Genomic DNA, 57671 nt, shown 5'->3' on the forward strand with positions numbered 1-57671 from the left:
ATTGGTAGTCACAAATATTTTGGTTTTATTAAACTAAAACCAAATGGCGACACCTTAATTTTTAGAACATATTTAGACTTATACCAGCAAAATAATGATGACAGGGTTGTTCAGCCTGGTGGTTTTTTGCAGGATCCTATCGACAGTGCATTTTATGGAACAGTTAATGTATATCGTTATTCGGACCTTGTTGGAGGTACAGCACTGTTTAAACTCAGTAAAACAGGAGAATTATTGTGGCACCAAACGTATTATGGCATTTCGGGTAATTTTAGAATTTTTAATGCCGCTAGCCTTATTAAAATTGCACCAGATAGGTTAATCATAGGCGGCACACAAACCCACACGCCAGCAGCAAATGCCGATTGGCGAGATAATACAAAAATTTTAATTGTTGACACTTTGGGTAATATCATTCAAACAAAAGTTTACCCCACCGACCAATTAGCATATGGTTGCAATGGTCTTTCCCAAACCATTGACGGCGGCTATATTTATGGGGGGCAGAATGGTACTTTTGTTCAGAATGGAAATGCAAAAAGATTTAGGGCTAGAATTTTAAAACTAGATACCAATTTAGATGAGGAATGGCGAATTATGGAAGGCATTGAAACATCACAAAGTCTAATAAACTGTGAAAATATATTAAGTTTAAATGAAACCACTTTTCTGGGTGTTGGTAGATCTATGGACACAAATTTCACTGCGCAGAATGGTGTACCTGGTACTGGTTGGCTAATTAAATTTAGTATTTATGGAGACATTCTTTGGCAAAGATTTTACCAAAAAGTATTACCAGATAATAATACAAACAATTTTCCTCGCCATGTCTTATACGACGTTGCTATCACACCAGATAGTGGTTTCGTCATGGTTGGTCAATCTCAAAATTTTGAAGCTAGTAACCCAGAACCTATTGGTCAGTTAGGTTGGTTGTTAAAAACAGATAAGCACGGCTGTTTGGTACCAGGCTGTGAGCAGTTTGATGATTTAAGTGTTGCGGAAACGGGTTTACCTCAAATAGGTTTAAAATTATACCCCAACCCAGCAAGTAATGAGTTGTATGTGTATTATGCTAATGCAAACCATCTCCAGTCAACACAAGCAACGCTCTTCAATTCACAAGGGCAACAAGTCATGCAGTTTTCTGTAAACACAAACAATACTACCTACATGATAGATGTTAGCAAATTTGCCAAAGGGCTATATGTTTTGCAGGTTTCTGATGGTAATTCAGTATTGAAAACAGAAAAGCTGGTATTGGAATAGTTCTCCATGAAATTTTTTAAACGGTTTGGTTTCACCATCCATTTCAAAAACCACTCGAACTGACAATTTGTTTTGCATTGTCCCTTCGAGTGTCCCGACAGTTTCGTCGGGATGTATCGAGAACACTTACAAGTAACATAGCAACAACTTCACCTGACACTCCAAAAAGATTTTCCTAATCTTTTTTTCCTTAAATTTGAAACTAATGTGCATTCCATCATGAGGTTAATCAGTCTATTTTACTTTATATTTCTTTTTGCGTTTTTATGCAAGGCCCAACCTGTACTTAATATCCGTTTGGATGTCGGCACAGCTGGAGCAACCATATTTTCTAGTGTTTTTGCAACTGAATCATGTTATTATGTAATAGGAAAAAGTAAAGATCTAATTCCTCCGTACCTTCAAGAAGGGGTTTTTATTAAGTTTAATTTAGATGGATCAATAGCCGATACAACCTACTATAAAAATGATTCAGCAAATTATATTCTATGGGAGAGCCCAAATTTAATTAAAACTTTGGATGGTAATTTTGCTCAAACGTTCACTGTTGCACCATTAGCAAGTGATTTTCATTTTGGCTTTATTAAACTAAACACGAATGGAGATACGCTAATATTCAAAACGTATTTAGACTTATATAACCAAAATCTTGATGATTGGGTTTTACAACCTGGTGGTTTTTTGCAAGACCCTATTGACAGTGCTTATTATGGAACAGTTAATGTTTCTCGATATTCAGATTTAGTAGGTGGTACAGCACTGTTTAAAATAAGCAAATCAGGAGAGTTATTGTGGCACCAAACGTATTATGGCATTTCGGGTAATTTTAGAATTTTTAATGCCGCTAGCCTTATTAAAATAGCCCCTGATAGACTAATGATTGGGGGTACTCAAACGCATACTCCAGCAGCAAATGCCGATTGGCGAGACAATACAAAAATATTAATTGTTGACACTTTGGGTAATATCATTCAAACAAAAGTTTACCCCGCCGACCAATTAGCATATGGTTGCAATGGCCTTTCCCAAACTATGGATGGAGGCTACATTTACGGGGGGCAGAATGGCACTTTTGTACAGAATGGTAATGCTCGTGACTATAGAGCTCGTATTGTCAAATTGAATGCAAATTTAATGGAGGAATGGAGAATTGAGCAGGGGATTGAAACATCACAAAATTTAATGAACTTTGAGAATATTCTAGAATTAACTGACTCCACGTTTGTTGTTGTAGGCAGGTCGTTAGATACTACTGATATTAATCTTCACGGTTACCACACTGGCGGATGGTTACTAAAATTTAATTTAAGTGGGGCGATTCTCTGGAGTAGGAAATATCGTAAAGTTGAGTTTTTGGATAACGAAAACAATTTCCCAACCCACATTTTATATGATGTGGATATAACCCCAGATAGTGGTTTCGTCATGGTAGGGCAATCACAAAATTTTGAAGCTAGCAACCCCGAACCCATTGGGCAATTAGGTTGGTTAGTAAAAACAGATAAGCACGGCTGTTTGGTGCCCGGATGCGAGGAATTTGATACAGCAGGAAAGCCGCCAGTGAAACCAAAATCTGAAATTGGTTTGAAAATTTTCCCTAACCCTGCCAATGATGAATTATATATTTATTATGCATCTCAAATAGCTCATGAAAATGTAATAGCATATTTATATAATGTTAATGGGCAAATAGTAAAACAATGGGCAATCACGAGCAATTACACTACTTACATGCTTGATGTTAGCTCATTCTCAAAAGGTATTTATGTGCTTAAAATAGCTAATGATTTGGAAATATTGAAAACAGAAAAGCTGGTATTGGAATGATAAAAATGAAATATTAGCACTTTGAAGAAAAATAACTTAAACAATTGAACTGTTTAGGTAATTTTTTATACTTGATAAATTAAAATGAATAATTAATACAATAATATTTAGTAGTTTTTTAATGATCATTTATATTTATTAATAACCACAACAAGGTTTGCTCAAAATCCAAACAAACTTTAATTGCTGATTTAAAACAACTACCGTTTTATCCTAAATGTCATCATGTTTAACGAAATATACAAAAGATTAAAGTACTAAATACCTTGACAATAAGCCATAAAAAAAAGCCCCGACAATTATTGTCGGGGCTTTTTTGTACCCGAGGCCGGGCTCGAACCGGCACTCTTTTGGAACACGAGTTTGAGTCGTGCGCGTCTACCAATTCCGCCACTCGGGCATTTCTTATTTTGTGGCGTCTACCATCCCGATAGCTATCGGGACCGCCACTCGGGCATTTCTTATTTTGTGGCGTCTACCATCCCGATAGCTATCGGGACCGCCACTCGGGCATTTCTTATTTTGTGGCGTATACCATCCCGATAGCTATCGGGACCGCCACTCGGGCATTTCTTATTTTGTGGCGTATACCATCCCGATAGCTATCGGGACCGCCACTCGGGCATTTCTTATTTTGTGGCGTCTACCATCCCGATAGCTATCGGGACCGCCACTCGGGCATTTCTTATTTTGTGGCGTATACCATCACGAAAACTATCGGGACCGCCACTTCCTTTTATAAAGTTGGTAGTACTTTTTTAAGGAAGTGCAAATTTATAATTTTTTTATTAATTGCTTGCTATTTTTGCAGCTATTTCTTTTAATTCTTCTTCATTTAGAGAAAGTTTCGCGTTTGCAAAATTCATGTCATTCATTTTATTGATGGGAATCAAATGAATATGTGCATGTGGCACTTCCAAACCTATGACTGCAACACCGATTCTATTTGCAGCTGGAAAAGCATTTTTTATCTTTTTTGCTACAGATTTTGCAAATAGCATCATTTGAGACAATAGTTCATCCTCAAGATCAAAAATATAATCTTCCTCAAATTTCGGTATGACCAATACATGCCCTTTTTGTAAAGGCGAAATATCGAGAAAAGCTAAAAACTGATCATTTTCAGCAACGATATGTGCTGGAATCTCACGATTGATTATTTTTGTAAAGATACTTGCCATTATCTTGAAATATTAATCACTTTAAAATTCAAAATACCATTTGGCGTAGTAATCTCTGCAATATCACCAATTTTTTTCCCCAGCAGACCTTTACCGTAAGGAGAGTCAATAGATATTTTCTTTTCTTTCAAATCGGCTTCATTTTCAGCTACCAAAGTATATTCCATTTGCGCTTTATTTTTAACATTCTCAATAGTAACTTTCGATAAAATATAAACTTTAGAATTATCTACTTTTGAATCATCAATTAAACGTGCATTTGAAACAATATTTTTCAATTTTGCAATCCTGGTCTCTAAGTGCCCTTGCTCTTCTTTAGCAGCATGATACTCGGCATTTTCAGATAAATCCCCTTTATCTCTTGCATCTGCAATTTGCTGCGTAATGAATGGTCTGTCTACAGTTTCTAACTGCTTTAACTCATCCTTTAATTTTTTTAGACCTTCTGGTGTATAGTAACTAATGTCACTCATAATAAATTGTTTTATAAACGTAACAAGAGAGCCCTTTGGGCTCTCTTGAATTACAAAGATAATATATTTTTTAGTTTAAAGAAATCGCCAATCCAATTGTATGAATTCCACTAAATAGATTAACAGCTTGATAAGCATATTGAATCCCTAAATTATTTCTACTTTCTCCAACAATGGCATCTACGGATAAACCAGCAGTAAGTCCACTCAATGCAGTAGCTCTTCCATCTACAACATAAGTTTTACCAAAAATCCCTTTTTCGTATACGAAACCAGCCATTAAATGAAAAGCAGCATTTCCAATTTCCTTACCGTAATCGGCACCTATTCTTAATTGATCATAAGAAAAAGAATTTGCTGAAAAAGATCCTGATAAAGTTAACTTATCAGTTTCAGTAAAATTAAAATCATAAGCTGCACCAACATTCAACAAAGAAGGTAATTCAAATGCATCAGCTCTTTGCTCTAAAGAAGCTAACTCACCAGTCTCAGAATATTGAATTAAGCTAGCTAAACCATCTCCTGAATAAGCCATAGTAGGTCCAACATTTTTCAATGCAATACCAAATCTAATATTATCCTGTTCACCCGTTACATATCGAATACCAAAATCAAATCCTACCCCATTACCTTTAATATTTGCAATAGATTCAGAAATTACTTTTAAATTAAAACCGGCATAGATAGACTGAGAAAACTCATGTGCTAAACCAACATTAAAACTATTTGCTCTAGGTTTAAAAGTACCTATTCCACCTTCCGGTTGATTTACTGTAGTAATATCAATTTCACCATAAGATAAAGAAGTGATAGCCACTGAGAAAACAGTTGTTTCACTTATTCTTTGTGCAAGACCAGCAGTATTTACATTAATATTTGCTCCCGCTAACCAGTTAGTTCTATCGAACATGATTTCGGTTTTTGGCGTAAAAGCCAAACCTGCTATATTAGTATAAGTAGAGGATAAGCCAATATCACTAGCCACTCCAGAACTTCCGATACTTATACCCCTAGCCCAAGGATTGATTAATAATTCTGTAGCACCAGCGGATCCAATTCTATCCCCATTACCTGCAATGGCACTAGTACTTATCAACATCAATCCCGCTATAGCAATTGAGTTATTTATTATTTTGTTAATCTTCATAATTTTTTCCTTTAATAACCACAGATTAAATATTGTCCAAATCAACTTTTCTCATAGTTCCAAACCATTTTAATATTTTCTCACCAACACCTGGAACCTCAATATGAATAATATAAACACCACTTGCAATTGGCACCCCAACGGTATTGGTTAAATCCCAATTTAAAGAAGTCAGTGGATCATCTTTAGTATACTGTCTAATTAAAGAACCTTGCATATTAAATATTTTCACGTTACAAACTTCTGGTAAATTTGTGATTTTAATCTGATTATCTAGTCTACCATCTTCATATTCACTGTATGCATAGTAAGGGTTAGGAACCACATTAATAATGTCTAATAAACTTTCTAATTCACTTGTCACACCAGTTTGAACTCTATCCGACTCCGTAATAGAAAAACCATACTTTGGCATCCCTTTATTGGCACCTTTAGTTTCATCTCTTTCGGTGTAAGGTTTACTTACTCTAGCTTTAATAGTAACATCCGTTTCTAAATTCTCACGGAATTCAATTCCCATTGGCTCAGCAATCCAAGTACAATAATCAAATACAGCTTCATGTCCAGCTTTGGTCTTTTTAGCTAAATTAGTTTGCGCATATTTACCTTCATCATAAACTGGCATATCCCCTACAGCATCTAAGATATAAACATAATGCATACCCCCCATTAAAGGTTCACCTGTTGAAGTGACATATCTATGAGAAGGATTCCAAATCATATCGTTACCATTATCGCCACCCAACCAAGAGTTTTCACCATAAAGCATATTTAATCTTTTACCTGTACTCACGTTAATTGCATATCCTGGAAACCAACCCATTCCCTGATCTCCATCTGTTACAGGAGAACCATCTTTATTAATGGAAGCCTGACCTCTTAATTCTAATACATCAGAACCACCAACCGTTTGATTTTCATTATCATTCATTTCAATTACTGGACATTTAGTCCACAACGATTGATCACTTGTAATTATAACATCTACATCATGCATTTGAGCAATATTAAAAGTACTAAATTGCGTCGTAGATAATTTAAAATATCCTTCGTTAGCTTCTGTAGTAGGATTATCACCAGGATTCCCCATAGGCATTCCATATACTTCGTATCCTACATATTTAAATGAAGTCATGATACCATCTAACACGCCTTCCCATGATTGAGAAGCATCAGTAATAGGTGCTCTATCATAGTAATAACAAGGATTATTCACCCAAAGCGTAGGACTACATGACTCATCATCATCTGCAGGAGCAACACTTGACCCTGCTCGAATCCAGTTGGTAGTGAAGTTAATATCAGAATCCATTACACCAGATAACCAAATCTTAGAAGAATCTGCAAATTTAATGCTACTAGAAATTGGAGAAGTTGTCCATGTTGTAGAGTTTAATTCACCACCATATTCATATTGTTGCATACTTACAGAGATACCCCATTCAGGAATAATTTGTTCATTTGCTGTACCAATTGTATAATCCGATAATACTGTATCCACAGTACCACCATTAGTTCTAATCAATCTCCAATAAGTATCGGATTTAACAGCGCCTCTAGAAATTCCAGCATTTTTATCTAATTCTAAAATATAATCACCAGACTGTAAGTTTAATGGATCAATAACTTTAACATCTACTGGTCCACCACCATTAGCGTACTCCACCACATCTATTTCATTATTCTCTAAAATTTCTTGTAAAGAACTTGCTGATAATTCCAATTCATTTCCACCATTTCCTTCACCTTCAATTTGTTTAATTTTTGGTGTCCAACCATAATAAGTACCATAAACAGTACCATCTGCTTCTACACTTGGATTATGCGGTATTGCAGTAACACTTTCAATTTGACCAAAAGATGCAGACCTTCTTGAAACCAAATAAGGCGTTTTTTGTCCTGGGATTCCATCTGCAGTATTTGGATCATATTTTAAAAACTCATTATGTGCGTAAGAAACTGCGATATAATAATATTTCTTATGGTTTATTAATGTTCTATCACCAGTTGCAAATAAATCTTCCGTAATTCTAAAAGAATGTTGTAAACCTTTATCATCTCCATCAACCTTCACTTTTGGTACAGAAATTCCATCTTCTTCATTAAATTCATAATTCACTAATTTAGAAACACCATCCACAATATCACATTGTGCAACTAATCTCGCCATCTCAATTTCAGTGATATCCGATACAGAAGCATCCGCATTAATCATTTGAAAAACTTGGTATCCTTGGAATCTATATGATCGATCGTTTAAATTACCATCTTCGTCTCTAATCGGAATATTAATTTCATCAATTTCTTCATAGTCTTCAGTCCCTGTTTGAGAACCATCTAATAGAATAATTAATTCATTTTCCATTTCTTGAATACTCATTTTTGGTGCCAATGGTGGCTCCAAAATTTCAAAACAAGCATCAAATAAACTTTGTGCTTTTGAATCGGCAGTTTTCATGGCGTTAACAGAAGCTAATAAATCACCATCAAAACTTCTTCCATAAACTACACCTACAGTTAAGTTATTCAATGCACCAGGCTTTAAAGTAAAGGGACCAGCAACTTGTGCAAATCTTCTATCACCCGTGGCATTACCAGCAGAAATCTCAGACCATTCCACACCAGCAGAAACATCTGGAGCTTGCCCAGCAGCGGCTGTAGCCCATCCTGCAGGATCTGAATCACCAGGAAACATAAAGTTAGAAGGCACAGAACCAGTTAAACCATTATCCCCAAAAGTTTGTGGGTTACCTGAAGCGCCCCAAAAACCATCCATAAAGCCATAAAATTCAGGTGCTGTATCTGGATCACCCAATATACCACCTGCCACGTTGTTATAGTAAAAGAATCTTCTCATTCCCATACGTTCATTATCCGGAATACTATCTCCATAGCCTATACCTAAACCTTCGTAAGGAATACCTTTATATTCATAAGCCAATTGAGATCCTGCTGGTGTACTTTCCGTTAATGGATTATCACCAGAAGGTAAACCAGGGAAATTTACAATACCTGCATCAGCATCTTGATAAGGACCTTCAAAAAAGTCAATCCCTATTGCCGGTGGATTTGCACCCCATTTATAAGGACTAGAACCTGCATCATCATTTCCATCTCCATTAAAACAGAAACCTAATCCTCTTCCAACATCACATCCAACATAATCATCTAAATTACCTCCAATATCTGGATCAACATACTGTGCAAAATAAGCATTTTTTAATGTTTGCGTTCCTCTATTGATCATTTCATAATTATAAAATGTCATGTCATTAATTTCATCATTCGTAGCAAAAGAAAATGCTTGTGCTCTAATCTCCATACCAATAGGCTCTCCTTGAGAAGCTTGATGAATATTCCCCTTGTCATTAAATACCCACCAATTCGTTTCATCACCAAAAAGTGTTACCCTTCTATCGTCTCTACAATCCACATCATCATTAAGGTCGTACCAAGGATAATCCCCATCAATAATTGGATCATATCTCCCATTTAAACCTTCTGGTCCATTAGGGTTATCATAAAAAGGTGCTAAATAATAATCTTGTCCCAAAGAAACATCTCCATGTGCTGGCCAATTTAAAATTTTAAGCATGGTATCAGCAGATAATTCAGTTACACTTTCACATTCATCTGCTGGCAATAATCCTTGTTGACATAACCACCACTGAGAGAATCTTAAAACTGTACCTTTATCAATGGTAAAAAACTGATCATATTTCGCACATTCTTCCGGAATAATTTCTGCATCACCATTTGCTCTAACAATATTTAAGCTAGCATCTTGTGGTAAACTTGGATCATAATTACCTGGATTACCACCAAAAGTAGACAAAGGACCAGCCCAAAAATCAGGACCATCTTGTACGAACTTTTGTGCAGCCAATCTTAACTGTCCATTATTATCGGTTCCACCCATCCATAATGCACCAGAATAAATCACTTTTGGTCCTTTAAAATCATCTGTTTTTGGCACCTCATAAGCTGCTCTTGAAATGGCTCTTTCCGTCCATAAAATCCCTCCTGTTTCAATTCTTGCTTTCACATTATTGAATTCCATAAAGATAAATCCATCAGAAAAGGTACATCCTGCCGCTCTTCCATCCAATCCTCCCGTATTATTTTTCGCATTTGGGCCGACAAATGAAAAACTTGCCAGTCCTGCAATAATAATAATTAAGTTTATTCCTATTTTTTTCATGTTCATTATTTCTTTACAATAATTTAAAAATCAAATTTTACACCCAAACGAATGGTTCTTGGTAACCCTAAGTTAAAAGGGTTATTAGTTACTAGCGAATAGTAATCATAATATGAGCTAGCATCCAGCGACGAATTCGTAACACTTTCGCCTAAAGAAGACAATAAAAATCCATCATCATTTGCGTTACCAGTTGAACGATAAACGGTATAGACATTTACAATATTAAATAGATTTGATACTCTTAAATAAGCATTCAAATAAGCTACTTTAGGTTTTTTACTTTCATCATTTTTACCAAAAGTAAGTTCAAAGTTACGATCTAACTGTGCATCCACTCTATAAATCCAATCTAATCTAGAACCATTTACTGTTCCTTCTAAACCAGATGTAGTTGGGTTTATTCCAGAAGCCGCTGTAATGGTTTGTTGACGAGAATATGGTGTTCCAGAACCTACATTAGCAGTTAAATTCAAACCAGTATTTTCGAAAACACCAAAGTTATTAATTTTTGGACCAGTATAATTTTTTCCGCCACCATAACGGTAATCCACTACAAAAGTAAAGGCATGACGTTGATCGTTGTTATATGGTAAAATAGTTCTTAAGTTAGGCTCACCAGCTAAGATTAAACTAGAAGCTGAATTCGCATCTGAACCAGTTCCGCTTGCAAATTGTAAGGTATAAGAAGCCGTCATTCTAATATTCCCTGTTCTTCTTAAATCGTAAGAAACTGTTGTTCCTTTAATGGTACCAAAATCTCTATTCCCATAAGTTCTATAAGTAGCTGGATAAGCATTTATCACACCAATCTGCTGTACTTTATCTCTCTCTTCTTTGTAAAAGGCTGATATTTTAATAGAAGATGTTTTAGTTAATACTTGTTGAAACCCAATTTCATAATCAATTGTTTTTTCAGGTAATAAATTTGGATTTGAAATTACAGTACTTTGAATAAATTGATAATTCGTTGGGTCGAAAATATTACCTGTTGTTGGTCTCTTCGTCAAGATATCATAATGTGCGAAAAAAGAAGCTTCATCTGAAATTGGAAAGGAAAATGCTATTCTTGGCATTAAATTAATTTGCGCTTTATAATCTTCAAAATCATCTGGAATTGGAGAAGTAGCTTCTGGATCATTTAAATAAGGTGCAATACCTTTTGATCCTTCAATCAATACAGACTCTGTTTCTTTCCCTGTCGCATCATACCAAGTATCTCCGTTTCTATAACCGTTTATTTTAGTTAGGTTTTCATTGTCATCTACATAGACTACAAAATCTTCACCAATATTACTTGGATGTTCTACAGCGTTTCCATTAACCGTGCTTACTTCTTTTACCGTTTTAGCACCATAGAACAAATAAGGATCTTTTAAAACTGGTTGATTTGCATCAAATATATCCGCTCTTAAACCCACATTAAAGATGATGTCATCAAAAGCAAACTTGTCCATGATATAACCTGAAATATAAATAGGTTGAAATGCACCTACTTTTCTTATGTAGTTACCAAACTCATCTGTATCTTGAAAATAATCATTAATATCTGTAGCTCCTTTTACTTTTTCTCCAGTATGGTCATAACCTCTCCAGCTAAATATCTGACTACCTGAATTTAATAAATCATCTGGTGAAAACATAGCAAGATTAAAGAAGTTAGGATCTAATTCATCAATATTAATAAAATCCGTTCCATCAATATATGCTTCTAAATCCGATCCTTCTAAACCGTTTTGCTCACCAAGTGCTTTTCTAACAGAATAATCAAAAAAGTATTGTTGGTCACTATTTGCTTGTCCTGAGTATTCACCTGGAGAAGCATTTAATCTACTGTAAGTTATTTTTGGCACTGTACCTTCATAATAATTAGATACAATGTTATTTCTATCAATCTCTTTAATATGTGAATTTAAATAAAGTCTAGACACTGTCCATAAACCAATCGGACCTCCATTAGTAGTATTTGAAGTAAAACTTCTATCCCATCTTTGCTCATATTCAAAACCTAATGATATGGCATGGTCACTTAAATTAATTGTTCCTGACCCTGTAATTCTTAATTGATCGTTTTGAGTATAGCCATAAAAATTATATGGAGAACCAATATTATCCCATAAACCGTAAACATTGTCTGGCACTTCCCCATTTACCAATGCACCACCAGATCTAATTTGATTTAAATTTTCAAAATGACCAGTAGTTTGTCCATCATAAATTTGATAATATTGAGAAGTAATCGCCGCCAAAGCTTCATTTTGGTCAGATGGCGTAAACTCTACATTTACATCCTGGAAGCCATTATGCACTAAACTATCTCCACCAGAAGTATATTCATAAGAATTTACCGTAATCGTTTTAAACTTCCCTACATAACCATAGTTGAATATTCTATCTTCGTGAGTAGCATCTTGACTTTTGGAGTGAGATTGAGAATAATCTACCATTAATGAATAATAAGCTGATTTTATTTTTGAAGTAGACCCTTCAACATTGTTATTAAATCTTTGTGTGAATTTTCCGTACACTCTCCAATCATAACTTATATTTTCGCCAAAATTCTCAAAATTCAACAATGAATTATTTCTAGAGTATAATGAGCTATTTCCGTAATTCATAGACCCACCAAAAGTTAAATTCATAGAAGGCCCCACATTTACATCTAATTTACCAGCACCAGAATAGTTTCTAGAACGTGCATTCATTCTCCAATCTACTTGCTCAAAATCATCTTCATTTAAAAAACTAGTATTATTATACGTACCGGTTCCTTCACTATTTGGTCTTAACGGACCAGAACCATTTTCATAATCTAAAAGATCATCTCTTACATCTTTTTTGATTCTATAAGCACCACCGTTATGTAATGGTCTACTATCTAACTGATCTGTTGCATTTGCAGACAAAAAGAATCCTAAAATAGGAATATCAGTTTTATTTCCTAAAGAATCTTTTTTCAATAACAAAGGTCCTGAAATCATTCCCTCCGCTAAATTATAAGCATACTTATCTAATCCAAATACTTTTCCATCATATCCTAATGGATCATCTCCATTCAAATAAAACCCAGAAGATACTAATTCTCCAGAACCAAAATACTTTGCTGACGGACCTCTTGTTGTAATAGAAACAATACCACCGGTTAAATCACCGTAATTTGCTGGAACACCACCTGTAATTACAGACACCTCTTGAATTGCAGATTTAGGTAAACTTGAAGAACCCCTTACTTTAATACCATCTATATAATAGTAACTATCTCCACTTCTTGTTCCACGAATATTTAAACTTTCTCCAGAACCTTCTTGTGAATAAACACCACCTACCGTTTGCGCAACCCCAGTTGCAGAACGTGCAGACATTTTCGAAATATCATCTCTAGTTACCGTCGCACCCGAAGCGCCACCATCTTTATCAATCAAAGGCACCTGATAAAATACGACTTCTACTTCATTTAAAAGCTCACTAGAAACAGAAAGTTCATAATTTCTTATCACTAATTTATCACTATTTACCACAACGCCTTCTTCACGTTTAGACTGATAGCCAACAAATCTTAGCTCAACATCATATTCTCCCGGAGACAGTGAAGCGATAATAAACTTACCGTCTAACCCTGTAGAGGCGAACCCTTTTTGAGTTCCATTCTGAAAAATTACAACTTTTACGAAAGGTAATTCTTCTCCTGTTTCTTTATCAACTACTGACCCTTTTATTGTACCTACACCTGTCTGGGAAAACCCAAGACTGGCTGACAATAAGAGTGTTAAGACTAAAAATTTTAATTTTGTAAACATAGGTGTGTGTATTTGTTAAATTCTCGTAAAACACATTAGAGCGGTAAATATAGATATTTTAAACTTGAACCGCCAAATTATTTTTAACAAAAATTTAACTTTTAATTCCTCTAGCAAAAATACAGGTAGAATTTGTTTTTTACAATGATTTATTTTACAGCTTATTTCAATTTTATACAAGTCTACGACGCACCATCCTTTTACCTTTTTGTCTTCTAATAGAACTCTTGGAAGCCTTCTTCATCCGCTTCCTTGTTGGTTTGTCTTGCATTTTATGGTATTTTTTAATCGCCTTTTTCTTATCCTTTTTCAGTCTCTTTTCACTTTTTACTTTTACCTTTTTTCGTTTTTCTTTAGGCGCATTTTCACTTTTATTTTGACCAAAAACAGGCACAGACACACACAATAATAATCCGATTATAATCGTTAATTTTGTAAAAAAAACACGGATGAAATTACGCATAAAACAAATATACAACAGATTAGCATTTTTTGCCTTATTTTTCATACTCATCCTTTCTAGCTGTGATAAAAAAGGGGTAAACCCTATACCGGAAGTCCCAGTAAATCTTTATATCAATTTAAATTTACCTGCGTATCAAAATTTAAATAACCCTGGAGGGTGGGCTTATGTGAATGGAGGTTCAAGAGGTATTATTGTCTACAGAAACTTTAATACTTTTGTCGCATTAGACAGGCATACTACTTATACACCGGACTCTACTTGTGCCATTGGCGTAGTAGATGAAGAAAATTATTTTATCATCAACGACCCTTGTTCCGACTCACAATATAGCATTGTGGATGGCACAGTAACACAAGGACCAGCAGAATGGGGTTTAAGACCTTATTTCACAAGTTGGGATGGTGGCTTTTCACTTCAAATAACCAATTAAATCTTTCTTACTAAAGCTTTCAATAGCGGTTTGTACGTCAAGATCATCTTCAAGATATATTTGGTAATAGCCATTTTCTTCAAATAAATGCCGGGCAATCTCAGCTTTCAATCTATTTCGTATGATACTTTTGGAATGTAGAATGTCTTGTGGTCTTTTCTCAATTTTTAAATGCGACGCCGCATAATCTATAAAATCATCAAACAAAACGTTACTCAATATAAAGCCATTATTAAAAGCATCAAAGTCATTCCATTTGTCTCTTTTCCCATCTAGATAACCAAATACCCATTGGTTAAAAGCACTTCCATAATACAAGCTAGTCAAATAATAGCTTGCTCCCATGGTGTCATTAGGTACAAATACATCTGGAAAGATACCTCCTCCGCCATACACTACCCTACCTTTTGGGGTGGTATACTTTAAGGAATCGTTAAACTTAACACTGTCTGCCTCGAACAATTCTCCAGATTTAATTCGATTATAATAATCATTCTCATAATCTACTCCTTCACCATATGGTTTTTGAATACTTCTTCCCGTAGGCGTATAATATCTAGAAATTGTTAGTCGTAAAGCACTTCCATCACTAAACTCTTGTTGATCTTGTACCAATCCTTTTCCAAAAGTACGACGACCGAGAATAAGGCCCCGATCATTGTCCTGAATTGCACCTGCCACAATTTCACTGGCTGAAGCAGACAAAGAATTAACGAGAATAATTAATTCTACATCCTGTAAAATACCACGCTTTGTCGAAACATAATTCACCCTACCTGTACGGCGTCCTTCGGTATATACAATTAATTTATCTGCGCCTAAAAACTGATCAATAATTACCTCTGCAGCATCTAAAAAGCCACCACCATTATTCCTTAAATCGAATATTAGCTTTGTCATCCCTTGTGCTTTCAATTCCCGCGCAGCAGTCACAAACTCACGTCCAGCATGGTTCGTAAAGCTACTCAACTTTATAAAACCGATCTCCTTTGTTAACATTAAATTAGCATCAATACTGTTAACCGCTATAATGCCACGCTCAATTTTTATAGGAAGAATTTTTCCTGCACGATAAACACTTAACAGAACATTGGTATTTGGTTTACCCTTTAATAAAGTCATTACCGTTTGATTGGATAATTTCATATCTACTAAAACAGAATCATCCACACTTATTATTCTATCTCCTGGCAATAATCCCGCACTTTGAGAAGGGGAAGGCGTTAAAACATGAGTGACTACTAGAGTATCATCATGAATTAAGAAGCGAATTCCAATTCCACCAAACTGTCCATCTAATTGTTCGTTAACAAGACTTAAATCTTTTGGTGGTATATATTGACTGTGTGGATCTAATTTTTTTATCATTCCATCAATAGAACTTTCCAATAAGTCTTGATAATCGACAGTATCCACATATTTATGGTCAATAATATTTAATATGGTCGATATTTTAGAGTCTGTTTGACTCTCCGTCACCTGAATGGTATCCTTAGTAATAAATAAAGTACCAATATAAATTCCGGCTCCAAAAACAATAGCAACCAATAAAGGCCATAAAAATTTAAAATTCTTGCTCATACTATACTGATTCTATTAAAGTAATTTCAATTCCATATTCTCTTAAAAAATCAATACCCGAAGCATCTTTGTATTGCTTATGATAAACCACTCTTTGAATACCGGATTGAATAATTAACTTACTACACTCTTTACAAGGAGATAAGGTAATATACAATGTAGCACCATCTGCAGATTGTGTTGATTTTGCTACCTTAAGAATAGCATTTGCCTCTGCATGCAAAACATACCATTCGGTTTCACCCGCCTCATTTTCACAACAATTAGTATATCCAGAGGGTGTACCGTTGTAACCATCAGAAATAATCATTTTATCTTTAACAATTATGGCACCCACCTGTTTACGTTTACAATGCGATAGTTTTGCCCATTCTATTGCCATGCGTAAATAGGCCTGATCGTATTTTAATTGTTTTAATGGGGTCATAATCTATGGAAAGCTGGTAAAGTTAATTAATTTTAAAAATAATCATTAATTATTATTTTTTCTATCGTCAAATTCAACATTATTTAACAAGTATAAAAGATTATAATTATTTTTGACAAAAAAACTGAAAACTGGAACTGTTATAAAATCCACTGGTAGTTGGTACAAAGTACTCACTGCCGACCTACAAGAATGGCAATGTAGGATTAGAGGGAAGTTACGTATTGTGGGCATTAAATCAACTAATCCAATTGCCGTAGGTGACAATGTTGAATTTGAAATCGAGGATGAAGATATATTTGAGGGGGTGATTAAGCATATTTTGCCTAGAAAAAACTACATCATTAGAAAATCGATTAATTTAAGCAAGCGATCACATATCCTTGCAGCCAATATCGACCATGTATATTTATTAGTCACTTTAGTAGTACCAGAAACGAGTACCGGATTTATCGATCGTTTTCTAATAACTGCGGCGGCCTACCATATTCCCGTAACCATGCTTTTTAATAAAGTAGACTTGTTCAACGCGCATGAGTTAACCCTATTAGATGAATTTAAATCTGTCTACGAAAAAATTGGTTATCGTTGCTTGAATATATCCGCTACAAATCCAGCTACTGCTGAATTTTTAAAAGCTGAAATTAAAGACAAAAAAGTAATGTTTGGTGGGCACAGTGGGGTTGGAAAATCGACCTTAGTGAATGCATTAGCCCCTGAATTAGATATTAGGACAACGGAAATATCTGCGTCCAATATGGCTGGACAACACACCACCACTTTTGCAGAGATGCATCCTTTAGAAGGAGGCGGTTTTATTATAGACACGCCAGGCATTAAAGCTTTTGGCTTAATAGACTTCAATAAAGCAGATTTATCCCATTATTTTCCTGAAATGAAAGCAATCATGTCGGAATGTAAATTTAGTAATTGCATGCACATTAACGAACCAAAATGTGCGGTTAAAGCAGCAGTAGAAAACGGGGAAATTGCTGAAAGCAGGTACCAAAACTATAAAAACATGTTTGAAGATGATGAATCTGAAAATTACAGACAAAACATTTACAAGCAATGAGAGCCATCATTCAGCGGGTGAGTAATGCCCAAGTAAGGATCAACGCGATTGAAGAGAGAAGCATCAGTCGTGGTTTAGTCTTGCTGGTTGGAATTGACCCGGCTGATACGGAGGAAGACATAGATTATATTGTAAAAAAAACCGTTCAGATGCGTCTTTTTTCGGACGAGGAGGACAAAATGAATCATTCCCTCCTGACTATTGAAGGCGAGTTGCTTTGTGTAAGTCAATTCACACTATTTGCGCAAACCAAAAAAGGCAATAGACCTTCCTTTATAGGTGCTGCAAAACCTGAAATTGCAATTCCATTGTACAATAAGTTGATTGAAAAATTTGAAATAGCATTACCAAACAAAATTAAAACAGGTACGTTCGGCGCCGATATGCAAATCAACTTAACAAATGATGGCCCAGTTACTATAATATTAGACTCAAAACAAAAACAATAAGATGACCATAAAAGCAGCACAAGAATTAGTAGACAATTGGATAAAAACCTATGGTGTAAGGTATTTCAATGAATTAACCAACATGGCACAACTCACAGAGGAAGTTGGGGAAGTTGCGCGAATTATTGCCAGACGATATGGGGAGCAATCTGAAAAGGAATCGGATAAAAACAAAGACTTAGGAGATGAAATGGCGGACGTATTATGGGTGTTGATTTGCTTAGCGAACCAAACCGGTATAGACTTGGAACAAGCATTAATTAAAAACCTAGATAAGAAAACCAAAAGAGATCACTCCCGTCACAAAGAAAATGACAAGTTAGCTTAAAAATCGAAATCCACTATGTAGCCCTCATGTTTACGAATATTTAATACTCTGCCATTATCTAAAATCAAATATTGGCCTTTGATACCTAATAACTGACCTTCTATTACCGGGAGCTTATCAAACCCTACACTAGTTACTTTTTCGGGATACATTAGTACTGGATAATTGATATCTATTATTTCATCATCTTCTGTCATATATTGGCTCAAATCCGCAGGCAAAAGTTCTTCTAATTGCCATTTTTCGGTTTCTAAATCAAAAGAACCTATTTCATTTTTAAGCATTCTCCTCCAGTTTGTTTTATCTGTAAAAGAAGATTTTAAAGCAACCTCTATTTGTCCAGCCAACTGTCGATAAGGCGTTTCTGCGATCCGTATTGCTTGTGAAGCGCCTTGATCAATCCATCTCGTTGGAACTTGTGTGGTACGTGTAACGCCTACTTTTAATGAAGAAGCTACCGCAAAATAAACAAAATGTGGTTGCATATGGTGCGCAATTTCCCAGGCAACATCTCTACCTTCCCCTAAATGAGCACGGCATAATTCTGGTTTAATAATACATTCGGCTGCTTCTGGCACAGACATAAAACAATTATAACAAAACCCTTGCGCAAATAATTTTTTAAAATTTTTACCACAAGACCCACATTGCACATTTTGCTTAAAAGTAAACCGAATATCTTGTCCTATTAAAGCGTTCATATTAATGGTTTCAGCGCCACTTTGCAAGCTATACTGAACGACGTCTTCCAATTTGGTATGCATTTTATGCAAGAGAATTTCCATATAATTTCTTTGATTTTAAAACCCAAAGTTAAAAAAACATATAATACTAAAGCCCCTTTCCATGCTATGCGAAAAATATTAATTAATTTAGCGCCAATATGAACTTATTCGAACATATCGGTAAATACTTCATGATGTTGAAGTTTGTTTTCTCTAAACCAGAGAAAGGGAGCGTTTTTTGGGAACGTTTTTTTACAGAAGCACAAAACATTGTCATTAATTCCATACCGTTGATTGGATTTCTTTCATTTTTTATGGGCGGTGTCATCTCCCTACAGACTGCTTCAAACATGAGTTCTCCTTTATTGCCGGAATACACCATTGGGTATATTACCAGACAATCTACCATACTAGAATTCTCACCAACCATCATATCTCTAATTATCGCAGGTAAGGTTGGTTCTAATATTGCTTCCGAAATTGGCACCATGCGGGTTACAGAACAAATTGACGCACTAGAGATTATGGGGGTTAACTCCATTGGTTTTTTAATGCTTCCAAAAATTTTAGCGACCACATTATTTTTTCCTTTTGCTATTATCCTTTCTATGCTATTGAGTTTAATAGGTGGCTGGCTGGCTGGTATTACTTCTAATTTATATTCTACAAAAACTTATATCGTTGGTCTTCGTGCATTTTGGAATGTAGATCAGCATCACTTATACTATGCCTTAGGCAAAACCATGGTTTTTGCATTTTTAATCACCTCTATTGCCTGTTATTATGGCTACAATGTAAAAGGTGGAGCATTAGAAGTTGGTAAGGCAAGTACAAACTCTGTAGTAGCTGCCTCTGTAACTATTCTTTTAGCCAATTATATTTTAACCCAATTAGTCTTAATATAAGTATGATTGAAGTTAAACACATATCAAAATCATTTGGGGATACGCAAATTTTATTTGACATATCTGCACAATTTAACCCTGGTCAAGTAAATTTAATCATTGGTGCTTCTGGACAAGGAAAATCAGTGCTCACTAAATGTATTGTTGGACTGCACGAGGTAGATGAAGGTAAAGTAATCTATGACGATAGGGTATTTTCTGAAATGGGAAGAAACGATAGAAAATTAATCCGTCAAGAAATCGGCATGCTATTCCAAGGCAGTGCATTGTTTGATTCTTTAACGGTATTAGAAAACGTCATGTTCCCTTTAAAAATGTTTACAAAAATGAGTAAACAAGAACGTAAAGAAAGAGCGCAATTTTGTCTAGAAAGAGTTGGAATAGTTGGGAAAGATGACCTTTTACCTGCGGAAACTTCTGGTGGAATGCAAAAAAGGATTGGTATTGCACGTGCAATTTCCATGAATCCAAAATACCTATTTTGTGATGAACCTAACTCTGGCCTTGACCCTAAGACGTCTATATTAATTGACAACTTAATAAAAGAAATTACCTACGAATATAACATGACCACTATTGTAATTACACACGATATGAATTCAGTAATGGAAATTGGTGACCATATTATTTTCATTAACCAAGGTAGAAAATGGTGGGAAGGTAATAATAAAGAAATTATAAGAACAGATAATAAAGAAGTGGTAGACTTCGTTTACGCTTCTACTTTTATGAAAAATTTAAGATCTAAACTAGTTAACAATTAAAACCCACAATTATGAGTGAAATAACCGAGTACCAAGAAAAGTCAAAGAAAAATGGCCTTTACCTATTAATTATAATTGCATTACTTTTATTATCTGGTTTTTTAGGTTGGAAACTATCTAGCAAAAACAAAACAATTAATGAATTAACATTTCAAAACAAAGAGCTCAGTAGTGAAAGAGATGAAATGAGTGAACTGTTATATGACCAAGGTTTAGCTGCTGGGGAAGATTTAAAAGAAAATCTACAAAACATGTTGGCTGACTACGAAACAATGGAAGCTTTAAATACAAATCTTAACGACAGTATCTTAAGAGAAAAAGACAAGATTGTAAATTTATTGGGTGAATTAGAGAAAGAAAAGGGTAATAAAAAATACTATGCTCGAAAGGTTTTTAAATTAGAAAAAGAAACAGAAACTTTACGATCTATCATGAAAGATTATGTTAGAACTATTGATTCGTTAAATACAGAAAACTTAACATTAAGAACTGATTTAACGAATACACGTAACGATTTAACCACCGTAATTCAGGATAGAGATGACTTACAGTCAAAAGCAGAAACATTGTCGAGACAAGTAAGTGAAGGCGCTAAATTAAGTGCCTTGAGTATCGTTTCAGAAGGTATTAGAGAAAGAAACACTGGATCTTATAAAGAAACGGATAGAGCATCAAGAGCCACACACATCAGATCTTGCTTTACTATAGCAGCAAATAAAATATCAGAAGCGGGTAACAAAACAGTTTACATGCGTGTATTAGATCAAAACGGCAATGTTTTATATAGTAGTAACGGCAATTCATTCGCTACGGAAGGTGGTAAAAGCATGGTGTACTCAGACAAGAAAACCATCAATTACCAAAAAGAAGTGATTGACGTATGTATCTTCTACAAGTTAACATCAGAAATTGAAAAAGGAAATTACACTGCTGAACTTTGGTGTGAAGGTGCAAAAATTGGAAAAAATAGTTTTACTTTAAAATAAAAGTATACCCATCAAATATTAACAAAAAGGAGCATCAAAATTGATGCTCCTTTTTTTGTATTCGTTAGTGCCGACCTGAAATAGCGATTCACTAAAACAACAATGTAATAAAAACACATGCGTTTGAAAGCAAAGTTAAGTTATGCGCAAAATAGGCGGTTCGGGTGGTACATGGTACAGAACAGTTACCTCCTACCATAAAATAACGCAAATAAGTAGTGGCTCTGATATCGCTTAGGGATTAGGGATTTCCATATACCGCTAATGCCTTACTAAAATCGCATGCCAACCAGAGAAAATAGAATACGTAAACTGAAATTTTGTGTAGCAAAAAGCAGTGAATAAGCAAATTGTCAAATATGGGATAAGTATATATGCGGCTGCAAGCCTCCATTCCGTCCTTCAAAATTTATCCACAGACAAATACAGGAATAAAAAAGATTATAAAAAATAACTGATAAACAAAAAAAGCTGAACAATGCGATTCTTGTTCAGCTTTAATTAATAAATTTAATCCTAATCATCTATATCGATTCCTGCAGGACTAGACAGTATATTTTATTTAAACCAGATTATCTAATATAGACTTGAATAATTTTCTTCCATCTAGGTTACCTAAGTTTGGATCCACGGCACGCTCTGGGTGAGGCATCATACCAAATACATTTTTGGTTTTATTAGTCGTCCCAGCAATATTAAAAATTGAACCATTTGGATTAGTAGTATCATCTACTAAACCTGCTTCGTTAGCATATTGAAATAGAATCTGATCATTATCCTGTAATTCTTTTAATCCATCTTCGTTGATAAAGAATCTACCTTCACCATGCGCAATTGGAATTTTATAAGTTTCTTCAACATTTAAATCTTGTGTAATAATTGCAGATTTAGAAACAGGTTTTAAATACACATTTTTACAGATAAACTTTTGAGAGTCGTTATGCAATAAAGCACCACCTAACAGATTAGTTTCTGTTAACATTTGGTATCCATTACAAATTCCCATTACATAACCACCTTTATTAGCGTGTTCTATTACAGACTGCATAATTGGCGAAAAACTGGCTATAGCTCCTGAACGCAAATAATCGCCATAAGAAAACCCACCTGGCAAGATTACAAAATCAACACCTTTTAGATCAGGATCTTTATGCCACAACTTCTCAACGGTTTGATCCAACATGCTTTCTAATGTATAAACCATGTCTTGGTCACAATTTGACCCAGGGAAAGTAATTACTCCAAATTTCATTTAATACGTTTTTTAAGTTTACAAAGGTAACTATTTAACCAAAACTAATCCCAACTCTTTTTCAACTAAAAGACAAAAATTCTCAACATATTTAATACCAACAGTAGAAAAAACAGAATACTCATCAATCTTTCCCTTTTGGTATTCAATAAATAAATGGATAAAATAAACACCAACGGCACTGTAAATAGGAAATAATTAACGCCATGAATAAGGTAAATGCCAAGACTTAAAAGTCCAGTTAAAACGGTAAAGAATAAGAGTACATTAATTTGTTTGCTTTCAATAATACTCACAAATTTAAAATGTTTAAAAAGACCAATAATTCCAAGTAGCGCGATAATTAATAAAAGAATAAAGGCCGAAATATCATAAACATTCCATGCCACCACTTTTTGAGACAAAAGTAAAGGTTGTACCGTTGTTTTTTCAATAAATAGATACTGTATTGACAAAAGGTAAACAAATGGCAATGACATCCCTAATAAAGTAACCAACCATTCTCTAAAAACAAAAGGACGAAAAGTAACCAAACTATAAAATACCAAAAAACCAACGGGTAAGATCCAATAAGAAAACAAGAACCCTATTCCTAAAATTAAACCAGCAGTAAAACCAATATGGATGGCTGTTTTATTCTGATCTAATTCAATTAATTTCAAAAAAGTCAAAGCAAATACTAAATCCACGACCAATGAAGTCTGAAAATAAAACCCGCCAAAAGTCGACATCACCGTCACATAAATAAAGATGGGTAAAGCAGTAGATTTAATGTAGAAACTGGTTTTATTAAAAGCCGTATTCAGCAGTATTCCAGTAATCACAACAAATAAAACAGAGAAAATGAACTCTATATTTTGATGGGCATAAATCCAGTTTAAAAATGGGGCATACCAATCAAAAAAATAATACTTAAATATTTCTGGATTAAAGAATACTTGGCTAGAAAAAACCAACACTAGTAAAACCGATATAACAACAGTCAACGGTATATTAGATTTAAAAAGTTTTATCATTTATTTTTAATTAATCGTTTTTAAAAACAAGAATTATAATTATATTTGTTGCACAAAACTAATAAGAAATGAGTTCATCAGATATTTTTTACGGAATAAAAGACGGTATGTATTGGGTTTTTCAAAATACTTTGGAGCCTTTAGCAGATTATCCTTGGATTGTAACGTTAATCTTTGGATTCGTAGCATTTGCATATTGGATGAAACGTCAAGTGGACTACAACAAAATAGCAGAAAACGATCCAAATCAAATTAAATAATCCATTAATTGGATTTCAAATATTTTAAAAGTCAACTTTCGGGTTGACTTTTTTTAATTCATATTGCGCCAATTTTTGAAAAATCTAAATATTTGCTTGTGAAAAATGGCAAATAAAATGATGTATGGTATAACCATAATGTATATAATTCCCGTGTTTATTCCGGAACCATTTTCTTCCCATTGCGCTTCAGCTTGTGCTTTACACATGACACATTGTGCCAGTGAAAAATTGGTAGTATAAAATAACATTGCTACCAGACCAAATATTTTACTAATCATTTTCATTTAAGCAAAGATAACGGAAAATTAGCTTGAAATTAACTGATTTTTTACGTTATTTGCAACATAATTATAGCTAGCATGGAAAAAGTGACAACATTAGGAGAATTTATCATTGAAAGACAACAAGATTACCCAGGTTCTACCGGCGAATTTTCACGTCTACTAAGTGCTATACGTTTGGCTTCCAAAATTGTCAGCCATCAAATTAACAAAGCAGGTTTATTAAATGATATTTTGGGTGCTGCAGAATCTGAGAACATTCAGGGTGAACAGCAGCAAAAGTTGGATATATTCGCCAACAATCAATTTATTAAAGCATTAGAAAAAAGAAAAGTAATCTGTGGTATTGCTTCTGAAGAGAATGAAGATTTTATTCCCTTAAATAAAGAAGGAAAGTATATTGTATCCATGGATCCATTAGATGGTTCTTCCAATATTGATGTTAATGTGTCAGTAGGTACCATATTTAGTATTTACGAAAGAATTAGTCCGCAAGGACAACCTGTTGAGTTAACCGACTTTTTACAAGAAGGTAACAAACAAGTTGCCGCTGGTTATGTTATTTATGGTTCATCTACTATGTTAGTTTATTCTACTGGAAATGGGGTGAACGGATTTACATACGATCCAGGCATTGGTGTATTCGTTTTATCACACCCAAACATGAAATTTCCAGCTACAGGAAAAATATACTCCATGAACGAGGGTAACTTTTTCAATTGCAGCGTAGGTGTTCAAAACTATATAAAATACGCGCAAACAATCGATAAAGCAACCAATAGACCATTTACAGGTAGGTATATTGGTTCGTTAGTTGCAGATTTTCACAGAAACTTAATCAAAGGTGGAATATACATTTACCCTGCAACACAGTCTGCTCCAAACGGAAAATTAAGACTATTGTACGAATGTAATCCAATTGCATACATAGCAGAACAAGCAGGTGGTACAGCATCAGATGGTGCTACTAGAATCTTAGACATTAAACCTACAGAATTGCACCAGCGCGTTCCTTTGTATACTGGAATAAAATCAATGGTAAATAAAGCAGAAGAGATTTTAAAGGCTAACTAAATAAAGCCTTTAATTCCGTGGCATCTTTGGGCGCCATCTTCCCCGCTAGAATTAAGCTTAATTGTTTTCTTCTCAAGGCCCCATTATACCTTTCTTTTTCTTCTTCCGTTTCCGGAACCAATCCAGGAATAGCGATAGGTAAACCATTTTGATCTACAGCTACAAAAGTATAAATAGCTTGGTTGCTACTGATTATTTCGTCAGACACCTTATCCTCAATAAACACATCAATAATCACTTCCATAGAAGAGGTAAATGCGCGGGAAACCTTTGCTCTAAGCGTAACAGTATCTCCTAATTTAATTGGCTTGTCAAAGGTCACATTATTGACCGAAGCGGTAACCGCAACTCTTTTACTATGTCGATTAGCCGAAACGAAGGCAATTTCATCCATCCAAGCCAATAATCTTCCACCAAATAAATTACCTAAAGTGTTTGTGTCATTAGGTAAAACTAACTTCGTACTTTCCGCCAAAGATTGGCTAGGTTTTTTTGGTTCCATATTTTTTTATATAAAAAAAGCCCCAACTTAAAGTTGAGGCTTTTTATAAATTATCTTCCTTGTGCCGCTTTCTTTTGTCGATTATCGACAATGTTTGCTTTATCCCGCAGCGCCCGCATTACGTTTGCATCTGCAGTAGCAGCTCGCTTCGTTAATATAGACTCCTTTTCGGCGGTGTAATCTTCTTGTTCAGCTACTTCATTCACTTTATCTAAAACAATTAAAAACACACCAGCTTCACCTTTTAATGGCGTAAGCATTGCACCTTCATTTTCTTTATCGATTGAAAATACTGTACCTACCACTTTGTATTCATTTCCGCCAACACCTGGAATATTACCAGTACCAAGCTTTACATTAGCAGTTTTTACTTGCCCACTTGGAATTGTATTTGCAACTTCATTAATATTTTTAATCCCAGACATAATATCTATGTAATGTGCTGCTTGTTTTTCTCTTAAAGCTGGAACTTTCATTTGTAATTTTACAGCTTCATAACTAGGAACACCTTCGTCTACTTTAGACGTGATATAAGCCACTTTAATGATTGAATTATCCAAGATTGGTCCTGAAATATCTCCTTCTTCCGCATCTTGTGCAAAAGCAAATTTTTGAATTTTTCTATAATCCTTAAAACCTGTTACAAAACGAGAGGACAAAACAACTTTTGCATAATTATTTACTAAATTCTTTTCTTTAGAAACACGATAAAAAGCAGAATCATCTTTAGCAGTCTCCACTTCATTGATGAAATCATATGCTAAATTTTCAACTTCTTTAATCGTTTCAACCCCTGGTTTAACCGTTTTTCTAATTGGGGCTAATTTAGGTAGCTTTCTTGCTTCTTGCCCTAATACTTCCACAATATGGTAACCATAAGTAGTTTTCACTAATTGCAATTTACCTTTTTGTCCTTCAAAAGCAGCTTTTTCAAACTCTGCAACCATGGCTCCTTTTTTAAACCATTTGTATTCTCCGCCATTTGCTTTTGAACCTGGATCATCTGTAAATTTATCTACCATTTCAGCAAAGTTATTTTTTGCATTAATTACACGTATTAAACTATCGCCTAAACTTTTTGCTTCGGCATCTGTACGAGAATTAGTAGAAATTAATATGTGTCTTACCCAAGCTCTATCTTGAGAAGTAAATCCATTTACTTTTGCAATTACTAACTGCGTTGCATTTGTTTGCGGATCCAAAGTTTTAAAAGGCCCAATAACATCTCCTTTTTTACTATTTTGCACCAACTCATCTATAGAAGCAGGGTATTCGTATTTGTTTGCTGCTACATCCATTATAAACTGATCACCACCTAATTCAAATCCTGTAGTATCTGAATAGAACTTATCTTCACCTTTAGTAGCCATGAAGTAGATATTATTATCTGTTTGCGCAAAACCTACTTTTAAGCTTTCCATTTCTTCATTCGCTCTTTCTAAATCTAAAGCACTATAAGAAACTGGAAATTGTACAAATTCTATATCAGCAGATTGGGATTGTTGCAAATATAATTTATCATTTTTATGCTTTTGGTAATAGGCTTTAATGTCTGCATCCGTAAAACCAACTTCTTCCTCTGTAATACTTCCGTAAGGATGCATCACATAAGTAATGTCTCTTGATTCGTTGTTTCCTACATAACTATCTTTCGCTTCTAAAGAATTCACATAAACGCCTTTTTTAATTAATGCTATAAATTTATCGGTCGCTCTTGCATCTTTCAATTCTTTTTCAAATTCACTCCATTGGATTTTTGCATTTTTCCATCTACTATAAAGTGCAGTATCAACAGAAGGATCTGGTCCGGATTGTAAGCCATCTAAATACTTCACTACTGAATCTCTAGCGTATTCACCAATATTATTTTTGAACATACCAATTTGGGAAACCCAAGGGTGTATGTTATTTCCTAAAACCATATCGTTCAACTCTGCAGAGGAAACCATCAAACCAAGCGCTTCTAACTCTTGCCCCATTAATTTCTTTCGAACCAACTCATTAAAAGCTTGATCTCTTGCGTTATCTTCAGCTTCAGCATCAAAATCAGTACCTTGGTAAGAAGCATTTTGCTTTTCCCTGTCTACATAACTTTGTTGTAAATCACTCAATTCTTTTTCATTCATTTCTTCCCCGAAGATGGTTCCAGAAGGTAGTGGTTCTTCCCCACCACCGAAGTTCTTGAAACTATCCGTGAAAATAAAGGCTAACATAGCCAATCCTATTACGATTAATAAAAGGTATGAGTTCTTTTGTATTTTTCCAATAACTGCCATTACTGCTTATTTAGTTTAATTTAAGAATTTGCGAATATACTTCTAATCCTTTTAATAAAAAAGAAGTCGACTGTTTATTTTAATTAATGAATAAGGCCTAAACAGATTTTCAAACGAATTATTTTCTTGACCGAAGCTGCAATCTGCTGTTCAAAATCAGCATCAATGGACAACTCATTTACAATATCTTGAATAGCTTTAGCAGCGTTTACAGGCATTAATATGATATCGCAACCAGCTTGAGCAGCTTTTAATTCACATTGCGGAACCTTAACTACCCCTCCCATATTCATGGCGTCAGTTATCACAATACCTTCAAAATTTAACTCATTTTTCAACAATCCAGTCACCATTTTTTTAGAACAGGTTGCTGGTAAATCATTGGTTTCATATTTTGCGTTATTTTTTACGGCTATATGGCCCACCATAATAGAAATAACACCACTATTAATTAAAGGGATATAGTTTTTCACCTCTTTCATTTCACCGTTTATATAAACCAATTGTTTATGGGTATCTCCCACCACATAACCATGACCTGGAAAATGCTTAGCCGTTGCGACAATGCCATTTTTTTGAGAAGTCTCTATAAATACTTTTGCCCAAGCTTGGGCAGTATCCGCATTATTGCCAAAACTCCGACTACTGACCACTTTATTTGGTGACATGTCCACCACTGGCGCATAATTATATTGGATACCAATCTTTTTTAGGTCCTTACATATTATTTCAGTGTAAGTTAAAACTTCTTCCCTACTCAACATGGCATTTGCTTTTTTCACCGGTGAAGAGCCTTTAATTTTATAAGCAATTAAAGAGGGTTCCGCATCCGCAGAAAATATCATTGGCAATCCTTTGTTTAGTTTTTGATACGCCAATTTCATTTCCGTAAAACCTTGCATGGTTCCATTCAATAAAATAATACCACCAATTTTATTTTTGGTAATTAACTGCTCAATAACAGAGGCCGGTTGTCCTAGTCGCCCTGCCGCCACCACAATCATTTGAGCCACTCTTTCTTCTTTCGTCAGTGTTTGATATACTGAATCTGTTTTTTGTGCCAACTTTGCATTGTACTTGTAAAAATCATTTAAACCAAAGGCAAAACATGATGTAATAAAGCCAAAAGAACACATTAATAAAAAATACTTCATATTGTTTAAGCATAAAAAAACTCCGTTAATTGCTTAACGGAGTTATTAACATTAATAGTTATATTATTTTTCGATTATAGTTACCACCGTTCTTCTATTCTTTTGGTGTGCTTCTTCTTTCTCTCTTACAGAACTCATGTTCTCTAATTGTGAATCGGAAACAACCAATTGTTTAGCACCATATCCTTTTGTTTCAATTCTGTTAGAAGCGATCCCTTTAGAAACTAAGTAATCTTTTGCTACTCTAGCTCTTCTTTTTGATAAAGCTAAGTTATAAATTGCTGTACCTCTAGAATCTGTATGTCCAGACAATTCCACTCTTAATGTAGCATTATCTTCCATAATCTTCAATAATTTATTTAATTCATCTACTGAAGCGTGTCTTAAAGTAGATTTATCATAATCAAAATAAATATTTCTTAAAGTAAATTCAACACCTGGTGTTAATCTTTCCATTAGGAAATCATAATTAAATTCTTTGCCCTCATCCTCTTGTCTCACAACAAGGTTATCAGAAGCAATTGTATAATCTGGTTTAGTAGAAGTAATCGCATAATTATAACCAGACTTAACGGCTAACATAAACGAACCATCTTCTTCTGGTGTCAATTCATACATCACTTTGTTAGTTGCAACATCTGTAAAAGTAACTGTAGACATAATTGGTGCTTCTGTATTTGCATCAGTTACCGTTCCTCTAACAATCACCATGTCTCTACTCATGTACATACTTTCCGCAATACTGATATCACGTAAAGAGTCTAACTCTCCATTTACTAGTCCAGAACTTGCAAAAATTGGATTTTTAACTTCTCCTAAAAAGGTAATCATATAAATATCTTTTTCCCCATAACCACCTTCTCTAAAAGAAGAATAATAAGCGTATCTTTCATTACCTGAAAGTACAAAATAAACATCATCATCTGGTGTATTAATTGGATATCCAATATTTACTGGCTCAGACCATTCATCTGTTTCTGAATTATATTCTGTTTTAAAGATATCTAATCCACCCATTGTTTTATGTCCTGCAGAAGAAAAATACAATGTTTTATTATCTGGATGAAAGAAAACTCCTTTTTCATCAAATTCTGTATTCACAACAGTTCCTAAGTTCTTAGCCTCTCCCCAAGTACTTTTACCTTCATCCCATAAAGACAAGTAAATATCATGACCACCTGTACCACCTGGTTTATCAGAAACAAAAAAGAGTTTCTTTTCGTCAAAAGATAAAGTTGCTGCTTCTTCATGATAATTTGAGTTAATTGCATCCCCCATGTCTACTAACTTCTCCCAATTACCTGCATCATCTCTTTTAGTCATTAAAAGATTTCCATCTTTTCTACTAATACCATGATAGGTAATCAAAGATTTACCATCAGGAGAAATTCCTACAGTAGCATCATGAGATTTTGTATTCACATCTTTTCCAATATTTTTAGCTGCCCCCCAATCTTCACCAAAAGATCTTGTTGCCGTATAAATATCTTCATAATGGTAACCAGTTTCATCTTTTTCTCCTCCAATATTTCCTTCTGGTCTTCTAGAAGTAAAATACAACTCTCTATTGTCAGCAGAAATTACTGGACCAAAATCGGAATATGGACCATTAATATTAGGACCCAAATTATCAACCCATACTCTAACAGGGTGCGCTGCCAATTCTTTTCCGACTTTACATTCTTGTATTTTTTTATTGATATAGAATTTCATCTCTTCATCTGAGTCACCTAATGTTTCTTTATAAGAACGAAACAACACAATGGCATCATCAAATTGCCCATCCAAGTGCTTCGATCTTGCCAAGTAAAAATCCAAATCTGGATAATCCTCTACCGTTCCACCAGATGCTTTAACAAACTCTAAATGTTTCTTAGCTTTAAACTTTTGTTTACTATAAAGGTAACAAACACCCATTCTATAATTTAAATAAGCACTTTTGGAATGAAATTCATCTGCTTTTACATAATGCTCCAAAGCATTAGCCATATCATCTTCGCTACCTCGCTCATAATCTATATCTCCTAATTTAATTTGCTTAACTGCAGCATTAAAACCAGGTTTATCGCCAAGCACTAATTTATCAAATGGCTCATCAACTACTTGAGAAAACCCAACATAGCTAAAAAACAATAATATTATTAATGTAATTCTTTTCATCATTTTTTTATTCATTACAAGTTGGACTATTTAAAAATTTCTCTGCTTTTTCAGAACCTAAAATAAAAGCTTCTTCCCAATCAGCACATGCTTGTTCCACATTTCTTAACATTTCATTCGCAATACCTCTATTGTAATATGCCTCCATCAATTGCACATTTTTCTCTATCGCTAAATTACATTTCTCTAAAGCAGACTGGTAATTCTCTCTATCAATTAATACACCTGCTTGATTCACTAAAATATTAGGATTGGTATTATCAATTGCGTAAGCTTCGTCGTATAACTTTTCCGCATTATCTAAGTCACCAACACTTTGGTAATAGTTACCTTTTAAAATTAAAAAAGCAACCTTATCTCTACCCTCTGCCGCTTGGATACCTTTATCAATAAACCCTAAAGCAGCATCCGGACGGTCTAATTTCAAATTAGCATTCGCAATATTACTGTAGATATATAAATTATTCGGTTCTTGTTTTAAGGCCATATTGTAATCAGTAATGGCTTTTTCATACTCACCCAAACCGTAATACACATTTCCTCTCAAGGATAAATAGTCAGAATTTTCCGGTGCTTTCTCCACCAATCTTTCTGCTAATTTTCTAGCGCCAACAAAATCATTTGTTTTTACACGACCTGCTGCTAAAAAATAATTTTCTTCATCCGATAGTTTTTGAAAAACTTTTATTCTCTCTAAGAAAAAAACTGCACTATCAAAATAATTATTCATGTAGTAAGATTTTCCCAATTGAGAAAAAATAGCATATTGTACCTTTTCAATACCATATGCTTTCCTTGCAAAATCTAATGATTTTACATAATTTTTTTGGTCGAATTTAACAGCTGAAATATTCACTATTGCTTCCACATATTGTGGTTCAGCAGCTAAACATTGCTCATACAATCCTAACGCAACATCATGCTGACCAGCACGATACGCCACGTTACCTTCTTCAAACAGTTTTGTTGCTGTTTCAGAATATTCTTTCTGGCCAAACATTGTTAATGGTAACAACATTAATAGAAGTAAAATCTTCTTCATACTTAATTAAATTAGTCTAATTTATTACTTTGTCCTTTTAATTAATTTATACAAAATCAGTTAAAAAGCCCAATAACTAACAAAAATAATAATATATTTCATACTACCCTATTTTTAAATTACATTTTATTAAATTTCCTTCATAAAAAATCGATAAATTAGAAAATAAAGTACCTTTATCCCAAATTTTAATCGACCAAATTATCATGAAAAAGAAAAATATCATTACTAAAAAATCATTTGCTTTTTTAAATAAATACATCAATAATCCTTCTCCAACAGGTTTTGAAAAAGAAGGTCAAAAAATATGGTTAGATTACATTAAACCATACATTGACGATTATTGGGTAGACAATTATGGCACTGTGGTTGGCATCATTAACCCAGAAGCCAAATACAGAGTAGTAATTGAAGCCCATGCAGATGAAATTGCATGGTTTGTACATTACATCACACCAGATGGCTTTATTTATTTAAGAAGAAATGGCGGATCTGACCACCAGATTGCACCTTCGAAAAAAGTGCTAATCCATACGGATAAAGGAATTGTGGATGCTGTTTTTGGATGGCCAGCGATTCACACCCGTTCTAATAAGACTGAAAAGGCACCAAAACCAGATAATATATTTTTAGACTGTGGTGCAAACACCAAAGAAGAAGTTGAAGCAATGGGAGTCCATGTTGGCTGTGTAGTAACCTATCCAGACGAATTTATGGTTTTAAATAAAAACAAATATGTTGGTCGTGCATTAGACAACCGCATGGGTGGTTTTATGATTGCAGAAGTAGCAAGACTATTAAAAGAAAACAAAATTGAATTGCCGTTTGGTTTATACATTACCAATTCAGTTCAAGAAGAAATTGGCTTGAGAGGAGCACAAATGATTGCCGAAAGAATTCAACCGGATGTGGCTATTGTGACGGATGTTTGTCACGACACGCAAACACCAATGCTCGACAAAATTGTGCAAGGCGATATTGTGGGTGGAAATGGACCGGTTTTAACCTATGGTCCTGCTGTACAAAACAATTTGTTAGACTTGGTAATAAAAACAGCCGATAAAGCGAAAATCCCTTTCCAAAGAGCTGCTGCATCAAGATCAACAGGAACCGATACAGATGCTTTTGCTTATTCTAACAAAGGCGTGCCATCTTGTTTGATTTCTTTACCATTAAGATACATGCATACTACGGTTGAAATGACGCATAAAGATGACGTTGAAAACTGTATAAGATTGATTTACGAAACACTTCAAAAAATTGAAGACCAACAAGATTTTAGGTATTTTTCTTAATCCGTCAATTGATATTTTTGATGGTACTTTTTGGAAAGTGCCATCTGATGATTTTCTAAGGCAATAAATCGCCCATTAATCATTCCTAAGGAAACGTTGTTGGTACGCATGTCCAACGCGTTTCCTTTTGACACAAACAAGGTCGCTACTTTTCCGTCAGCTATGGAACCTACCAAATGATCGACTCCTAAAATTTTTGCAGCATTGTAAGAAATACATGCAACAGCTTGTTCTTCTGTCAATCCATAAGCCATTGCTGTACCCGCCAAAAAAGGTAAATTTCGCGCATTCATCACTTCCATACTTCCTGCATTTTGAATACAAAACAACAAGCCAGCATCTTGTAACAATTTTGCTGTTTGATAATTATCATAAGGTTGATCGCCTTCAAAATAGGGTAAATGATGCGGTTTGGAAAGCATGATTGTAAAATCATTTTCCTTTAACCTATCCGCCAAAAAACTGGCGTCGTGACCACCAACAATTACCGGATACTTAATTTTAAAAACTTTTGCAAAATCAATCACATCATTAATTTCAGGTGCAAAATCTGCATGAAAATAAATTCGTCCATTACCCATTAAAACATTGCGCATTGCTGCGTGCTTTATTGAAATTTGCTCCTGGTCTTTTTCACTCAAATAAGCCTGACTTTCCTTAAAGAAAGCAGTTAAACTTTCAATAACTGTTGCATATTTATCATTTTCCTTCAACAAGCCTGGTGCAGCCCACCAACCTGTTTGGTAAAACCTTGATGGCCAATTCACGTGAATACCATCATCTTTTAAAATCACTGCGTCTTCCCAATGCCAGCCGTCTAGACCAAATACAGATGATGTACCCGAGATTAAACCACCACGTGGGGTTGCTTGACAAATTAATACGCCATTTGTTCGAATGGTATAAATGATTTTCGAATCTAAATTAAAAGCAATTAAGGAACGAACATGTGGAGAGATATAGCCAACCTCACGGTAGTCGTTTGTAGCCCTAACTGCATCAATCTCCGTCAGACCAATGGTATTATTAGCAGCTATAAAACCAGGATACAATTCTTGGCCCTGAATATTAATAATGGTATCCCAACTGCTCGACTCCATTTTATAAGTCAGTGCATTCGCTACCAAAATAATCTTACCTTCTTCTATGCCCACCACACCTCTTGGTATAATTTTCCCAAGACCGGTATGCACTCGACCATTTTGAATTAAAATTCGATTGTATTGTTGCGCAATAGGTGCTGGCACCTGCGCCATTAAAACCTGTCCAACTAATCCGATAAATATAAATATGATTGCTTTCATTCTTAATCTTTTTACTCGCCTTCTGTATCGCAATGATAATGACGTTCTACTTTAATCACCGGTTTTTGGGTTGACTTACCAGCTAGCTTTTCCACCAACATTTTCTCCACCAAACGCTTTCTTTCTAATTGATCTCTCTTTTGTAATTCAATGGTTTTTTGCGCGTCATACAACAACAAACCATCCACAAAGGTTTTCTCTACCTTAGCTTGTACACTCAATGGATTAGTCGACCAAAGTACAATATCGGCATCTTTTCCAACCTTAACACTTCCCATGCGATCATCCACCCGCAATAGTTTTGCTGGACTTAAGGTGATCATTTTCCACGCATCCTCTTCTGAAACACCTCCGTACTTTACAATTTTTGCCGCTTCGTGGTTCAACCTTCTACCCATTTCAGCATCATCTGAATTAATAGCGGTAACAATACCCATTTTATTTAAAATTGCCGCATTATAAGGAATGGCTTCGTTGACCTCAAATTTATAGGCCCACCAATCAGAAAAAGTAGAAGCTCCTGCTCCATGTTCTTTCATGATGTCAGCCAATTTGTATCCTTCTAAAATATGGGTAAAAGTATTGATGGTAAATTGCATAGAATCGGCAACGCGCATCAACATTAAAATTTCACTTTGAATGTAAGAATGACAAGTAATAAAACGCTCGGACTTTAAGATTTCCAATACCACTTCCATTTCTAAATCTTTTCGCGGTGCAACGTGACCTTCTTTTTCTTTTGGCTTAAGATTTAAATGATGCTTCCAAGCTTTTTCATACTCCCTAGCCCTTGTAAAGGCATCATAATAAACCTGCTCTACTCCCATTCTGGTTTGCGGAAAACGCACGCGATTATGATCGCCCCAATTGGACTGTTTTACATTTTCTCCCAAGGCAAACTTGATAAAGCCTGGTGCATTTTCGACTAACATTTGAGCAGGCAAAAAGCCCCACTTCAATTTAATTAATGCCGACTGCCCCCCAATTGGATTGGCTGAACCATGCAGTAATTGCGAGCAAGTAACCCCACCGGCCAATTGTCGGTAAATATTAATATCATTTGACCGCACAACATCTCTAATGGAAACCTCAGCCGAATTGGCTTGACCTCCTTCGTTGACCCCTTTTGAAATGGCAATATGAGAATGTTCATCAATAATTCCACTGGTTAAATGCATCCCTGCTCCATCAATGATTATTGTATTATTTGAAAAAGTATTGATTTTACGGTTTATGCCTTCAATTTTCCCATTTTTGATAAAGACGTTTCCATTTTTGATAATGCCTTGCTTTTCATTGGTCCAAATGGTCACATTTTTAATAAAATAAGATTGGCTCTCCGGCAATGAATCAAAACCAAATGCCATAAAAGGATAGGTCATGTTTTTCAATGCTGAAGTATCTATTTTCAACTCAAATGTTTTTTTCTTGTCCTCCGCTTTATTTTGTTTTATGGCGTTCCATTTCACCCATTCTCCGTTTGCCAACAATGCATTTCCATCTATCACACCTAATTTTTCATGCACGCTTCCATTCAACTGAATCAAACCTGATTGGTTTTGGTTGTACACCTTAAAAACAGCACTAAATTGTTGACCACTTTGATTGATTACCATTTTTGACTCCATGGTATCTTTTGAAGTCACCTGAGTTGCACTGTCTAATTTTGATTTAAAACTTGTAATGGTTCCGCTAGATTTTGCGCCAGCAAATTTTAATTTACCTTCATATATTGCTCCACCAATATTAAAGGTATAATCACCATCCATTTTTAATTCATTAAATGGCTTCACTTGGTGCTTTACTCCCCTAATCCAATTTTCTATAATTTCTCCATCTTCAAAAATATTTCCTTTGGCAATGATAAAATTAGCAAGTTTACCTTTTGCCAATGTACCCACTTCCTTTTCTATTCCTAATATGGTAGCCGGGTGCACAGTCAATGCTTTTAATGCTTCACTTTGCGGTAAACCATGTTTGACTGCTGCTCTTACTTGAGAAAGAAATTCCTTTTTCACCTTTGTTTTATATAAAGAAAAAGCAAATTTTACTTTGTTTTTGTGTAGCACATAGGGATTATAAGGCGCCAATTCCCAATGTTTTAAATCGGATAAATGAATGTAACGCGCTATAAAAGGGTCGGTAATGTCATAGGCCTTTGGAAAGTTTAAAGGAATAATTAGGGTATCTACCTCAGCACTAATTTCTTCAATTCTTTGGTATTCATCCCCCCCTCCAAAAATAGTAAATGGAAGATCAAATTCCACAGCAATCTTTCTAACCCGCAACAACTCTAGCTTATCTCCAACTTCAAATATTTGAGGCAATGACTGGTTACCCTGCATGGCCAAAAACGAAAGATTGGTCAATACTACCCTTTGGGAGGAGAAATACCATTCAAAATCGTATAAAAACTGTCGCATTAAAGCAATTACTCCCATTTGGGAAGAAGGGTAGGTTTGCTTAGAAACTCCTTTACTAAATGAATAATGTTGTGCCCCTTTATTTGAAATCACCTCTTGTTTTTGTCCCAAATCGCCCAAAGAATAAACGACAGATGTCCCTCTAATAATACCGTCAGTCTGATGTGCAGAGACAACACCAAAACCATTATTGATCAATTCTTTTTTAGACTTGGTTAAATTTTTATCGAACAAATCGAAAGCATTGACTTGCGGATGAATGGCTTCGTTCCAATAATAAGGTCCTTCATTTAGACTATTCAATTGTGGCGATCTTCCTTTTTTTAAGCTAACTGCTTTTTTAATTCCTAAGTCGGAATAAGGCTCAATAAAAGAGGGATAGACAGTAGCACCCGGTCTTTCTATTTCGACTGCATTTTTTGGCAAAGAAAATACTTTACCCACTTTTACTATACGTCCATTCTGAAATAAAATGGTACCGTTTTCAATGACCTCATCAGCCGACAGTACAACTTTCACCTTGGTGATTGCATACAAAGTATTATCGAAGGATTGCACCCCATTTTCCGGTTCAATTTGTTGTGCGTACACAGCCAGAGAACTCATTGTGATAAATTGTAAAAATAAAATATACTTGAACATGTAAATTACTTATTGGTAATCGCTAATTTTGTGTAAAAATAATAAAATATGTATAACGGATTACTTCACGCACATTCAGGCCTAAGATGGATTGCTTTATTTTTCATTTTAGCGGCCATTATCATTAGTTTTACTTCAAAAGGAAAACCTTATTCTGCAATGGAAAAGAAATTGGCCTTATTTACCTTAATTTCTTTTCATATTCAATTAGTTATTGGGCTTTACCTTTACTTTACTAGTCCTAAAGTAAACTTTTTTGAAGGATTTATGAAAGATAGTGTTGCTAGATTCTTTAATGTAGAACACATCTTTGGTATGTTAATCGCCATTGTTTTAATCACTATGGGCTATTCTAAATCTAAAAAGAAAACTGAAGCCAGTGCGAAAAGAAAAACCATTAAAACATTTTACATTATTGGATTATTGATTTTAATCGCGACTATTCCTTGGCCTTTTAGAGGTTTAGGTGGAAGTTGGTTTTAAATAAAACTGCATGGAGAAAGGACATATTTCTATTGACAAACAACCAGAAACGGCTATTTTGGTAGGCGTCATTACCTCTAATCAAACAGAGGAAATGACCAAAGAGTACATTGATGAACTCGAATTTTTAGCCGAAACTTCTGGTGCTGTCACCAAACATAAATTTTTACAAAGGGTCGACAAACCTCATCCTAAAACATATATCCGAAAGGGTAAAATGGAGGAGATTCGCAAATATGTGCAAAACAATGAAATTGATGTCGCCATTTTTGATGATGAATTGTCTCCTTCTCAATTAAGGAATATTGAAGCGGCCTTAGAGATTAAAATATTGGATAGAAATAATTTAATCTTAGATATTTTTGCAAGCAGGGCAAGAACCGCCCACTCCAAAACCCAAGTAGAATTGGCGCAATACCAATATTTATTACCACGTTTGACTAACATGTGGACGCACTTGGATAGAATGAAGGGTGGAATTGGGATGCGTGGACCAGGTGAGTCTCAAATTGAAACCGATAGAAGGATTGTTACCCAGAAAATCACTTTACTTAAAAAGAAATTGATTGAGATTGACAAGCAGCAATCTGTTCAAAGAGGTAACCGTGGACAATTGGTGCGCGTGGCCTTGGTGGGGTATACCAATGTGGGTAAATCTACCATCATGAATTTGATTTCAAAGTCGGAAGTGTTTGCCGAAAATAAATTATTTGCTACACTCGACACCACTGTAAGAAAAGTGGTGATTGAAAACTTGCCTTTTTTAATGTCCGATACAGTGGGCTTTATCCGTAAGTTACCACATCAATTGGTAGAATCTTTTAAGTCGACTTTAGACGAAGTAAGAGAAGCAGATATTTTAGTGCATGTTTTAGACATTTCCCACCCAAATTTCGAAGATCATTATAAAGTGGTAAACGAAACATTGGCGGAGATTGACAAGACTGAAAAAACCACAATTGTGGTCTTTAACAAATTAGATGCTTACAATCCTAGTCAAGCTGAATTGAGTTATCACCCAGAAGGTAAAAAATATGCTTTGGCAGCTTTAAAAGATACCTGGATGGCAAAATTAAGCCAACACCAATGCCTTTTCATTTCAGCCCAAGAAAAAGAAAATATTGACGAATTTAAAAAGGTGTTATACGACGAAGTGAAAGCTATTTTTGAAGTACGATATCCTTATCATAATTTTTTATATTAGGGTTTTTGCTTTGCAAAAACAGTATTGAGTAGTTAGTAATTAGTCGTTAGACTTTTTGCCTTATGTTGAATGTGCTAGAAAAAGTCAAATTCTAAAAACCAATTACACTAACTCCTTTTTGCAAATTGCCAATTGCTAACCCCAAACTTTAACTTCTAAACTCCTTTCTGCTTAACTTCTTTTTTTTAGAAAGACACTAGAATCTAGACAAAACTAGCATGTATTAAGACATAAGTGGCAAGACAAAAGCCGAGTGTCAGTTCGTCCCGATAGCTATCGGGAGTTCCTACAGTTTCGTTGGGATGCGTTGCGCTGAGCGATAGCCGAAGCGTATCGAGAACATGGTAGAAAAAAGATGTTAGCATCTAACCAATTCCATCACCGCTGAATTTCAATTTTAACTTCCTTATCCTCGTATTCCAAGGTTGTTTTGCTTACAAAAACCATTCGGTCTTTTTTATGGACATCAACTGTATATTTCCCAGTTAAGTAGTAGGCAAAGTAATCTAGGGTATCCAATAAATTGCCATCTACCTCATCTTTTTGCTGCACATAGCTTAAGTAAAACGATTCTCCTTTGTCTTGGAACTGCCATTCGAATACCGCATCTTCCTCCCCATCTATCCATTTGGCACTGGGTACAGAATCATAAATACCTACATCTGTGGTAATGAGCCACTGCCCTTTTGGTGCCAATGCTTTATCATCTACTGTTATTGCGGTAACATTCCAAGTCTGCCCTTTCATGAGCTTACTTGAAAAGCGCTTTTCTTTGTTGCAGGCTGTTATTGTCAGTAAGCATATTATTGTAAAAATTGTTAGTCTCATTTTTATTGTACTATTAAACGTTTGGTTACTTTATTCCCATAGGTACTACCTGTAACAAAGTAGGTGCCGGACTCAATATTTGACACATCTATGGTATACATTCCTGCGCCTGTTGATTGGCTTTGTATTTGCACTAACTTTCCCGTTACATCATGCATGGTAATTTCTATTGAGCTGTCAATGTCAGAGTCTCTATTTAATTGTAAGCTAACAATGTTTGCATTTGTTGGGTTAGGAAAAAGTGTGAAGTCGAAGTCATATAATCGTGATTTATCATCTGGTTCGGTATTTGGTTTTGCTGGATCTTGTACTCGGTAATACTTTGGAACATTAGCTTTGTAACCATCAGAATTAGGACTGTTGCCAGTACAAAAATTTTGAACATAAGTTTCAGTTGCAGGTGGCATTGGGATTTCATCTATAACAGGCGCGATAAATAAAGTGATTTCTGGTGAAACTGATGAACCTGGCAGCGCTACAACTTCTTCTCCTGCCTGAATATAAACCTTATAACCATTAGCAACAGTTAAATCTCCTTGAATAATTACAGTGTCTTTGGCTTTACAATAATAAGAATTTCCATCTTTTACACATCCAATAATATTAGCCGGCCCTCCATTAAAGTGTTTATTATTTAGAACAAGGTTATCAGGAAAATGTGATAAATTGTATACGGTAGAATTAATATTTGGCACTAAATAATTATTCTGATATAAAGTTAAATTATTATCCATATCAATCTTATATGTATGAACATAAGTATATTCATGCGGTTCACCACTATCTGTGCTATCATTGTAGGTTATATTAACAAGTAATTTCAAATAAACATTTTTAATGTTTGGTTTGGTGTATTCATTGTAATCAATTTCATTAATTCTTACTTGACAAATTGAATCTTGAAAATTTGGACTAGAAGCTTGCGCTTGACCAAATGTTTGATTATAACTTTCAGAATGAATAGAAGAAAATTCTGAAACAAAATTAAGCATCCCATCTATTGGAACAAATGAAGAGTTCATCTTAAAGTTTTCATTATAATTTAGAATAGGGTGATTATTACTAGTCATATTAACCCCACTAATACTTAAATTTTCACATTCTGGAAAACTCAACCCATAAAGTGTGTAGCAATCATGTCCATGGGATTGTTCTGTTTCTATTTCTGCTACAATAGCACTTTCAATACTGTAATCAAGAATGTTTAAAGTAGAATTAAATGAATAATTTAAAGGCTCCGCTAATCTAAATTGATATTGATTTTTAAAAGACCGAGAATAATTTACATTTACTATACTGCCTGAATATAAATAATCATGAAACGTACATTCTGGTTCTGTTCTATTCCAAGACATATCTATTTTAGGACTTTCTAACAAAGTAAAAATACCTAAAGGGTTATTATAAATTGGATATGATTGAACATCATTTGGCTCATTTAAAATATTTGAGCCTTGATTAACAAAAGAACCTGGCGTACTGAATGTTGGCCCGAGTATTAATTGTTCTTGATATAACTGACCTTCAAAATACATTTCTGTACGAGATACTGTGGGCATAACAGGTTTTTCAGGAATGGTTTTCTTTTTATAATTTTCACTAACGTAAGTGTTAAATTCTTGACCTAAAATTTTTTCTACTTCTTTGTAAAAAGCCTTTTTATTCTTTTGTGATGCAGCTGTGGTATCAAAAGCCAAATCTGGAGCCATTACTGCTAAAGTTGCCATTTCTGGTGAACCTGTTGCTACTGTCAGCCCTAATTTTACTACTATTTTAAATACCTTTAATATAGCCAAATTCCTTTCAACTTCGGCATTATGCATGTTAGCATCAGTACGTAAGGAATCATATATGTGATATCTGGCAACATAATCCTCTACCATTGACCCCATGTTTTTGTATATTACGTATCCATTTTCAGCTTGTGAATTTGTAAAATCCACACCGCTTAAAAAGCCATTGTTATCTATAATATTATCGTTTGCATCTATCAAGGGTTCGTCAATTGTTACTGCTCTACCATATAGTTTTAAATCTGTTGTAGTAAAAAACTCAAAATCTAAAGAAATATCTGTTAGATTATTGCATACACAAGGGTCATAAGCTACCTGAAAATCACCACTCATCCAAAAGTGAGCTTGCCCATTGGTGGGTGCAACTGTTGTTAATTTTACTACAGCTGTATTTTGATCTAAGCTTCTGTCTATACCTTCACCTAAACGAAAAATTCCTGATAAATTTGAAAATAAAGAATTTTGGAGATAATACAAATTAATTTTCACACCATTGATTGCTGAACCTGGATAAGTATTATCTCCATAACGAACAAATACCCTCACTACACCTTTATAACGATTGTAAAAAACAAGATAGGGTACATTTTGTAATATTGTTACAGAATGCACTGTACCATCAGGATACCTACCTAAATTCGATAATAATAATTCCCACCCATTTTCATGATTCATTTCTTGACCACCAGATACCGGTGTTTTTAATAGATATCCATAATACGCTGCTAAAGTATTAGGTTGAATATTTTCCATAGTAGTATAGGGTGCACCAGGGTTAAACTGCATATTCATTAACGAATAATTTGATGGTGTCCACCAATTAAACGTATTTAAATAACGTGAATCGAGGCTGTATGGCGTCCCACCTGTTGCATCATCAGGCAATGCATTATTTATTGGATTAATTGGGTTAGTTGATACATTATTGTCGCATTGCGCATATCCTCTATTCACTATGCTAAATATAATAGTGATCAAATAAATTTAAAATATTTTTTTCTCATAATTTTATAGTTTTCTTCCTAAGTATTGTCTTTTAGCATATCCTGGATAATCTGGATGATGAAAAAATTCAAAATTCATTTCTACTATCCCATCCATTTTTACATATACATCTCCTTTCATAGCATCACATTGCGAAGTACTTACCCCTTCAAAACCCCACATTTGGCGGTAATTTAATTGTTTGGGTTGAGCCTGTTGAATACAGCTACTACCAAAACCGTCATAATTAATTATATTAAAATAAACATACGGAGGGGAATAGGTTATATCAATATTAATATCAAAACTATCGGGGAGATGTTCAGATTTTACTCTAAAATCTCCTTCCACTGGTCCTACTATAGCATCAGGACTATTCCATATAGGAAGATTAGATACATATAAATATTTGGTAATAGAGTCATAACCATCATCATTAGGCAAACAAATTTTATTGGGTGATTTTTCAACTACTAGTGTTATGGGCCAATTCCCTCCAGCTAAGCTTTCATCAAAATACCTTTGCACTACACTGTCAGATATAACTTCAGAACCTACATACCAAGTGTATTCAGCATTTTTTTCTATGGGTGTAAATTTTACATTTTTACCTCTGAATATTGTATCAGTTTCAGTAAATTTACCCGTTGAAGACGGATTAGAAAGTTCCTCCATGATAAACTCCGCTGTCACTTCACTGGCGCAACTACAGTTTTTATTAAACTCCGCTATTTCTGCTTGGTCTTTTTTGCAGGCCAAAAGCATGAATGTACATATTGTTAAAACTAGGATATTAGGATTAATTTTCATCACGGGGATTGGTTTTTTATTGTAATTAATTGAGCACAAAAACTTGTTCTCGATATGCTTCGACAAGCTAAGCACAACTCGCTACGGTTATCGCTCAGCACAACGCTATTCCGTTTACCGACGGATCACTCGAACTGACAGTTTTTGCTTCGTTATTAAATTATTTTTCTTCTTCCAATTTACTTAATCTTTCTTCTAATTGCAAAGTGTATAAAGTCAGTTCCTCTACCTTTTCCAATAATAAACGGTTCAACTCACCTAAATCTACACCTGTTTCTTCATATTGTTCGGCAGAAGGAATGTTTGGTAAATGTTTATTTTCTTCAATATAAACTCTTAATTCATCAAATGTGAGTAATTTATAGTCTGGTTCAAATACATAGTCAGGTATGCTGGCCAAAGTAGTGGTGTATTTTCTGGCAAAAACAAAACCATTCAAAAACTCAGTTAAATCAGTGCCTAAATTACCATTAATTAAGGGCTCATCAGGAAGGGTGATTGATCGGCCATGCAATTGAATATTAGTTTGAGCTATTTGTTCAAAATCGAAGCGTAATTTAGACGGTCTGTAACATACACAAGGGTCATAGGAAATTTTAAAATCAGCACTGGCCCAATTTTGTCCTTCTGCGGGAGCCAGCACAACAGAAGAAACTGAAGTGATAGTAGTAGAGTCACCCAAGGCCTGATCATGGCCATCATACAATCTTAGATTACCATTTATTTCTTCGCTGGTTGGGTCCTCAAATGTTAATTGAATAAGCATATCATTAGCGCCATTTCCAACTGTGTTATCTAATCCGTAATTAACGAAAACTCGGATTGTAGCTGAGTAGCGATTGTATAATACGATATAAGGTTTAGTACCTTGCGAATTACCGACAGTAATAGTTGTTATATCATCTGGATAACGCCCTAAATTAACTAACAGTAGCTCCCAACCATTCTCTCTTAGTGGTAAAGGCCCATCCCAAATGTATCGATAATGCATATAGGCTGCTGTCATAATACTATTCATCTCAGGAATGGTTACTCCCCCGAAACTGATGTTCGTAGTTTGATACTCATCATAAATACCCCCCACAATTGGAAACCAATCAAATCCATTTAAATACTGAGATCCGTCGATACTTGGCAAAGCATTATTAGAAGGATTTGTAAAATCAGTGTTCACATCATTTTTACAATCTGTTTGACCATACACTATAAGTGATGGCATTAATAGCATTATAAATAATATTTTCATATATTTAAATTTTTTAGTAGTCACTTTCTAGTTTATTTTTCTACCTTTTAAGTGATATGTTTTTCGGTTTGAACAGTATTCTGTTTCTTCTTTTGGAAGAAATATCTCATAAGTATTGTTTTGGTAAAATCTTTTAAAATAGCCATCATCTAGGCAACCTACACCTATTGCATTCCCATTTGTTAAAATAATATTGTAGAACGCTGCTCCTGTCTGAAATTGAAGGGAATCATTAGTACCTCTCAAATTTTCAAAAATTAAAAGATCTTGAAACGGTTCTCCTAATGTATTTCTCCCCTCTCCCAAATAAACTTTAATATCTACACTGTCTTTTCCGCCCTCTTCTTTCATTCTGAACGTACCTTCCCATTGAGGTTGGGGGGTATTGTAAAAATCAAAGGAATTATAAGGATCAGCTATTCCGAGAAATCTCTCAGTAGAATCCAAGCCGTCATCATATGGCAAACAAATAGTATTCGGCGTTTTTTCAACTTTGAGAGAAATTGGAATACTTTGACCAGCTAGATCCGTTGGAAAAAAACGCACAAAAGACCGCTCAGTTAGCACTTCTGCACCAATATACCATGTATAATTGGCGTTTTCTTCTATTGCAGTAAAACGAATATTTCTACCAGCATGGCAACTATCAGTATCAACACTGTAATTACTAAAGTTACTGACGTTTTCTATCAAAAACTCAGCACTCACCTCTTCCGCACAGCTACAATTTTTATTAAACGCAGCTATTTCAGCTTGGTCTTTTTTACAGGCCAATAGCGAGAATGTACATATTGTTAAAACTAGGATATTTGGATTAATTTTCATCACGGGGATTGGTTTTTTATTCTACTTAATTGAGCACAAAAACTTGTTCTCGATATGCTTCGACAAGCTCAGCACAACGTTATCCGTCTACCGACGGATCACTCGAACTGACAGTTTTTTTATTTACTTTTGTTCTTCCAAATATGAAAAAAAAAAAAACTAAAGCAAATTATTAAGTAATTATTTTTCAGAGCTTTATTCAAAAACAGTTGAAACCTTTTGATTTTACTGGCTTTTTACACTCGCTTAATTTTGAGCAACTTCAGCCGTAGTCGTCAATACTTTGGTGAAACCGTTTTCAAATACAATTAAAATTCGGTTGACTGAAAAGCCTTGGATGTCGTTGGGACTAAACTTGGTAGTTAAAGTAACAGATTCCCCTGATAGAATGGTTTCATTTTCTATACTAGAGCCGGTACAAGCGCACTCATCAATCACTTCTTTGATGTGTAAAGTATCTGAACCTTGGTTTTCAATGGTAAAAGTGTGCTTCAATAATTCACTTGTGTTTACCATACCAAAATCGTAGACCAATGGACTTACTTTGATAGGCAATACTGATTCATCTTGCACAGTGACAGACTGAATTTCAATTCTTCTTTCAATGGCTGCTTTTCTACTGTATACCGAATTCTTTTGGTCTTTTACATTATCACTTGCAAAAGCATTGGCTGTGTATTCTCCATAAGGAATGGCTTCAATTTGCAAAGCCCCGTTTTTTAAATAAGGCTCAAAAAAACCGCCCTCAATTTCACTGAGGTAATTTTTATAGGAATCAATTCTACGCTTGGTCAGGTTGACGTTATAGTCGGATTTTGCCAAAGGGGATGCAAAACCTTTGATGGAAATTACCAAGGCTTGTCCCTTTAATAGTTCTATTTTTAGTAAACGGGTGAATTCCTCCAAATCGGCTACCCCTTGTTCTATGTATTCCACAAAAAAATCTTCAATATCCTCCTTTGCATCTTCCGATTCTTCTCCGATTAACCCTTTACTATAAGCCGACTTGTATTGTTTTTTTAGTTGTAAATAATTTTGATAGGTTTGAATGTAGTTATACTGTGTAACGGTATCGGTAGTTTTAGGATTGGGTTCGTCGTTGTGAAAATATAGTTTAACCGGCAATACTTTGTTTAAGGTAGCTAAGTCGGGAAAACGAAAAGCTTTTGGTTTGATGAGTGTTGAATTTTTCATCACAAAAATATCATTACAACAAGTGGGGTTCACCGAATAACTTACTCCTTTTCTATTGGATGAAAAGTAAGCATCACCATTTTCAGGATCAACGGTATAATAAGTGTCATTCTGCGGAGAATTAAAAGGTAAACCAGCATTTTCAACTTCCCCAAATTGCATGACACTGCTAGTGTTTTCGCTATAAAAAATATCAAACCCACCAAACCCAATGTGCCAAGTGGAAGAAAAGTACAAACGATCTGTTTCCCTGTCATAAAAAGGACTAATCTCATCCTCTATCGAATTGATTTTATTGCCTAAATTAAACGCTTTACTGTATTGATTGCCATCCGTTATTTTAGAAGCCCAAATATCGTATCCACCAATGGATTTGTATCGATTGGATGCAAAAAACAAGTATTCCTCTCCGTTAATTACCGTAATGTGTGGCATAGTGGTTTGTGCCGCATAATCGTTGATGACCTCCCCTAAGCTATCGATATCAGTCAATTTATTATCGACCAGCTTACCCACAAATATTTTACAATTATTACCGGCATCACAACGGGTAAAATAAAAGCGTTTTCCGTCAGTACTAAAACAACCATTTCCATAATTGTAGTCCGCCAAGCCTTCTCCACTAACAATTTCTACATTTGAAAAAGTACGGTTAAACTTATCGGCACTGTAAATACTTAATTTGTAGTTTTTACTATTTACTTCTTCGGTAGGTTTTATCGTATCTGCCTTTAAAGCGGTGAAATAAAACTTATCCTTAGTGATTCTTGGGGCAAACTCTGTATCGTTAGAATTTACTGGACCACTAATGGGCTTTGCATTTTCATCTCCTTTCAATTTTATGGTGTTTTCAGCCCAAATACAAGCTTTAAACCCTTGTTCGGCCTTTAGATACTCATAAGATTCTCTATCTCTTTTAAAAACTTTTTTGGCTGACTTAAACGCTTGCTTTGCTTGCCCATACTGTCCTGTTTGCTGCAACATGCTTGCCAACCAAAAAATTGACATTGGGTATATTCTCGCCTGTTCTTTTTCATAAACAGCCGCGTAGAATGTGGCAGCCACTTCATAGTTTTTATATTTTCTTTGAGCTTCGGCCATTTTCCAATTAATTTCAACTGAAGTTGAATCAAAAGTCATGGCTTGTTGAAAGTATAATATGGCGCCGTAATAATCACCTTCCATCAATTTTTTATCGGCATGCTCTACCAATTGCACATAAGTCTGTCCGAATACAAATGGAGAAAATAATAACAGAATTAAGGTCAGTCTCATAAAAAATCAGGACAAATACGGTATTGAATGTTTTTCGGCTTAAAAATATCTAAAATATATTGAAAAGAAAGCTCTAATCCTCCTCGAACATTACTGGCAGGAGATAATTGAGAAATATTAATGTCGTAACTGATACCTGCAACCCAATTATTGTAATACAGTCCTGCAACAATATTTACAGCATCCTTGGCACGAAACCACAAACCTGCATAAGGTGCAACATACTCCCCCTTTTTATCTAACTGTACATAGCGAATATTGGATCCAATGTTTAACTCTCTATATACGCCTTGGGTTTGAAACAATACACCAGGCATCAAATCCCATTCAAAATTAATGGGATAAACAGCATTGGCATGAACGACAAATCTACGATCTCTCACAATCGTTGGGTTTCCAATAAAACCTTCCGTTTGTCGAATTAAGTTAAAGGCTGCCACACCGGTTTCAATTTTTAATGCCGACTTAAAAGTTCTCGCATAAAAAACACCCAAACTTGAATTTACATTGGTGTATCTTTCATTAGTAAAAAGCTCATTTGAAGGTAAATTGCCGTCGTATTTATAACCATTAAACTGTAAATCGTATTTAAATGCGTTAAAGTCAATTAATTTATGGTTGATACCAAACTGAGCGCCGACCACAAGCTTTTGCGCCAATTTAGATTTGAATAAAAACTGTTGGGCCACGCTTAAATTAAATTCATGGGTTCGGTAATCTCCATCACCAGCTACATCATTCATGTAATTAATGCCATAAAACAAGTTTGGTTTTAGGTCGCCTTCATTATTTTCAACCGAAAAACCAAATGTATTATAAGCCCTTGAAACTGCTCTCCATTGGCTTCTTTGATTGCCGGTAAATCGCCAGTCTCCATTATAATTACCCGTTAAAGCTGGATTTAACATTAATGGAGATCGATAAAATTGTGAAAAGTGAATATCTTGTCCAATACCAGCGTATAGGCTACCAATAAAAAATATGGTGAACAATAATTTTTTCACTTACTTGATTAAGGTAATGTTCCCTTTGATTAAATTCTCTTGACCATCTACACACTTTACTTGTAGGTGATAAACGTATACGTCGGGGTCGAGTGGTTTTCCTCTAAAAATACCATCCCATCCTTCATTTTGATTTTGTGTTTCAAAAACAACTTCTCCCCAACGGTCAAAAATCATAAAATTCATTTCTTCAATATTATATCCACGCACAAATACCTGATCATTCACATTGTCGCTATCCGGCGTAAAAGCACTTGGAACAAAAACATAAACATCACCACAAATAAACTCCAGTACTTTAATGAGTACTTTCGCTGTTTTTGTACAAGCGTCGTTGGTCACCTGAACGGTAAACTCTGTATCATCTGTAATCGAATAAGTTTTAGTCGTTTGGTTATTGGGTTGTTCCACCCTTGCAGCAGGCGACCACAAATAATGATAATAAGGTTGATTTGGCATAGCAGATAAAATTGTCGTTCCACCATCAACAACCTCTATTTGCGTTGCAATAATATAAACAGAATCACTTGGCAATTGATCGACCTTTACCCAAACTGAATCATAAAAAATACAGCCATTAATATTAGCGGTAACATAATAATATTGTGTTTTTGGTGGATTTGCCTTTGCTAAACCAGTAGTTGGACTTTCGTAAGTAATATAATCTTTAGGTGACCAATCTGCTGTGATGTTTAAGCCCGAAGGAAAAGTAGCTTGTAAGTTTACGTTATTACCAGCACATATATTTGCATCTGCCATTACATCAATTATCCCCGAACTGAATTGAATGGTCACTGACCCAGTTTGATCACACAAGGCATTACCATTTGAAACTTTGCAATAAAAAGTGACAGTATTCACTGGTGAAACAGTAATCACAGAATCCAACCCTCCGGCATTTAACGGACTTGAAAAATCATCATTGTCATCCCATATAAAAGTGGTTGCCGTACCAAAACTATTGGCTAATAAATCGAGACTAGTTATATCGGCATCACAGATAATGGTGTCGTTAGGCAAACTCAATTTCACTTCGGGATAAACAGTAATTATTTTTTTTGCAGTATCTGTTAAATTACAAATTGTATCGGTAATGTATAATATCGCTTCATATTGTCCCGGTTGGTCGTATAAAACAATTGGATTTGAACCCGCTTGAATAATTGTTCCTCCAGCATCTAAATCCCAAACCGAACCATTTGGGTCGGTACTTTGGTTAGTAAAATTAATGGTTAATGGCGCACACCCCAACAATTCACTTACGGTAAAATCGGCATCTGGCACAATTTGAAAATCGAATTTAAAAACTAAGTTGTTACAATTTGAACTTAAATTATTGGCTGACCAAGCATTAGTAGTTGTTGGAAAATCAGAATTTCCACCACAACCTCCACATACTGATTGGTAAACTACACCATACTTATCAAAACGAGAAGTTCCTCCATCTACGTGTTCTTGCGACAAGGCACCACCTAAATACGAACCATATAAAATATTGGCTGCATTACGTTCTAAAACAAACAAATAAAAATTAAAACCATCTCCATTTGTTCCTTGTTCGGCATTAGCAGTAACTGGCATCCCATTCAGACCTGTCCCTTGTAAAATATTAGCCCCCCATCCCGACACATACACATTTCCACAAACATCTACTAAAAAAGCAGCTGGAGAAATATTAGGTTGTCCGTTTCCATTTCCAAAAATGGTTGCATAATCTATACTGGTTAAACTTGGATTCAATTTCATGATAAATTGTCCGCTATTGGCATTGGAATATCCCGCATTGACAACCGGCATAGCTCCATCTGAAACTCCTACTAAATACACATTATCGTCCCGATCAATCTCCACAAAAATACTTTGATCATATGCCGCTGTCCCTATATAAGTCGACTGAATGACACTAGATCCGTCTCCCATAATTTTCGCAACAAAGCCATCCGTCTTTCCGCCCATATAATTTGGATTTAATCCTCCTACCGTATTTGGTAAGTCGCTTGAAGATGACCCACCAGCAATTAAAACATTGTAAGAAGAGTCAATTTTAACAGAGTAACACGCATCATTCTGTGAACCACCGTAATAACTCGACCACATTAAACTTGAAAAGTCGGCTGACAATTTAAAAACCACCCCATCTTGTTGACCGGCATTATTCGCTTGAAATGCATTGTGAACTGGAAAATTTATTGAACGAGAACTGGAAGTCACCAACACATTATTGGCTGCATCCAACATAATTTCTCCTCGAAACTGATCCCCATAATTGGAAGTCAAGGAATCATAAGCTGCAACAGTACTGTAATTTCCAGATGTCACTTTATAATTCACTCCGTCGTTGGCAGATCCACCCATATAAGTTGACCCCAACAAATTCAATCCATCAGCGCTGATTTTAGACACAAAAATATCGGTGCCCACTGACCCAAAATTACTGCCATTAAACTGGACAGAAAAAGTAGATCCGCCCCCATGTGTATTTTGATAGGCATTCATCATGGGGAAATCGGTACTGGATGTTGCGCCATACAAATAAATATTATTAGCAGCATCACAAATTAAACTATGCACCGTTTCAGTTCCTTGTGTATTATCACCGCCTCCTATAAAATTAGTCCATAGCATGGTAGTACCATCTGCTGAATATTTGCTGATAAAAACATCTGTTGTAATTGAATTACTGACATTAGGAACCGTAATATTGGTAGTCGAATTCCAAACCAAAGCAGGGGTCGGATAAGCGTTTCCATATACTGTTCCGCCACTATAAGCTTTTCCATCATATGCATAAGTCGCTGTCATTCCAAAATTATCGGAAACGGAACCACAATAGGTTGCAAATACAAGTACTGGATCAATCACCAACGCAATGTCTTTATCATATTTACCCAAGTCGAAACTCAATACACCATCCATTAATTTAAACTGACAGGGTACATCTATAATTTTACCATTTTTAATTTGATAAGCCACTGGTTTTTCTTCAAAGATGTCTCCGAGTCCTGTTTTTATTTTTAATCGTCCATCTTTTAATATTTTAATCGATTCTTGACCATTGTACTTTAGCTGAATGTTATTTGGGTCTCCTTGGGGAGCGACTTTAAATTCATACTTTAATTGTCTGTTTTTTTCAAATATTCTGGCATCTACCCCCGGGTATAAATCATGATAAGAAATATCGTAATATCCATAGCATTCCCTTGCCCATCTATCTTGGTTATTTCCTATAAAATAATTGTAGTATTCACTCGTTTTATTACGGCTTGAGGTCTGTGCATTGGGTTGACAACCCAAAAACTGTAGGTATAAATATTGCTCACGAATTTGTGGATTTTCCACTGTTTTTGCAGAAAAATCAGCATGATGAATATCATCTGCATCAATAAATTGATACAAAATACCTGTTTGTTCTAACCAAACATTCCCAAAACTCACATCCGCTTTATAAAGTGCTTTGCTTGGCCATTGTCCTTTGTTTTCTACAAACTTATAATCACCTACCAATTGCTCCACCTCTTGGGCAGTAAGCACATTTATAGAAAGGGCGATTGCAAAAGCCAGCAGTATTCTTTTCATAACACTAAATTAAACAATTAAAAACAGGTATTAAAATTAAGACTGTTTAATTTATGGTATAGTTGCGTTAAAGGGTTGGATTAATGCTTAAAAGTAAAGTATAGCACTGACAAAATAAATGTCATACCCTAGCAAATCATCCTCCTCAGGCTTCGAGGCCATTTAATAGATTACCATCTATTAAATCCTCAGCCGTCGGGAGGATGTTAACTAAATAAACCGCCGAGGGCTGAGGATAGAAAAAATGGCAATTTTTTCTATGAACTCGAAGTCCGGTTTAAAACTCAATACCAAAAAGCAAATTTACCATCTGTAATATACATTAAGCTATCCGTGCAATCTCTATTAATTAAAGTCATATTAAAGGTACCTTCAACCTCTCGTTTAGTTTTATCAAATCTGCAGATTTCAATATTGCCTGGGTTTAGACTATCGTGTAAATAGCCTGCGCAACCAATATTCCCACTTACAGATAGAAAAGAAACAATTTCACCTCCATCTCCGTTTAGCGTGCTCATTGGATATTTCCCCAAGGAATTTACACCCTGATATATATATATATAGACTGATCAATATTTTGATCTTTATCTATTTTACTTCCTGTTAAATTAAATTGGCCCGTAGTTTCAATGTAGCTTGCATAGACAGGTACAGATCCACTAATCGAAGCAGGCGTTTTTGCTACCCACTCAACCCCATTAATTTTACAAGAAAAACCTTGCGTAAATTCTGGTTCGGGGTCTTGTTTTTCGCAGGAGACACTTAGAAATACTAATGACAAAGTAAAAAATAATATGCCTTTTATTGTTTTCATTGTATGCAATTTACTGATTTAATCCTTGATATTACCAAGGAAATACCAAAACCAATAAGATAGCCATAAATCACCCACCTCAGACTTCGAGGTCATTTAATAGATTACCACCTATTAAATCCTCAGCCGTCGGGAGGAAGTTAATGAAGCAAACCACCGAGGACTGAGGATAGAAAAAATGGCAATTTTTCTATGAACTCGAAGTCCGGTTTAAAACTCAATACCAAAAAGCAAATTTACCATCTGTAATATACATTANAGCTATCAGTGCAATCTCTATTAATTAAAGTCATATTAAAGGTACCTTCAACCTCTCGTTTAGTTTTATCAAATCTGCAGATTTCAATATTTCCTGGGTTTAAACTGTCATGCAAGTAGCCTGCGCATGAATTTCCATTATTTTCTAAGGATAAAAAACCCACCATCTCATCTCCGTCTATATTTACCCCAAACATTTTATAATTTCCATCATCATAAATATTTTCATCACTATTTTTTTTTGTTGCTCTTATGTGAAGCCAGCCTGAATTTTCATTATAAGTAATACTTATTGGAATAGCACCACCAACTGAAGCTGGCGTTTTAGCTATCCATTCTTCCCCATTTATTTTACAGGTAAAACCTTCTCTAAAAACAGGTTCGGGGTCCTGTTTTTCGCAGGAGGCGCTTAAAAAGAAAAGAGCTGTACTGAATAAGAGTACTAATTTCTGTAAATTTTTCATATGAATAATCTTATGTTTTTATAAAGGTAATGCCTTGTTTTTGGCTAAAACTATTGAATTGCGCAAATGGTTTTTATTTTTGCGTTTTTCGCAAAAGACAAATCTCTGTAATAGCAATTTACTGATTTAATTTTATTTACGAAAATTTATTTCTAATCCAATATCATATAACGGAAAGCCATGTTCATACAACAACCCGTTGCCATTAGTAACTTCCATTAAATCTACATGTTCAAAAACAGTGGCAACCTGTTCTTCAAAGGTAAAAGGCATACTATCTATTACAATTTGGTTCTGCGCATGTATTCTGAAACTTACAATAATTCCAAAAATTATTAAAGTGATTAAGTTTTTCATAATTTTGAGTTTTTTTGATATAAATTTTAAATTATTAATACCTAAAAGCAAATTTACCGTCAGTGATATACATTAAACTATCAATGCAATCAGTATTAATAAGAGTCATGTTGAATGTGCCAGATAATTCTCTATTGGTTTTATCAAATTTGCAGATTTTTAGATGACCCGGACTCAAAGAATCATGAAAGTAAACATCACAAACAAAATTATTTTCATTATCGTGGAATCCAACTCGCTTATCCTTATTACTATACTCTGTTTCCATTTCATATTTACCAGATTCATAAATATTGTTAGCAACAATATTTATGACATCATAAATATTGTTTTCCGAATTTTTTCTTGTTGCTTTTAATTGCAAATTTCCTACAGATTGATCATAGTAAGTTAGCAATGGCACAGGCCCACTAATAGAAGTAGGCGTTTTAGCTACCCATTCAACCCCATTAATTTTACAAGAAAAACCTTGCGTAAATTCTGGTTCGGGGTCTTGTTTTTCGCATGAGGCACTTAAAAAGAAAAGTGCTGTGCTAAATAAAAGTATTAGTTTTTGTATTGTTTTCATAAAACGAGCGTTTTGTTTTTTTGACTTTCGAGTCAATCAATTTACAAATTTTTCATGTAATTAACAAATTAAAGTTGGTTCAATGGTATAAAGCGGAAACCCATGTTCGTACAACAATCCATTGCCATTGGTAACTTCCATTAAATCCACATGTTCAAAAACAGTGGCAACCTGTTCTTCAAAGGTAAATGGCACACTTCGGCTAAGCTCAGTGCAAGTGCTATCTATTACAATTTGGTTTTGTGCATGTATTTTGAAATTCATCATGATTCCAAAAAATATTAAAGTGATTAAGTTTTTCATACTTCGACATATGCTCAGCACAGGTGATTTTTAGGTTTATTTGTTAAATATTTTGGACTGGTAGGGAATTAATACCTTAAGGCAAATTGGCCATCTGTGATATACATCAAGCTATCTGTACAGTCTCTGTTAATTAAAGTCATATTAAATTTGCCTTCAATCTCTCGTTTAGTTTTATCAAATTTGCAAATTTCAATATCCCCAGGGTTTAAACTGTCATGCAAATAGCCTGCACAACCTATATTGTTGCTCAAAGAAAGAAATCCAACTGATTCCTCTCCATTTCCTTTTAAAGTTTCAATTTTAAATTCCCCTTTCTGATAAATATTTACCAGGTAAATACTTATCACTTGATAAATATTTACATCATTATCTTTTTTCGTACCTGTCAAATAAAGCTCACCTGTATTTTCAATATAATCAACAAAAAGTGGCACTGGCCCACTAATAGAAGTAGGCGTTTTAGCGACCCATTCAACCCCATTAATTTTACAAGAAAAACCTTGGGTAAAAACTGGTTCAGGGTCTTGTTTTTCGCAGGAGGTGCTTAGAAATACTAATGACAAAGTAAAAAATAATATGACTTTTATTGTTTTCATTGTATGTGCAATCTTATTAACTAATTGTATGCAATTTACTGATTTAATCCTTGATATTACCAAGGAAATACCAAAACCAATAAGATAGCCATAAAATCACCCACCTCAGGCTTCGAGGCCATTTAATAGATTACCATCTATTAAATCCTCAGCCGTCGGGAGGAAGACAATATTGCTATTAGTTGTGCCTTTTTCTAATCCAACTATTCTTGTATTTTATCTAATAACCTTATGCTATCCACTGAGGGCTGAGGATAGAAAAAATGGCAATTTTTTCTATGGACTCGAAGTCCGGCACAAAAATAAATGTCATACCCTAGCATATCAACACCCTCAGCCGTCGGGAGGATGTTAACTAAATAAACCGCCGA

Annotated in this window: 46 protein-coding genes and 1 tRNA gene; 14 read left to right on the plus strand and 33 right to left on the minus strand. The window is 34.8% G+C overall.

Annotated features, from left to right (window positions below):
* Positions 1–1269 (plus strand): T9SS type A sorting domain-containing protein (locus DNU06_RS16050; protein ID WP_146239285.1); only part of this gene is annotated, 1269 nt, incomplete at its 5' end.
* A 219-nt stretch (positions 1270–1488) separates the two neighbouring features.
* Positions 1489–3096: a T9SS type A sorting domain-containing protein gene (locus DNU06_RS16055; protein ID WP_111064523.1), complete on the plus strand. Its 1608-nt coding sequence runs from the start codon at positions 1489–1491 to the stop codon at positions 3094–3096.
* A gap of 319 nt (positions 3097–3415) precedes the next feature.
* Here DNU06_RS16055 and DNU06_RS16060 read toward each other — a convergent pair.
* The 7 genes from DNU06_RS16060 to DNU06_RS16090 all read right to left on the minus strand — a co-directional run bounded on the left by DNU06_RS16060 (position 3416) and on the right by DNU06_RS16090 (position 14358).
* A tRNA-Leu gene (locus DNU06_RS16060) sits at positions 3416–3496 on the minus strand.
* A 388-nt stretch (positions 3497–3884) separates the two neighbouring features.
* The gene (locus tag DNU06_RS16065; protein ID WP_111064524.1) at positions 3885–4277 is read right to left on the minus strand and encodes an HIT family protein; all 393 of its coding nucleotides are present in this window, start codon (positions 4275–4277) and stop codon (positions 3885–3887) included.
* Positions 4277–4750: a transcription elongation factor GreA gene (greA, locus tag DNU06_RS16070; RefSeq protein WP_111064525.1), complete on the minus strand. Its 474-nt coding sequence runs from the start codon at positions 4748–4750 to the stop codon at positions 4277–4279. Before greA ends, DNU06_RS16065 begins: the two co-directional genes overlap by 1 nt.
* Positions 4751–4820: 70 nt before the next feature.
* On the minus strand, positions 4821–5897 hold the full coding sequence (locus tag DNU06_RS16075; RefSeq protein ID WP_146239286.1) for a PorV/PorQ family protein: 1077 nt from the start codon (positions 5895–5897) through the stop codon (positions 4821–4823).
* Positions 5898–5922: 25 nt separating this feature from the next.
* Positions 5923–10098: a T9SS type A sorting domain-containing protein gene (locus tag DNU06_RS16080; protein WP_146239287.1), complete on the minus strand. Its 4176-nt coding sequence runs from the start codon at positions 10096–10098 to the stop codon at positions 5923–5925.
* A 23-nt stretch (positions 10099–10121) separates the two neighbouring features.
* Positions 10122–13895 carry a TonB-dependent receptor gene (locus tag DNU06_RS16085; RefSeq protein WP_111064528.1) on the minus strand — a complete coding sequence of 1258 codons (3774 nt, stop codon included), beginning with the start codon at positions 13893–13895 and terminating at the stop codon, positions 10122–10124.
* Positions 13896–14067: 172 nt separating this feature from the next.
* On the minus strand, positions 14068–14358 hold the full coding sequence (locus DNU06_RS16090; RefSeq protein ID WP_111064529.1) for a hypothetical protein: 291 nt from the start codon (positions 14356–14358) through the stop codon (positions 14068–14070).
* Here DNU06_RS16090 and DNU06_RS16095 point away from each other — a divergent pair.
* Positions 14345–14791: a hypothetical protein gene (locus DNU06_RS16095; RefSeq protein ID WP_111064530.1), complete on the plus strand. Its 447-nt coding sequence runs from the start codon at positions 14345–14347 to the stop codon at positions 14789–14791. The two genes, DNU06_RS16090 and DNU06_RS16095, sit on opposite strands and share 14 nt — an antisense overlap.
* Here DNU06_RS16095 and DNU06_RS16100 read toward each other — a convergent pair.
* Together DNU06_RS16100 and DNU06_RS16105 are read right to left on the minus strand one after the other, a co-directional pair.
* Entirely contained in the window at positions 14771–16372 is a 1602-nt protein-coding gene (locus DNU06_RS16100) for a S41 family peptidase (RefSeq protein ID WP_111064531.1), read from the minus strand. The two genes, DNU06_RS16095 and DNU06_RS16100, sit on opposite strands and share 21 nt — an antisense overlap.
* A gap of 1 nt (position 16373) precedes the next feature.
* The gene (locus DNU06_RS16105; protein WP_111064532.1) at positions 16374–16799 is read right to left on the minus strand and encodes a deoxycytidylate deaminase; all 426 of its coding nucleotides are present in this window, start codon (positions 16797–16799) and stop codon (positions 16374–16376) included.
* 112 nt (positions 16800–16911) lie between these two features.
* Between DNU06_RS16105 and rsgA the strand changes: the two genes are divergently transcribed.
* From rsgA to DNU06_RS16120, 3 genes are read left to right on the plus strand one after another with little or no spacing between them, the layout of a single operon-like run.
* The gene (gene rsgA / locus DNU06_RS16110) at positions 16912–17874 is read left to right on the plus strand and encodes a ribosome small subunit-dependent GTPase A (RefSeq protein WP_111064533.1); all 963 of its coding nucleotides are present in this window, start codon (positions 16912–16914) and stop codon (positions 17872–17874) included.
* Positions 17871–18323, plus strand: coding sequence for a D-aminoacyl-tRNA deacylase (dtd, locus tag DNU06_RS16115; RefSeq protein ID WP_111064534.1), 453 nt, complete (start codon positions 17871–17873; stop codon positions 18321–18323). The genes rsgA and dtd overlap by 4 nt, the downstream gene beginning before the upstream one ends.
* Before the next feature lies 1 nt (position 18324).
* Positions 18325–18651 carry a nucleotide pyrophosphohydrolase gene (locus DNU06_RS16120; RefSeq protein WP_111064535.1) on the plus strand — a complete coding sequence of 109 codons (327 nt, stop codon included), beginning with the start codon at positions 18325–18327 and terminating at the stop codon, positions 18649–18651.
* Here the strand turns inward: DNU06_RS16120 and DNU06_RS16125 are convergent.
* Entirely contained in the window at positions 18648–19436 is a 789-nt protein-coding gene (locus tag DNU06_RS16125) for a DUF2797 domain-containing protein (protein WP_111064536.1), read from the minus strand. The two genes, DNU06_RS16120 and DNU06_RS16125, sit on opposite strands and share 4 nt — an antisense overlap.
* A gap of 98 nt (positions 19437–19534) precedes the next feature.
* Here DNU06_RS16125 and DNU06_RS16130 point away from each other — a divergent pair, with 98 nt between their 5' ends.
* The 3 genes from DNU06_RS16130 to DNU06_RS16140 are packed head-to-tail and all read left to right on the plus strand — an operon-like array spanning position 19535 to position 22031.
* Positions 19535–20281 (plus strand): MlaE family ABC transporter permease, encoded by a 747-nt coding sequence (locus DNU06_RS16130; RefSeq protein ID WP_111064537.1) that lies wholly within the window; start codon positions 19535–19537, stop codon positions 20279–20281.
* A 2-nt stretch (positions 20282–20283) separates the two neighbouring features.
* Complete coding sequence (locus tag DNU06_RS16135) at positions 20284–21045, plus strand: ABC transporter ATP-binding protein (RefSeq protein WP_111064538.1); 762 nt, start codon at positions 20284–20286, stop codon at positions 21043–21045.
* 11 nt (positions 21046–21056) lie between these two features.
* Complete coding sequence (locus DNU06_RS16140; protein WP_111064539.1) at positions 21057–22031, plus strand: hypothetical protein; 975 nt, start codon at positions 21057–21059, stop codon at positions 22029–22031.
* 562 nt (positions 22032–22593) lie between these two features.
* Here the strand turns inward: DNU06_RS16140 and purQ are convergent.
* Positions 22594–23283, minus strand: a complete 690-nt coding sequence (gene purQ, locus DNU06_RS16145; protein ID WP_111064540.1) for a phosphoribosylformylglycinamidine synthase subunit PurQ — start codon at positions 23281–23283, stop codon at positions 22594–22596.
* 65 nt (positions 23284–23348) lie between these two features.
* Positions 23349–24299: a DUF6427 family protein gene (locus tag DNU06_RS16150; protein WP_111064541.1), complete on the minus strand. Its 951-nt coding sequence runs from the start codon at positions 24297–24299 to the stop codon at positions 23349–23351.
* 68 nt (positions 24300–24367) lie between these two features.
* Here DNU06_RS16150 and DNU06_RS16155 point away from each other — a divergent pair, with 68 nt between their 5' ends.
* Positions 24368–24559: a hypothetical protein gene (locus DNU06_RS16155; protein WP_111064542.1), complete on the plus strand. Its 192-nt coding sequence runs from the start codon at positions 24368–24370 to the stop codon at positions 24557–24559.
* Between the two features lie 362 nt (positions 24560–24921).
* A complete protein-coding gene (gene fbp, locus DNU06_RS16165) occupies positions 24922–25917 on the plus strand; it encodes a class 1 fructose-bisphosphatase (protein ID WP_111064544.1) in 996 nt (331 codons plus the stop codon).
* Here the strand turns inward: fbp and DNU06_RS16170 are convergent.
* From DNU06_RS16170 to DNU06_RS16190, 5 genes are all read right to left on the minus strand, one after another.
* A complete protein-coding gene (locus DNU06_RS16170) occupies positions 25910–26419 on the minus strand; it encodes an acyl-CoA thioesterase (protein ID WP_111064545.1) in 510 nt (169 codons plus the stop codon). The genes fbp and DNU06_RS16170 overlap by 8 nt on opposite strands.
* A gap of 50 nt (positions 26420–26469) precedes the next feature.
* Entirely contained in the window at positions 26470–28695 is a 2226-nt protein-coding gene (locus tag DNU06_RS16175; protein WP_111064546.1) for a peptidylprolyl isomerase, read from the minus strand.
* A gap of 83 nt (positions 28696–28778) precedes the next feature.
* A complete protein-coding gene (locus tag DNU06_RS16180; RefSeq protein WP_111064547.1) occupies positions 28779–29849 on the minus strand; it encodes a glycoside hydrolase family 3 N-terminal domain-containing protein in 1071 nt (356 codons plus the stop codon).
* A gap of 63 nt (positions 29850–29912) precedes the next feature.
* Positions 29913–32012: an OmpA family protein gene (locus DNU06_RS16185; protein WP_158526930.1), complete on the minus strand. Its 2100-nt coding sequence runs from the start codon at positions 32010–32012 to the stop codon at positions 29913–29915.
* A 4-nt stretch (positions 32013–32016) separates the two neighbouring features.
* On the minus strand, positions 32017–33051 hold the full coding sequence (locus tag DNU06_RS16190; protein ID WP_111064549.1) for a tetratricopeptide repeat protein: 1035 nt from the start codon (positions 33049–33051) through the stop codon (positions 32017–32019).
* Positions 33052–33257: 206 nt separating this feature from the next.
* Between DNU06_RS16190 and DNU06_RS16195 the strand changes: the two genes are divergently transcribed.
* Positions 33258–34346, plus strand: coding sequence for a M42 family metallopeptidase (locus tag DNU06_RS16195; RefSeq protein WP_111064550.1), 1089 nt, complete (start codon positions 33258–33260; stop codon positions 34344–34346).
* Here DNU06_RS16195 and DNU06_RS16200 read toward each other — a convergent pair.
* Together DNU06_RS16200 and DNU06_RS16205 are read right to left on the minus strand one after the other, a co-directional pair.
* Positions 34343–35650 (minus strand): amidohydrolase family protein, encoded by a 1308-nt coding sequence (locus DNU06_RS16200; RefSeq protein ID WP_111064551.1) that lies wholly within the window; start codon positions 35648–35650, stop codon positions 34343–34345. The genes DNU06_RS16195 and DNU06_RS16200 overlap by 4 nt on opposite strands.
* Positions 35651–35661: 11 nt before the next feature.
* Positions 35662–38679, minus strand: coding sequence for an amidohydrolase family protein (locus tag DNU06_RS16205; protein ID WP_158526931.1), 3018 nt, complete (start codon positions 38677–38679; stop codon positions 35662–35664).
* Between the two features lie 84 nt (positions 38680–38763).
* Between DNU06_RS16205 and DNU06_RS16210 the strand changes: the two genes are divergently transcribed.
* Entirely contained in the window at positions 38764–39198 is a 435-nt protein-coding gene (locus DNU06_RS16210; RefSeq protein WP_111064553.1) for a cytochrome B, read from the plus strand.
* A 10-nt stretch (positions 39199–39208) separates the two neighbouring features.
* Positions 39209–40402: a GTPase HflX gene (gene hflX, locus DNU06_RS16215; protein WP_111064554.1), complete on the plus strand. Its 1194-nt coding sequence runs from the start codon at positions 39209–39211 to the stop codon at positions 40400–40402.
* A gap of 378 nt (positions 40403–40780) precedes the next feature.
* On the opposite strand, the gene DNU06_RS16220 is transcribed toward hflX, so the two are convergent.
* From DNU06_RS16220 to DNU06_RS16290, 14 genes are all read right to left on the minus strand, one after another.
* Positions 40781–41230 carry a hypothetical protein gene (locus tag DNU06_RS16220; RefSeq protein ID WP_146239288.1) on the minus strand — a complete coding sequence of 150 codons (450 nt, stop codon included), beginning with the start codon at positions 41228–41230 and terminating at the stop codon, positions 40781–40783.
* Between the two features lie 2 nt (positions 41231–41232).
* Complete coding sequence (locus DNU06_RS16225; RefSeq protein ID WP_111064556.1) at positions 41233–43977, minus strand: T9SS type A sorting domain-containing protein; 2745 nt, start codon at positions 43975–43977, stop codon at positions 41233–41235.
* Between the two features lie 54 nt (positions 43978–44031).
* Entirely contained in the window at positions 44032–44820 is a 789-nt protein-coding gene (locus DNU06_RS16230) for a hypothetical protein (protein ID WP_146239289.1), read from the minus strand.
* Positions 44821–44977: 157 nt separating this feature from the next.
* Positions 44978–46063: a hypothetical protein gene (locus DNU06_RS16235; protein ID WP_146239290.1), complete on the minus strand. Its 1086-nt coding sequence runs from the start codon at positions 46061–46063 to the stop codon at positions 44978–44980.
* A gap of 27 nt (positions 46064–46090) precedes the next feature.
* On the minus strand, positions 46091–46891 hold the full coding sequence (locus DNU06_RS16240; protein WP_146239291.1) for a hypothetical protein: 801 nt from the start codon (positions 46889–46891) through the stop codon (positions 46091–46093).
* Between the two features lie 243 nt (positions 46892–47134).
* Complete coding sequence (locus tag DNU06_RS16245) at positions 47135–49357, minus strand: DUF1573 domain-containing protein (protein ID WP_111064560.1); 2223 nt, start codon at positions 49355–49357, stop codon at positions 47135–47137.
* Entirely contained in the window at positions 49354–50361 is a 1008-nt protein-coding gene (locus DNU06_RS16250; protein ID WP_111064561.1) for a PorP/SprF family type IX secretion system membrane protein, read from the minus strand. The genes DNU06_RS16245 and DNU06_RS16250 overlap by 4 nt, the downstream gene beginning before the upstream one ends.
* On the minus strand, positions 50362–53937 hold the full coding sequence (locus tag DNU06_RS16255; RefSeq protein ID WP_111064562.1) for a DUF7948 domain-containing protein: 3576 nt from the start codon (positions 53935–53937) through the stop codon (positions 50362–50364).
* Between the two features lie 284 nt (positions 53938–54221).
* A complete protein-coding gene (locus tag DNU06_RS16260) occupies positions 54222–54455 on the minus strand; it encodes a hypothetical protein (protein ID WP_111064563.1) in 234 nt (77 codons plus the stop codon).
* A gap of 20 nt (positions 54456–54475) precedes the next feature.
* The gene (locus DNU06_RS16265; RefSeq protein WP_111064564.1) at positions 54476–54751 is read right to left on the minus strand and encodes a hypothetical protein; all 276 of its coding nucleotides are present in this window, start codon (positions 54749–54751) and stop codon (positions 54476–54478) included.
* Positions 54752–55605: 854 nt separating this feature from the next.
* Positions 55606–55830, minus strand: coding sequence for a hypothetical protein (locus DNU06_RS16275; protein ID WP_146239292.1), 225 nt, complete (start codon positions 55828–55830; stop codon positions 55606–55608).
* Positions 55831–55864: 34 nt separating this feature from the next.
* A complete protein-coding gene (locus DNU06_RS16280; protein ID WP_111064567.1) occupies positions 55865–56398 on the minus strand; it encodes a hypothetical protein in 534 nt (177 codons plus the stop codon).
* A 60-nt stretch (positions 56399–56458) separates the two neighbouring features.
* The gene (locus tag DNU06_RS16285) at positions 56459–56701 is read right to left on the minus strand and encodes a hypothetical protein (RefSeq protein ID WP_146239293.1); all 243 of its coding nucleotides are present in this window, start codon (positions 56699–56701) and stop codon (positions 56459–56461) included.
* 68 nt (positions 56702–56769) lie between these two features.
* Positions 56770–57300 (minus strand): hypothetical protein, encoded by a 531-nt coding sequence (locus tag DNU06_RS16290; RefSeq protein ID WP_111064569.1) that lies wholly within the window; start codon positions 57298–57300, stop codon positions 56770–56772.
* Positions 57301–57671: the final 371 nt, after the last annotated feature.

It is taken from the genome of Putridiphycobacter roseus (assembly GCF_003234935.1).
Classification (GTDB): domain Bacteria; phylum Bacteroidota; class Bacteroidia; order Flavobacteriales_D; family Crocinitomicaceae; genus Putridiphycobacter; species Putridiphycobacter roseus.

Bases quoted from the DNA above. Each gene is read 5' to 3' on its own strand.
- DNU06_RS16055 (WP_111064523.1), top strand. From the start codon at position 1,489: ATGAGGTTAATCAGTCTATTTTACTTTATATTTCTTTTTGCGTTTTTA.
- DNU06_RS16065 (WP_111064524.1), bottom strand. From the start codon at position 4,277: ATGGCAAGTATCTTTACAAAAATAATCAATCGTGAGATTCCAGCACAT.
- greA (WP_111064525.1), bottom strand. From the start codon at position 4,750: ATGAGTGACATTAGTTACTATACACCAGAAGGTCTAAAAAAATTAAAG.
- DNU06_RS16075 (WP_146239286.1), bottom strand. From the start codon at position 5,897: ATGAAGATTAACAAAATAATAAATAACTCAATTGCTATAGCGGGATTG.
- DNU06_RS16080 (WP_146239287.1), bottom strand. From the start codon at position 10,098: ATGAAAAAAATAGGAATAAACTTAATTATTATTATTGCAGGACTGGCA.
- DNU06_RS16085 (WP_111064528.1), bottom strand. From the start codon at position 13,895: ATGTTTACAAAATTAAAATTTTTAGTCTTAACACTCTTATTGTCAGCC.
- DNU06_RS16095 (WP_111064530.1), top strand. From the start codon at position 14,345: ATGAAATTACGCATAAAACAAATATACAACAGATTAGCATTTTTTGCC.
- DNU06_RS16090 (WP_111064529.1), bottom strand. From the start codon at position 14,358: ATGCGTAATTTCATCCGTGTTTTTTTTACAAAATTAACGATTATAATC.
- DNU06_RS16100 (WP_111064531.1), bottom strand. From the start codon at position 16,372: ATGAGCAAGAATTTTAAATTTTTATGGCCTTTATTGGTTGCTATTGTT.
- DNU06_RS16105 (WP_111064532.1), bottom strand. From the start codon at position 16,799: ATGACCCCATTAAAACAATTAAAATACGATCAGGCCTATTTACGCATG.
- dtd (WP_111064534.1), top strand. From the start codon at position 17,871: ATGAGAGCCATCATTCAGCGGGTGAGTAATGCCCAAGTAAGGATCAAC.
- DNU06_RS16120 (WP_111064535.1), top strand. From the start codon at position 18,325: ATGACCATAAAAGCAGCACAAGAATTAGTAGACAATTGGATAAAAACC.
- DNU06_RS16125 (WP_111064536.1), bottom strand. From the start codon at position 19,436: ATGGAAATTCTCTTGCATAAAATGCATACCAAATTGGAAGACGTCGTT.
- DNU06_RS16130 (WP_111064537.1), top strand. From the start codon at position 19,535: ATGAACTTATTCGAACATATCGGTAAATACTTCATGATGTTGAAGTTT.
- DNU06_RS16135 (WP_111064538.1), top strand. From the start codon at position 20,284: ATGATTGAAGTTAAACACATATCAAAATCATTTGGGGATACGCAAATT.
- DNU06_RS16140 (WP_111064539.1), top strand. From the start codon at position 21,057: ATGAGTGAAATAACCGAGTACCAAGAAAAGTCAAAGAAAAATGGCCTT.
- purQ (WP_111064540.1), bottom strand. From the start codon at position 23,283: ATGAAATTTGGAGTAATTACTTTCCCTGGGTCAAATTGTGACCAAGAC.
- DNU06_RS16150 (WP_111064541.1), bottom strand. From the start codon at position 24,299: ATGATAAAACTTTTTAAATCTAATATACCGTTGACTGTTGTTATATCG.
- DNU06_RS16155 (WP_111064542.1), top strand. From the start codon at position 24,368: ATGAGTTCATCAGATATTTTTTACGGAATAAAAGACGGTATGTATTGG.
- fbp (WP_111064544.1), top strand. From the start codon at position 24,922: ATGGAAAAAGTGACAACATTAGGAGAATTTATCATTGAAAGACAACAA.
- DNU06_RS16170 (WP_111064545.1), bottom strand. From the start codon at position 26,419: ATGGAACCAAAAAAACCTAGCCAATCTTTGGCGGAAAGTACGAAGTTA.
- DNU06_RS16175 (WP_111064546.1), bottom strand. From the start codon at position 28,695: ATGGCAGTTATTGGAAAAATACAAAAGAACTCATACCTTTTATTAATC.
- DNU06_RS16180 (WP_111064547.1), bottom strand. From the start codon at position 29,849: ATGAAGTATTTTTTATTAATGTGTTCTTTTGGCTTTATTACATCATGT.
- DNU06_RS16185 (WP_158526930.1), bottom strand. From the start codon at position 32,012: ATGATGAAAAGAATTACATTAATAATATTATTGTTTTTTAGCTATGTT.
- DNU06_RS16190 (WP_111064549.1), bottom strand. From the start codon at position 33,051: ATGAAGAAGATTTTACTTCTATTAATGTTGTTACCATTAACAATGTTT.
- DNU06_RS16195 (WP_111064550.1), top strand. From the start codon at position 33,258: ATGAAAAAGAAAAATATCATTACTAAAAAATCATTTGCTTTTTTAAAT.
- DNU06_RS16200 (WP_111064551.1), bottom strand. From the start codon at position 35,650: ATGAAAGCAATCATATTTATATTTATCGGATTAGTTGGACAGGTTTTA.
- DNU06_RS16205 (WP_158526931.1), bottom strand. From the start codon at position 38,679: ATGAGTTCTCTGGCTGTGTACGCACAACAAATTGAACCGGAAAATGGG.
- DNU06_RS16210 (WP_111064553.1), top strand. From the start codon at position 38,764: ATGTATAACGGATTACTTCACGCACATTCAGGCCTAAGATGGATTGCT.
- hflX (WP_111064554.1), top strand. From the start codon at position 39,209: ATGGAGAAAGGACATATTTCTATTGACAAACAACCAGAAACGGCTATT.
- DNU06_RS16220 (WP_146239288.1), bottom strand. From the start codon at position 41,230: ATGAGACTAACAATTTTTACAATAATATGCTTACTGACAATAACAGCC.
- DNU06_RS16235 (WP_146239290.1), bottom strand. From the start codon at position 46,063: ATGAAAATATTATTTATAATGCTATTAATGCCATCACTTATAGTGTAT.
- DNU06_RS16245 (WP_111064560.1), bottom strand. From the start codon at position 49,357: ATGAGACTGACCTTAATTCTGTTATTATTTTCTCCATTTGTATTCGGA.
- DNU06_RS16255 (WP_111064562.1), bottom strand. From the start codon at position 53,937: ATGAAAAGAATACTGCTGGCTTTTGCAATCGCCCTTTCTATAAATGTG.
- DNU06_RS16260 (WP_111064563.1), bottom strand. From the start codon at position 54,455: ATGAGCACGCTAAACGGAGATGGAGGTGAAATTGTTTCTTTTCTATCT.
- DNU06_RS16265 (WP_111064564.1), bottom strand. From the start codon at position 54,751: ATGAAAACAATAAAAGGCATATTATTTTTTACTTTGTCATTAGTATTT.
- DNU06_RS16275 (WP_146239292.1), bottom strand. From the start codon at position 55,830: ATGAAAAACTTAATCACTTTAATAATTTTTGGAATTATTGTAAGTTTC.
- DNU06_RS16280 (WP_111064567.1), bottom strand. From the start codon at position 56,398: ATGAAAACAATACAAAAACTAATACTTTTATTTAGCACAGCACTTTTC.
- DNU06_RS16285 (WP_146239293.1), bottom strand. From the start codon at position 56,701: ATGAAAAACTTAATCACTTTAATATTTTTTGGAATCATGATGAATTTC.
- DNU06_RS16290 (WP_111064569.1), bottom strand. From the start codon at position 57,300: ATGAAAACAATAAAAGTCATATTATTTTTTACTTTGTCATTAGTATTT.